The organism is Nocardioides panacisoli (assembly GCF_039537325.1).
Lineage (GTDB): Bacteria > Actinomycetota > Actinomycetes > Propionibacteriales > Nocardioidaceae > Nocardioides > Nocardioides panacisoli.
Genome location: NZ_BAABAH010000002.1, coordinates 393,969 through 448,253, shown reverse-complemented (window position 1 = coordinate 448,253; position 54,285 = coordinate 393,969). Strand labels below are relative to the sequence as shown.

The window sequence follows — 54,285 nt, the reverse complement described above, 5'->3', positions numbered from 1 at the left end:
ACGCCTCGCTCATCGACTCCCGGTTCTCGGTGGGCCCGCGGGACGCCGTACGCCGGGTGCGCGAGCTGCTGGAGCTGGAAGGCATCTTCGCCGGCATCTCCACCGGCGCGATCCTGCACGCCGCGCTCGGCCAGGCCGCCAAGGCGGTCAAGGCGGGCGAGCCCGCCGACATCGCCTTCGTCGTCTGCGACGGCGGCTGGAAGTACCTCTCGACGGGTGCCTACGAAGGCACGGTCGACGAGGCCGAGGAGAAGCTCGAGGGGCAGCTGTGGGCCTGACCCGGCGGTCCGGCCTGCTGCTCGCGCTCCTGCTCGTCCTGTCCCTGCTCCCGTTCTCGGCCGCAGACGCGGGCACCACCGACCGGCCCCCGCTCGAGATGGTCAAGGCGCCGAGCGTCAGCGGGGTCAACCGGTTCGGGCACACGCTCGAGGCCGACCGCGGCCGTTGGCGGCCCACGCCCACGCACGCCGACTACCAGTGGCTGCGCGACGGGGAGCCGATCCGCGACGCCGACCGGTTCCGCTACGAGCTGCAGCCGCGCGACGTCGACCACCGGATCGCCGTCAGCGTCACCGTCTACGCACCGGAGCACCGCGCGACCTCGCGCCGCGTGGTCGTCGGCCGGGCGCTGCACCGCGTGCCGGTGCGCCGTACGGTCCACTACTCGGTGCGCGCCAAGGGCCACATCACCGCCAGCATGAGCCGGTTCCGGTCCGTGGCGCAGCAGGTGTACGACGACCCGCGCGGCTGGCGCGGGGCGGGCGTGCGGTTCGTGCGGGTGCCCAAGGGCGGCAGCTTCACGCTCTGGCTCTCCGAGGCCCGGCTGGTGCCGACGTTCTCGTCGGAGTGCAGCGCGATGTGGTCGTGCCGGGTCGGCCGCAACGTGATCATCAACCAGACCCGGTGGCTGCACGCGTCGCCCGCCTGGAACGCCGGCTCGCTCGGGCGCTTGGCCTACCGGAACATGGTGGTCAACCACGAGACCGGTCACTGGCTCGGCTTCCACCACGCCACCTGCCCGCGTCGCGGCGCACCCGCGCCGGTGATGATGCAGCAGTCGAAGGGGACCGGTGGGTGCCGGTTCAACCCGTTCCCGACCCTCGCCGAGCTGCACCGCGTGCACAACCCGCGCCTGCAGGCACGACCCGCGGTCGCTGTCGATTAGCCGATCGGTCAGAACCTCCTGACCCAGGCTGACCAGACCACGCGGGACGTTGTCCCCGACTCTTCGGCAAGTCCTCCGCGAGGCTCTCCGCGCGTCGTAGATTCGCCTGCGGGAGGGATCGTCATGGCATCGACCCGATGGCTGAGGGTCGCCGGTCGCGTTGCGCTGCCGGCGTGGGCACTGCTGTACGCGGCGTCGGTCGTGGTGGGGAAGGCGACGACGGTCGAGCCGTCGAACCTGGCGCTCGCGTGGCCCGCGGCCGCTGTGGCGACCGTCTGGGTGCTGGCCACCCGTGGCACCCGGGGGCGGGTGCTCGCGCTGCTGCTCATCGGCGTCCTGAACGCGTCGCTCAACGCGCTCACCGGGACAGAGCCGGTGGCGTCGGCGCTCTTCGGCGTCGTCAACGTGGCGCACACCGTCGTCGTCCTGGCGGTGCTCGCCCGGTTCGACTGGCGCGAGCTGCGACGGATGTCGCGGCTTCCCGACATCCCGGTGCTCATGCTCGCCTCGCTGAGCGGAGCGGTGGTCAGCGCCGCCGCGGGCGGCACCGTCGCCGCCGCCCGGATGGGCGGCTCGCTGGCCGCGGACGTGCTGCTCATCGGGTGCCGCAACACCGTCAGCACCTTCGTCGGCGTCGCGGCACTGAGTGCCGTGCCCTGGATCCTGCGGTCCGGTGGGCCCGCCAGCCTGCGCGAGCGGGTCGTCCTCGTGCTCACGACCCTCGTGGCGACCACCCTCGTCATGGGCGCGGCGAACGGGATGCCCATCGCCTTCGTGCTCGTGCCGTTCACCGTCCTGGTCGCGCTGCGCTGCGGTCCGCCGCTGACCGGCGCGCTCGCCGGCCTCCAGGGCGTCGTCGTGGTCGTGGCGACCACCCTCGGCCGGGGACCCTCCGCCATGCTCGGGAACGCCCCCACGCGGGTGCTGCTCGCCCAGTCGTTGATCGTCGTCCTCGTGCTGGTCGGCCTGGCGCTCGCGATCCAGGAGGAGGGCCGCGCGGCGGCGCTCGACCGCAGCCGTGAGGCGGAGGAGCGGTTGGCGTTCCTCGCCCTCCACGACGACCTCACCGGGCTGGCGAACCGGATCCTCGCCCGCGACCGGCTGGGCGTGGCGCTCAGCCAGTCCGCACGGGCAGCCGAGCCGATGGCCGTCCTGTACCTCGACATCGACCGGTTCAAGTCGATCAACGACCGCTACGGCCACGAGGGCGGCGACACGGTGCTCCGCGAGGTGGCCCGCCGGCTCGGTCCGGTCGTCCGTCCCCACGACACCGTCGCGCGGATCGGCGGGGACGAGTTCCTCGTGCTCTGCCCGGCGATCGGGGCACCCGACCGGGCCCAGCAGATCGCCGACCGGGTGCTGGGTGCGATGGGCGAGCCGATCCTGGTCGACGGCGAGCCGGTGCAGGTCAGCGTGAGCGTGGGGGTCACGGTCACCGACGGACGCGACACCGACGCGCAGGAGCTGATGCGCCGGGCCGACGGCGCGATGTACACCGCCAAGGAGCGCGGCCGGGGGCAGTTCGCGGTCGAGGGCCAGGTCCGCGCGGAGGCCGAGCGGTCGGCCCGCACGCTCGACGAGCTGCGCCGGGGCTTCGACTTCGACGAGCTGATGATGGAGTACCAGCCGATCGTCGACATGGTGACCGGCAAGGCCGTCGCACTCGAGGCGCTGGTCCGCTGGCGCCATCCCGAGCGCGGGCTGCTCCGCGCGGAGGACTTCGTCGACCTGCTGGAGGCCAGCGACCTGGTCGACGCACTCGCGCAGCTGTCCCTGGGCGAGGCGTGCCGCGACGGCGCGCGGCTGCACGCGGCCGGCCACGAGCTCGGCATGCACGTGAACCTGGGTGCCCGCCAGCTGGAGCGCCCGGAGCTCGTCGACGAGGTCCGCGCCGTACTGGCGGAGACCGGGTTCGACGCGCGGGCGCTCACGCTCGAGGTCACCGAGACGCACTCCCTCGAGGTCAACCCCGCTCTCGTGAACCGGCTCAACGACCTGCGCGCGCTCGGCGTGCAGATCGCCGTCGACGACTTCGGGACCGGCTACAGCGCCCTGTCCCAGCTGATCGACCTGCCGATCGACATGGTGAAGCTGGACCGGCGGTTCGTCGAGCAGATCGACCTCCGGCCGCCCGCCCGCGCGGTCGGCGACGGCGTGCTCCTCATCGCGCAGGCGATGGAGCTGCGCTCGGTCGCGGAGGGGATCGAGACCAAGGCACAGGAGCAGCGGCTCCTCGGCATGGGCTACCGGTGGGCCCAGGGCCACCTCTACAGCCCGGCGCTGCCCGCCAGCCGGCTCTCCTCGTGGCTGGGGGAGCGCGCCGCCTGACGGCCCGGGCCGACGCCCCCGCGGCGTGATCTGCGTCCCGCCTGCACGCCGTCACATGGCGGAAGTCATAGTCTGTCAGCGTGCCATCGTCGAACCCGTCCGTCCGCCCCGCTCCGGTGGACGCCCCGATCGGGATCTTCGACTCCGGTTTCGGCGGGCTGACCGTCGCGCGCTCGGTCATCGACCAGCTGCCGCACGAGTCGATCACCTACCTCGGCGACACGGCGCGGGCGCCGTACGGGCCGAAGACGATCGCGGAGGTCCGTGAGTACTCCCTCGAGTGCCTCGACCACCTCGTGCACCAGGGCGTGAAGGCGCTGGTCATCGCCTGCAACTCCGCGAGCGGCGCGATGCTCCGCGACGCGCGGGAGCGGTACGACGTACCGGTGGTCGAGGTGATCCTGCCCGCCGTGCGGCGCGCGGTGTCGGCCACCAAGAACGGCCGGGTCGGCGTCATCTGCACGCGATCGACCGCGGAGTCGATGGCCTACGACGACGCGTTCGCCGCGGCTCCGCACCTCCAGGTCACCACGCGCGCCTGCCCGCGCTTCGTCGACTTCGTCGAGCAGGGCATCACCGGCGGCGACGAGCTGCTCGCGGTCGCGCACGAGTACCTCGACCCGCTGACCGAGCTCGACGTCGACACGCTGATCCTCGGCTGCACGCACTACCCGCTGCTGACCGGCGTCATCTCCTACGTCATGGGTGAGGACGTCACGCTCGTCAGCAGCGCGGAGGAGAGCGCCAAGGACGTCTACCGGATGCTCGCCGACACCGGCCTGATGCGGCCGGGCGGCGAGCCGTCGTACTCCTTCGCGACCACGGGTTCCCCCGCCGAGTTCGAGACGATCGGCAGGCGTTTTCTCGGGCCAGAGCTGGCCGCAGCCGGGCAGTTCGCAGGAGGTCTCCGGTGACGATGAAGCTGACGATCGTGGGCTGCTCGGGTTCCTACCCCGGGCCGGAGTCGGTGGCGAGCTGCTACCTGGTCCAGGCCGAGGGCAACGACGCCGAGAGCGGCAAGCGGCGCACCTGGAACTTGGTGCTCGACCTCGGGAACGGCGCGCTCGGGCAACTGCAGCGGTACGTCGACCCGCTCGACGTCGACGCCGTGCTGCTCAGCCACCTGCACGCCGACCACTGCGTGGACATGACGAGCTACTACGTCGTGCGGAAGTACCACCCGACCGGCACCCAGCCGAAGCTCCCCGTGTGGGGCCCGAAGGGCACGCGCCGCCGGCTCGCGAAGGCCTACGACCTGCCGGTGAAGACCGGGATGAGCGAGGAGTTCACGTTCCACCGTCTCGAGGGCGGCTTCCACGTGGGCCCGTTCGCGATCACGCCGTACGAGGTGGACCACCCGGTGCCGGCCTTCGGCTTCCGGATCACCGTCGGTGACGCGGTGCTCGCCTACAGCGGCGACACCGGCCCCACCGATGCGCTGCTCGACCTCGCCGCCGACGCCGACCTGTTCCTCTGCGAGGCCTCGTTCCGCGCCGGCGACGACAACCCGCCCAGCCTGCACCTGACCGGCGCCGAGGCCGGCGAGTACGCCAGCAAGGCCGACGCCAAGCTCCTCGTCGTCACCCACGTCCCCCCGTGGCACGAGGCCGACGTCATCATGGGCGAGGTCGTGTCGGCGTACTCCGGCCCCGCCGAGCTCGCCGTCGCCGGCGCCACCTACGACCTGGGTTGAATCGAGGGTCCCTCGGGGTTGATTCGAAGGTCTGTCGCGGTTGATTCGAAGGTCTGTCGCGGTTGATTCGTGACTTCCTCAACGACGGTTCTTGGCGCCGCGCTCCAGCCGCCGCCGATTCGAGTACGGCGACGCGAGCGCCTCGCGCAGCTCGTGGATCCAGCGGTCCAGGGCTGCGCCGGTGAAGTCGCCGCGCCGCACCACGATCACGGTCCACCCGTGGGCGCGCAGCCACGCGCGCCGCTCCTCGTCGTGGGCTACCTGCTCCGGGGTCCGCTCGTGTGCGTCGTAGCCGTCGTACTCGACCGCGACCCGACGGTGCGCGTAGGCCAGGTCGAGTCGATAGGTCGCCACCCCGTCCACGGTGACCCAGACCTGGAGCTCGGGCGCCGGCAGACCTGCGTCGATGATCGCGAGCCGGGTCCAGGACTCGCGCGCCGACTCCGAGCGCGGGTCCGCCAGCGGGATCAGCTCGCGCAGCTGGACGACCCCGCGCCGCCGGCGGAAGCGGTAGGACGCCATGGTCAAGGCCGGCGCGGTCAGCTCGTGGTCGCGTCGGAATGCGTCGAGTGCGGCCAGCGCGTCGCGCCGCTCGAGGATGCAACCGAGATCGAGCGCCGTCCGCAGAGGTGTCGTCACGCGTACGCCGCCGACCTCCATGATGTCGCCGTCGGCGAGGTCCCGGGTGCGTCCGTCCACTCCGCCACGCAGGCACGGACCGTGGCCACGTCGGGCACAGACCTCGACGTCGGGCACGGCACCGAGCTCGCCGTACGTGAGCACGTCGATGCCGTGCAGCCATGCGGCGGTCCGGTCACAGACGATCTGGTGCGGTCGCATGACGCGGGCAGCAGCCGCGGCGCGTACGGCGAGCGTCACCTCGACGTCGGCACGGACGAAGACGCCACGCAGCAGCGTGACGATGTGCCTGGTCTCGCGCAGATGGTCCAGGTCCGCTCGCGTGACGCCGAGCGGCCGGACGTCGGCGAACGTGAACGGGTGGTCGGGCAGTGGGGGCTTGGTCATGGCCGGACGATCCGCCTCCGGCAGGAGGTGCGGCATCGGTCCGCCCGGCAGGTGTGGACGAAGGCTCGCCGTGCCTCGCCTGTGGACGGTGAGTGGGCCGGATCGACCTTCGAATCAACCTCGACACGCCTTCGATTCGACCCGCACGCACGCTCGAATCAACCTCGACAGACCTTCGAATCAACCTCGACAGACCTTCGAATCGAGGTCAGACGAGGCCGGCGTCGTGGACGCAGATGGCGATCTGGACCCGATTGGTGACCTGGAGCTTGTCGAAGAGCCGGGAGACGTGGGCCTTCACGGTGGGGACCGAGAGGTAGAGCTCGGAGGCGATCTCGGCGTTGGCGAGGCCGCGGCCGACGGCGAGGGCGACCTCGAGCTCGCGCTCGGTGAGGCGGTCGAGGCGGGTCCTGGCGTCGTCGGAGCGGTCCTGGCCGTCGTCGGCGCGGAGCCGGTCGATGAGGGTACGGGTGACCGAGGGGGAGAGCATCGGGTCGCCCGCGGCGACCGTGCGCAGCGCGCCGACGATCTCCGCCGGCGGGGTGTCCTTGAGCAGGAACCCGTCCGCGCCCGCGGCGAGCGCACCCACCACGTGGTCGTCGGCGTCGAACGTCGTCAGCACGATCACCCGCGGCGGCTCCGCGTCGGCGTGCAGCTCGCGGGTCGCGGCGAGGCCGTCGAGGCGCGGCATCCGGATGTCCATGAGTACGACGTCCGGGCGCAGCCGCCGCACCAGGTCGACGCCGGCCCGCCCGTCGGCCGCCTCGCCGACGACCGACACGTCCGACTGCCCGCCGAGCATGAGCGAGAGCGCCGAGCGGACGAGCGGGTCGTCGTCGACGATGACGACCCGGATCTGCTCGCTCACGCGGCCCACGGTAGCCAAGCGCGCAGGACGAACGAGTCGCCCTCGACGCCGTGGCGCAGCCGCCCGCCGGCGAGCTCGGCCCGCTCGGCGAGTCCGACCAGCCCGAGGCCCGCGCCCGGCGTGCTCGTCGGGCCGAACCCGAAGCCGTTTCGTACCACCACCGTGAGGCCGTCGTCGGGCGAGCCGCTCACAGTGATGCCGATCGCCGACGCCGGCGCGTGCTTGCGGGCGTTGGTGATCGCCTCCTGCACGATGCGGTACGCCGTACGCCCGACCGCGTCCGGCACGACGCTCCCAGCCGGCAGCGGCTCGTAGGTCACCCGCGCCCCCGACTCGCGGGCGTCCTCGACCAGCCCCGCGATGTCGGCGTACGTCGGCTGCGGGCCGGTGAGCGGCGACCCGTTCTCGTCCCGCAGCACCCCCAGGACGCCGCGGAGATCGGTGAGCGCCTCGTGCGCCTTCTCCTGGATGACGGCCGCGCTGGCCCGCATCTCGTCGGCGCCGAGGTCGTCGCGGAACGTCAGCGCCCCGGCGTGCAGGGAGATCTGCGAGATCCGGTGCGCGAGTACGTCGTGCATCTCCCGCGCGATCCGGTTGCGCTCGGCGGTCTGCGCCTGGGTCACCCGCAGGTCGCGCTCGGCCTCGGCGCTCTCCGCCCGCTGCCGCAGGGTCCAGACGAGCTCGCGGCGCGAGCCGATGTAGAGGCCCCAGCCGACCGCCGCCGCGGTCGCGACCACGTTGATGCCGACGTCGAGCAGGACGTCGTACCACTTGCTGCCGTCGCTCGCGGTGATCAGGCTGAACTGCTGGGCGCACGCGAAGCTGACCGCCGCGACCGGCCCGATCTCGCGGCCGCGCCGGCGGGTGGCCAGCGAGACGACCGCGAGCAGGCCGGGCCCGGCCGCGATGCCGGAGAACGCGCTCATGATCGAGGTGAGCACCGCGACCCACACGGGGACGCGGCGGCGGAAGTGCACCAGCACGAACGCGGCGATGCCGAGGCAGAAGTCGAGGGCGACGTACCAGTCGCCGATCTCGAGCTCCTTGCCGCGCACCTCGGCCCAGACCAGGGAGCTCAACGCGACCATCACGACGAGGCGCCACGCGTGGCCCCACACGGTCAGCCGCGGCTGGAACTCACGGGGATCGGGACATTGCACACGCTCACGCTAGTGAGCCGGGCGCCGCACGGCATCGGGCGGCGGTCGCTGCCGACCCCCTACCAAAGTTTCACAGGATCTCTACGCGGGTCCGATGCTTCCCGGAGCCCGGATGGGCAGGCTGTTCCCCATGATCACGATCGATCGACTCACCAAGGACTACGGCTCCTTCCGGGCGCTGGACGAGGTCAGCTTCGTCTGCCAGCCCGGTCGGGTGACCGGCTTCCTGGGCCCGAACGGCGCCGGGAAGACCACCACGATGCGCGTCCTGGTCGGGCTGACCCCCGCCACCAGCGGCAGCGTCACGATCGGTGGCCTCGACTACCACCAGATTCCGAACCCCGGCCGGCACGTGGGCGTGCTCCTCGACGCCTCGGCCCAGCACGCCGGCCGTACCGGCCGCGAGATCCTCGGCATCGCCGCGCAGACGATGGGCCTGCCGGCCGCGCGCGTGGACCAGATGCTCGAGATGGTCTCCCTCGAGAGGAGCGAGGCCAACCGCCGGCTGCGCAACTACTCCCTCGGCATGAAGCAGCGGCTCGGCATCGCGCACGCCCTGCTGGGCGACCCGTCGGTGCTGATCCTCGACGAGCCCGCCAACGGCCTCGACCCCGCCGGCATCCGGTGGATGCGCGACCTGCTGAAGGGGTACGCCGACCGTGGCGGCACGGTCCTGCTGTCCAGCCACCTGCTCAACGAGGTCGAGCTGATCGCCGACGAGCTGGTCCTCATCGGCCACGGCAGGATCGTCGCCCAGGGCGACAAGCAGACGCTGCTCGCCAGCTCGAAGGGCGCCGCGACCACCCTGGTCACCGCCCTCGACAACGACGCGCTCAAGGGCGCGCTGACGGCCGCGGGCATCTCGGTGACCGCCGCCGGCGCCGGCCTGCGCGTCGAGGCGACGCCCGAGCAGACCAGCCGGGTCGCGCTCGACGCCCGGCTCGTCCTCACCGACCTGCGCTCGGGAGCCGCGGGGCTCGAGGACCTGTTCCTCGACCTCACCTCCGACAGCCAGCGCGACGTACTCGACCAAGGAGCCTCGGCATGAGCGCCACCACCGCACCCCCCACCCTCGACGTCTCGGGGACCCCGCAGGTCCCGATGACCCGGCTTGCCGCGGTCGAGATGCGCAAGGCCCTCGACACCCGCGCCGGCCGCTGGTTCGCCGGCTCGATCCTCGGGCTCGTCCTCGTCGTGTGTCTCATCGTCGCGATGGCGATCCCCGACGCCGACAAGGACTTCGGCCTGTTCCTGCAGATCGCCGGCGGCGTGCTCGGCTACTTCCTGCCGATCCTGATCATCATGCTGGTCACCAGCGAGGCCAGCCAGCGCAACGGCCTGGTCACCTTCACCTTGGAGCCGAAGCGGTCCCGGGTGGTGCAGGCGAAGTTCATCGCCGGCGTGCTCCTGGCGCTCGGCGTGATGGTGCTCGCCGCGGTGGTCGCCGTCATCGGCACCCTGTTCGCCACGGTGCTCGGCGCCTCGCCGGAGTGGTCCATCGACGGCCACCTGGTCTTCAACGGGTTCATCCTGGCGAACATCATCGGCATCTTCGTCGGCTTCGCGATCGCGATGCTGCTGATGAACACACCCGGCGCGATCGTCGGCTACTTCGCCTACAGCCTGATCCTCCCGATCGCCGCCGGCCTGCTCAGCGCGCTGAGCCAGACCATGCACGACGTCATCCCCTGGATCGAGTTCAACACCGCCCAGACGCCGCTGTTCAGCGGCGACTACCAGCCGACGGGCGAGGAGTGGGCGCAGATCGCGGTGTCGGGGACGATCTGGCTGATCATCCCGCTGACCTTCGGGATCATGCGGCTGCTGCGCATCGAGTTCAAGTAGGTCCCCGAGCGGAGCGGTAGGTTGGCGGGCATGGCCGCCGCTCCCGTGCCACACCGCGACGTACGCGTACGCCGAGTCGGGTTCACCTATCCCGAAGGCGCGCTGCACAAGCACTACGTGGACGGCGACCTCGTGATGAGTCACGTGGTCGCCGTCCTCAGCGCCACGTTCCCGCCGGGGGAGGACTTCTTCGTGCGCTCGGTGCGCCACTTCCGCGACCGGGTCGACGACCCGGAGCTCTCGGCCCAGGTGCGCGGGTTCATCGGCCAGGAGGTCACCCACGGGCGCGAGCACGTCGAGCTCAACGACCGGCTGCAGCAGATGGGCTACCCAACCCGCCGGGTCTCGGCGTTCGTGGAGTGGTCCCTCGCCGACGCGTGGAAGCGGGCGCCCAAGAAGCTGTGCCTCGCCTACACCGCGGCGCTCGAGCACTACACGGCCACGATCGCGGAGTGCCTGCTTCGCAAGCCCGAGGCGCAGCGGCTGCTCGGTGACACCGAGGTGCGCAACATCCTGCTGTGGCACGCGCTGGAGGAGTCGGAGCACAAGGCGGTCGCGTTCGACGTCTACCGCGCGGTCGGCGGCAGCGAGCGGATGCGTCGGTGGGGGTTCCGGATCCAGAGCGTCGGCCTGATCGGACTGGTCGTGGTGGGGACCCTGCTCTCGCTGCTGACCGACCGGGCGGCGTACAACCCCGTCCGTCTCGTCCGCAGCCTGCTGGCCCTGCGGCACTCGCCCTTCCTGCAGCGCGACGTGATCGCGCACCTGCGGGCCTACACGCGCGAGGGCTTCCATCCCGACGACTTCGACAGCACCGAGCTGGTCGCCGAGTGGTCGGCACGCCTGTTCGGACCCGACGGGACGCTGCGCGACCACCTCCCCTAGGTTCGTCCCCATGACTGCGACACCCCGCGAGGACGGCCGCGCCGACGACGAGCTGCGCCCGATCACGATCACCCGCAACTGGCTCGACCACCCGGCGGGGTCGGTGCTGATCGAGTTCGGCAAGACCCGCGTGCTGTGCGCGGCGTCGGCGTCGGAGGGCGTGCCGCGGTGGCGCAAGGGCTCCGGGCTGGGCTGGGTGACGGCGGAGTACGCGATGCTCCCGGCCTCCACCAACACCCGCTCGGACCGTGAGTCGGTCAAGGGCCGGATCGGCGGCCGCACCCACGAGATCAGCCGGCTGATCGGCCGCTCGCTGCGCGCGGTCATCGACTACAAGGCGCTCGGCGAGAACACCATCCAGATCGACTGTGACGTGCTCCAGGCCGACGGCGGCACCCGCACCGCGGCGATCACCGGGGCGTACGTCGCTCTCGCCGACGCGTGCGCCAAGCTCGGCACCACGAGCGCCCTGACCGGCTCGGTGGCCGCCGTCAGCGTCGGGATCATCGACGGCGTACCCCGCCTCGACCTGCCCTACGTCGAGGACGTGCGCGCCGAGACCGACATGAACGTCGTGATGACCGGCGAGGGCAAGTACGTCGAGGTGCAGGGCACCGCCGAGGGTGCCGCCTTCGACCGCGCCGAGCTCGACCTGCTGCTCGGGCTCGCGGAGAAGGGCTGCGCCGACCTGACGCGCATGCAGCAGGCGGCGCTCTCCACCGATGGTTGAGGGGGCGAACGAAGTGAGCCTCGGAACCCGGGTGTTGGTGGCCTCCCGGAACGCGAAGAAGCTCGCCGAGATGCAGCGGATCCTCGACGAGCACCTCGAGGGCGTGCAGGTCGTCGGGCTGGACGACGTGCCGCCGTACGACGAGCCGGTCGAGGACCAGCCGACGTTCGAGGGCAACGCCCTGCTCAAGGCGCGCGCCGGCGTCGCGGCCACCGGGCTCGCCACGCTGGCCGACGACAGCGGCCTGTGCGTGGACGCGCTGAACGGCATGCCGGGGGTGCTCTCCGCGCGCTGGTCGGGTCCGCCGAAGGACGACGACCGCAACAACCGGCTGCTGCTCGACCAGCTGAACGACGTACCCGACGAGCGCCGTACTGCCCACTTCACCTGCGCCGTCGCGCTGGTCACTCCCGACGGCCGCGAGCTGGTCGTCGAGGGCCGGATGGACGGCCGGGTGGTCCGCGAGGTGCGGGGGAGCGGCGGGTTCGGCTACGACGTGCTGTTCGTCGCCGACGACCACCCCGGCGTCACCACTGCCGAGCTGTCGGTCGCCGACAAGGACGCGATCTCGCACCGCGGCAAGGCGCTGCGCGAGATCGCCCCGCAGGTGGCCGCCCTGCTGCGCTAGTGCCGAAGGCGGGAGTCGAACCCGCACGCCCGAAGGCACACGGACCTAAACCGTGCGTGTCTGCCTGTTCCACCACTCCGGCATGGACGGGCTGAGTCTAGGCAGCCGCGAGCCCCAGGTCCTTGCGCAGCTTGGCGACGTGGCCGGTGGCCTTGACGTTGTACTGCGCCAGCTCGATCTTGCCGTCGGTGCCGACGACGAACGTCGAGCGGATGACGCCCTCGACGACCTTGCCGTAGAGCTTCTTCTCGCCGTAGGCGCCGTAGGTCTCGTGCACGGCGAGCTCGGGGTCGGACAGCAGCGTGATCGAGAGCCCGTCGCGCTCGCGGAACTTCGCGAGCTTGGACGGCTTGTCCTTGGAGATGCCGACGACGGTGTAGCCGGCGCCCTGCAGCGAGTCGAGCGAGTCGGTGAAGTCGCAGGCCTGCTTGGTGCAGCCCGGCGTCATGGCGGCGGGGTAGAAGTAGACGATGACCTTCTTGCCCTCCTCGAGCAGGTCGTAGAGGTTCACCTCGCCCTCGCTGTCGGTCGCGAGGGTGAAGTCGGGGGCGGGGTCACCGATCTCGAGCCGTGTCATGCGGGAAACCGTATCCGGTTGGTTATTGCAAACGACATGCAATAAGGTCGATCGCGTGCGCCGCCTCCCGCTGACCCGCGACCGGATGTCCCTGGTCGGCGTGCTCGCGGCGGTGATCGGCCTCAACGTCCTCGGCTGGACGGTCCTCCTGGCGGTCGTCGCCCCCCAGCACCTCGCCCTCGGTGACGCGAAGGTCTTCGGCGTCGGGGTCGGCGTGACCGCGTTCCTGCTCGGCGCCCGGCACGCGTTCGACGCCGACCACATCGCGATCATCGACAACACCACCCGCAAGCTCGTGGGCGAGGGGACGCCGTCCCACGGCACCGGCTTCTGGTTCGCGCTGGGGCACTCCAGCGTCGTGTTCGGCCTCGCCGGGCTGCTCGCCGCCGGCGTACGTGCCCTCGCCGGCCAGGTCCAGGACTCCGGCTCGACCCTGCAGCACTCGCTCGGCATCGTCGGCACCCTCGCGGCGGGGATGTTCCTCATCGCGATCGGCCTGATGAACCTCAACGCGCTGGCCGGGATCGTGCACGTCTACCGCCACCTCTCGGCCGGCACCTTCGACGAGGAGCTGCTGCACCACCACCTGCACAACCGCGGCTTCGTGGCCCGGCTGTTCCGCGGCGCGGTGTCGCGGGTGACCAAGCCGTGGCACCTCTACCCGGTCGGGCTGCTGATGGGCCTCGGCTTCGACACCGCCACCCAGATCGCGCTGCTGGTGCTGGCCGGCGGTACGGCGGCGGCGGCGCTGCCGTGGTACGCCGTGCTGGTCCTCCCGGTCCTCTTCACCGCCGGCATGACGCTCTGCGACACGATCGACGGCCTGTTCATGACCCGCGCCTACCGCTGGGCGGTCGTGGACCCGGCGCGCAAGCTGTTCTACAACTTCAGCGTCACCGCGCTCTCCGTCGCCGTCGCGCTGTCCATCGGCGGGATCGTGCTGCTCCAGCTGGTCTCCGACGAGTTCGACCCGGCCGCCCTGCGCTGGGTGGCGTACGTCGACCTGCAGGACGCGGGTTTCGTGCTGGTCGGGATCTTCGCCCTCGTGTGGGGCGCGAGCCTCGCCGGGTTCCGGATGATGGAGCGGCGCCGGACGGCCGAAGCCGTCGTCGTGGGCGATTGATAGCCTGCCGACGTGACCCAGCCGAACGACATCGAGCGCGAGATCGAAGAGGCCCGCGAGCGTCTCGCGGTCACGATCGACCAGCTGCTCTACCGCACCAGCCCGAAGACGATCGTCAGCCGCGAGATCGCGCAGGTGAAGGCGGTCTACGTCGACACGGCCACCGGTGAGCCGCGGACCGACAACATCCTCAAGACCGTCGGCGCGGTCGTCGGCGTCGTCGCCGCCATCGTCGTGCTCCGGAAGCTCAGTCGCTGACGGTGTCACGCTTGTCCGACAAGACGCCGATCCGGATGCTCCACGACCGGATCCTCTGCGAGACCGACACCGACGCCGGTGAGCGCCGCTCCTCCGGCGGCATCGTGATCCCCGCGACCGCAGCGATGGGCGCCAAGCGGCTCGCCTGGTCGCGGGTCGTCGCCGTCGGCCCGCACGCCCGCTCGATCGAGGCCGGTGACAAGGTTCTCTACGACCCCGAGGACAAGGCCGAGGTCGAGGTGCAGGGCGATACCTACGTCGTCATGCGTGAGCGGGACGTGCACGCCGTCGCCGCCGACCGCCTCGGCGACGAGACGGCCGGGCTCTACCTCTAGCCGCCGGAGGTTTCGAGGCTCGCTGCGCTCGCACCTCAACCACCGGCGGCTCCGGAGGTTTCGAGGCTCGCTGCGCTCGCACCTCAACCACCGGCGGCTCCGGAGGTTTCGAGGCTCGCTGCGCTCGCACCTCAACCACCGACGGCTCCGGAGGTTTCGAGGCTCGCTGCGCTCGCACCTCGACCACCGACGGCTCCGGAGGTTTCGAGGCTCGCTGCGCTCGCACCTCGACCACCGGCGGCTCCGGAGGTTTCGAGGCTCGCTGCGCTCGCACCTCGACCACCGGCGGCTGTCGAGACCCCTAGGCTCCCGCCATGGGCGTCAACATCGAGCACGACGGGCCGGTCACGGTGGTCACCATCGACCGGCCGGAGGTGCGCAACGCGATCGACACCGAGCACGCCCGGGCGCTCCGCGAGGCGTTCGAGGCCTTCGACGCGGACCCCGAGGCGTCGGTCGCGGTGCTGCACGGCGCCGGCGGCGTCTTCTGCGCGGGAGCGGACCTCGCCGCGGTCTCCCGCGGCGACATCGAGATCCACCAGCCCGGCGAGGGTCCGGGTCCGCTCGGTCCGACCCGGATGCTGCTGTCGAAGCCGGTGGTCGCGGCGGTCGACGGCTACGCGGTCGCCGGCGGGCTCGAGCTCGCGCTCTGGTGCGACCTTCGGGTGGTGGAGCCGTCCGCGAAGTTCGGCGTCTTCTGCCGCCGCTGGGGCGTACCGCTCATCGACGGCGGCACCGTCCGCCTCCCGCGCCTGATCGGCCAGTCGTACGCGCTCGACATGATCCTCACCGGCCGCGAGGTCGGCGCGGAGGAGGCGCTGCGGATGGGCCTCGCCAACCGGCTGGCCGCCACGGGCGCCGTGCTCGACGAGGCGGTCGCCCTCGCCCAGGAGCTCGCGACGCTGCCGCAGACCTGCCTTCGTCAGGACCGGCTGTCGGCGTACGAGCAGCACGGCCTCCCGCTCGACCAGGCCATCGCCAACGAGTGGCGGCACGGCGAGGTGTCGCTGTCCGCGGACACCATCGCCGGCGCCGCCCGGTTCGTGGGCGGCGCCGGCAGGCACGGATCTTCCCAGTAGTCGGCTAGCGGCCCGCGGTCACCAGCGACTTCAGCAGCCCCGGTCGCTCCGGGGCAGCCTTCGCCTGGCGGTAGGGGAAGTGGAACGGGTCGCTGTACGTCGACCGGACGCGCTCGTTGCCGCCGTACCAGATCGCCCAGCGGTAGGGGTTCGGCTTGAACTTCCAGTAGGTGAACCCGCGGTAGCGGCCGTCCTCGGTGCGCCCGCTGTCGACCTTCACCCAACCGCTGTCGCCGCGGGCGACGAGCCAGACCTTCTGGTCGGCCTTCGGGCGGCCCGCGACGTAGAGCCGGCCGAGGGCGCCGAACTTCCACGGGTCGTCGTGCCGGATCCGGCCGGTGCGGACGGGGATACGGGAGCTCTTCTGGTGGATCCGCGTCATCCGGAACGACGTCTCGACCGTGGCGGTCTGGTCGGTGGTCCCGAGGGACACGGTGACGTCGACGACGTAGATGCCGGGCTCGGCGCCGTAGCAGAGCTGGATCGGCTCGTCGAACGAGCCGTCGGTTCCGCCGAGCTGGATCTGGCGGAAGTCCGTGCCGTCCGGCTGGGTGATGTCGATCGTGACCAGCGGGTCGTCGGCCGCGCTCCAGTTGCCGAAGCCGTGGACGACGGTGCCCGGGCAGTGGCCCTTCGGGATCGCGACGTCGGGGACGCTCGCGTGGACCCGCAGGTCGTCGACCGCGGAGGCGGTGCCGGGCAGCGCCACGGCGGACAGGAGGTTGGAGAGCCCGAGAGTCAGGCCGAGAATGATCTTTCGCACGGGACGGAAGGTTAAAAGAATGCTCCGACGGAATCTCGGGAACGCGAAAACCGGTCGTAGGCAAGACTGTCCGGCGTTGCCCGATCTACGCCCGGGAGGAGACAGGTGACCAAGGGACCGGGGCGCGACCAGCGCGCGCCGATGGAGCGGCTGGTGCGCATCGCCGCGGTGCTGCACGCCCGCGGCCGGGCGGGCATCTCCGGCGAGGACCTCGCCGAGGTCGCCGAGTTCACCGGCGCGGAGAAGATGGACCAGCTCGCCCGCGAGCTGCGACACCTGCGCAGCCAGGGCTGGAGCATCGTCAACGTGGCCGAGCAGGGGGAGGGCTCGCACTACGTGATGGAGACCGTCGACAACCGGCTCACCGTGCGGCTCACGCCGGGTCAGCAGCGGGCGCTCCAGCAGGCGGTGCTGCTGGCCGACCGTGGCGATCTCGTGCGCCGCCTTGGGCTGCCCGCGAGCGCCAAGCCCGCGGACGTCGTACCTCCGGCGCTGCCTCTCGCCACTACCGGCGACGCGCTGTCGGTCGTCGTACGGGCGACGTCGCAGCGCGCGGTGCTGCGGTTCACCTACAAGGGCACGCCGCGCGTCGTGCACCCGGCGTCGGTGCGGTCGCAGAACGGCACGTGGTACCTCCGCGGCCGCGAGAACGGCGCCGACCTGGTCAAGACCTTCGTGGTGTCGCGGATGACCGACGTGACCTCGGACGCGCCCGGCTCCGCCGACCCGGCCGAGCCGGTGCGGCACCCCGGCCTGCACCCGATGAGCTGGGAGCTCGACCCGCCGATCGACGTGGAGCTGCGGACGACGGCGGACTACGAGCCGGACGTGCGCCGCTCGCTCGGCGAGCCCGCGGAGAGCCGCCAGGACGGCGGCGCCGTGGTGCTGCTCTTCCGGGTGACGAACCGCTCGGCGTTCCGGACCCGGCTCTATGAGCTGGGCCGCCGCGTTGAGCTGCTCGGTCCCGAGGAGATCCGCCGCGAGGTCGTCGCCGAGCTGCGCCGGATGGCCGGGCAGGAGGCGGGCTGATGGTCGCGACCCCGAAGTACGTCGCCCGTATCGCGCGGCTGCCGCAGGTCATGGAGCGGCTGATCGGCCACCCCGAGGGCCTGCCGCTGGCGACCCTGGCCGCCGACCTCGGCGTACCCGTCGACGAGCTCCGCGAGGACCTGATGGCGTTCTATGCCGCCGACGTCGGGTCGGAGTGGCTGATGGGCCTGACCCGCGTCGACGTACTGGAGTTCGTCGGCGCCGAGGGCGACGAGGCCGATCCCAACGAGGCCACCGTGGTGCGGCTGGCCAGTGACCGGCCGGCGACCGACCTCGGGGTCGAGTACGTCGACGCGTCCGAGCTCGCCCTCGTCTTCACCGCCGCCCGCGGCCTGCTCGACATCGAGCCGGACAACGAGGAGCTCGCCGGCGCCGTCGAGGTGCTGACCGAGACGATGGGCGTCCCGCTCGACGGCGGCGACGAGCCCGCCCGCGCCTGGAACCACACGCTCCGCCCGCTCCAGGACGCGGTCGCGGCCCGGCGGCGGGTGCGGATCGGCTACTCCCGCGCCTGGCGGCAAGGGGTGGGGGAGCGGGTGATCGAGCCCTACCGCCTGGTCCAGACCCGCCGCGGCTGGGAGGTCGACGCCGGCCCGCCCGACGAGCACGGTGGCCTGCGTACCTTCCTGCTCTCCAACCTCCGCTCCGTCGAGCCCCTCGACGAGACCTACGACCCACCCGCCGACCTGGCCGCCCGCCTCGACGCCCAGCGCGCCACCGAGCGCGTCGAGGTCGTCCTCCCACACTCCGGCCGCTGGGCAGCCGACATGTACGCCGAGTCCGTCGAGGTGCTCGAGGCCGACGACGAGTCGGTCAAGCTGGCGCTGGAGCTGCTCCCGCCGCTCGAGCAACGGGTCGGCATGCTCCTCCTCGCCGCCGGCCCCGCCGCCCTCGTCGTCGCCCCCGCCGAGCTGGACAACGCCGGCGCCGTGCTTGCGGAAGAGCTGCTGCTGCACCACGATGTCGGCGCCGAGCCTGTGTGAGCCACCGCCTCGACGGATCTGCGGATTCGTCTGCGCGCGCGACTCCGCGATGTGAGACTGCTGCGGTTTGTGTCTCGGGAGCAGAGGGGGAAGGCGTGACACGTCGCGCTCGGGTGCTGGTTTGTCTCGTCGCGATGGCGGCGTCGGTGCCGCTCGCCATCGGATCGACGGAAGTGTCGTCGGTGGCCGCAGGTGCCACGAAATGCACGATCGCCGGCACGCCCGGCGCCGACACGATCGTCGGGACCGGGGGACCGGACGTGATCTGCGGCCGCGGGGGCGACGACGTCCTCGTGGGCGGCGGCGGACGGGACATCCTGATCGGTGGTCGCGGCGGCGACGAGCTTCGCGGCGGCAGCCAGGCCGACCGCCTCGTCGGCGCTTCCGGCAACGACTTCCTCGACGGCGGGCCGCAGGCCGATGACGTCAACGGCGGGCCCGGCACGAACGTGTGCACCCTCGACAGCACGGACGTGGCCGACCGCTGCGTGTACGACGAGGCGCCGCCGGCAGCGGACCAGCTCTCCTTCTCCGAGACCACAGTCGACGTGACATCGGGTGGCGTGGAGGTCACTGCTCGCCTGCACGTCACCGACGACACCGGTGTGCAGGACGTGATGCTCAAGCACGGCGACGACACGCCCTGGTTCCCGAGGAATCGGCTGGATCGCGTGTCGGGCACCGCGCGGGACGGCTGGTACGAAGGGACGCTTGAATTCGCGCGGTGGAGCAAGCCCGGAACTTTTGTCCCGTCAGTACGACTGACCGACCGCCTCGGTCGCCGTTCCACCCCGGACTTCAGCGACCAGCAGATCACCGTCCTGGACGACGACCCGGACCTCGACGAGCCGCTCGTCGAGCTCATCTCGCCGACGCCCGACGAGACCATCGACCTACGAGAGTCGGGGCAGTCGATCACCGTGAAGGCGCACATCACCGACGCGCAGTCCGGCGTTGCGTGGGACCGCCTCGGAGTCGACATCTGGTCCCCTCGGACGGCCAGCACCCTGACCTACGACTTCGGCGGAGGCCTCAAGCTGATCAGCGGCGACATCCACGACGGCATCTGGATGGATCGCTTCGACATCCGGGCCTCGATGCCCGGTGGTCAGTGGAATATCGGCATCTACGCGAGCGATCGTGCGAGCGGCGACGTACGGGAGGCGCGGGTGATCTACTGGGGGCCGGACGAGTACCCCTACCGGCGGTTCCAGACCTCCGAGGGCGACAACCGGCCGTTTCCCTTCGGCATGGGCGCGTTCAGCGTGCTGGGCCGCACCCAGACGGACTTCACCGCGCCGACCGCGGACAGCCTCATGCTGAGCACGGACACCGTGGACACCCTCGGCGGGCCCGCGAAGATCGACTTCACCGTCCACGCCGCGGACGCAGGAGTCGGTGTGGACGGCGTCAGCATCATGACGCTCACTCCCACCTACGACCCATCGAATCCCGCACCGGTGACCGCTGGTGCCGATCTTGTCGCCGGCACCCCCCAGGACGGGACCTGGTCCGGGTCCCTCGTCCTTCCACAGGGCACGCCCCCCGGCACCTACTACCTCCAGGTCGGTGTCATGGACATGGAGTGGAACGAGCAGCCCTACGTCAGCTCGGGCTATCCGTTCATCGGCTCGCGGTCGCCGCTCGAGGAGAATCCGACCATCACGATCGTCGACTCCAGCCACTGACCACGTGCAACGCGTCCGGTGGCCGCCTGGAAGCCGCTGACGAGCGTCATTCCGCCGCATTTGGGACGCAGCTGGACTGCGCTGCTCCTGGCGCAGGCGGGCGGGACCAGATGTGCGAGACGTGCCGATTCAGTGACGAACCCGGTATCGGATGTGGGTCGCCTCGGGGCTGTCGATCACCTGGCGGATCTCGAGCTCGATGAGGGCGGGCAGGACGTCGAAGAGGCGGCGACCGCCGCCGAGCAGGACGGGGATCTGGTGGACTTGGATCTCGTCCAGGACGCCGGCCTCGAGGGCTGTCTGAGCGACGTTGGCGCCACGGACCTGGACGTCCTTGTCGCCAGCGGCAGCCTTCGCCTGTTCCATGGCGCTCTCGATGCCATCGGCGACGTAGGTGACCAGGGGGTAGCCCCACCGGGCAGCCGGAGGGGGTGGGCGGTGGCTGGGCACGAAGATGGGGAGCCCGTTGTGTGAACCTCCCCAGTGGTCCATGAGCTCGGCAGTCCGGCGGCCGGCGAGGATCGCCCCGGCCGCGTTCCACTCGTCCTCGAACTGCTTGACCGGTCGCGACGGATCGCGTGACTCGGCCCAGGTGTGCAGCCGCTCACCGTCCTCGCCGCCGAGGTAGTCGTTGGTGTCGGCGACGTAGCCGTCGAGCGAGACCGACATGTCCAGCACGGACCGCGACATGGTTCCTCCTTGTGTCGTTCCTCGTTGGCGGGCGCGACGGTGATGTCCCGCTCTACTCGTTGCTACGAACGAGTGCCCTCCGATCCGACAGGTCGCGGCTACCGCGCGAGGATGCGTGCCAGCAGGTCGCGGAGCTGTCGGCCTTCGGCAGGAGATAGATCGGCCAGCAGCTCTCGTTCGGCCCTGTCGCTGGCGGCCTTGGCCTTCTTCAAGGCCCTCCGGCCGGCGTCGGTGACGACGATGACGTTGCGGCGGCGGTCGGCTGCGTCTGGTTGGCGCGCGACCAGGCCCTTGCCCTCCAACGAGTCGAGGAGGCCGACCATCGTCGTACGGTCCACTCCCAGCCGCCCGGCCGCCTGTTGCTGCGACTCCGGCTCCCGGCCCTCCAGAAGCAGCAGGACGCTGAGCTCGCGGACGTTCACGGGACCGTCGGCCAGGTGCACGGTGTGGAGGTCCTCCAGCTGGAAGAACGCGTGCTTGAGCAGGTACCCCAGCCGCCCCTGCAGCTCGGGTCCGGGTCCCTCGTCACCGTCCACCCCTGAAGTGTAGTGCTACGCTGATCGTCAGTAATACTGATGATCAGCGGAAGGATCACTTATGCCTACTCTCCTTGTCACCGGCGTCACTGGGCTCGTCGGCTCGCGGCTCCTGCCGCGGCTGATCGCGGCGGGCCACGACTGCCGGGCTCTCGTGCGCGGCGACAACACCGCCCCCGACGGCGCGACGGCTGTTCGCGGCGACCTGAACGATCCGAGCACCCTCCCCGCGGCGGTGGAGGGCGTGGATGCGGTCGTCCACCTGGCCGCGCTCTTCCGTACCGACGACGAGGACGCGATCTGGCGGGCGAACCTCGACGGCACGCGCAACCTCCTCGACGCCGTCGCGTCGCACGCCCCCGACGCCCGGGTGGTGATGGCCAGCACCGGCAACGTCTACAACCACGATCAGGCCAGACCCGGCCTGGAGAGCGACAGCTGCAACCCCAGCGCGGCGTACCCGGCCAGCAAGGTGGCCGCCGAGGCGCTGGTCCGCGAGAGCGGGCTGACGTGGTCGGTGCTGCGGCTGCCGTTCGTGTACGGCGACGGTGACGGGCACCTCGCGTCGATGGGTGCCCTGGCGGGCCGGTTCGGCCTACATCCCGCGCACACCTACTCCGTCGCCCACCACCGCGACGTGGCAGCCGCCGTACTGCTGGCGCTCGGCGGGCAGCTGGACGGTCGCATCGCCAACGTGACCGACGACGCTCCCGTCACCGTCTTCGAGATGGCCCGACTCGGCGGCTCACCGATCGACGGCTCGGCTGAACCCCTGACCAACCCGTGGGCGGGCCGCATGGACTCCTCGTTCCTGCGCAGCCTCGGTTTCCGACCCTCGGTTGCCACCGTCTGGGAAGCGGCTGCGGCCGGAATCCTCTGAACGAGCCGTGCGACTCACCGCAGGACGCGAGCGATGAACGTGTCCAGGTTCGCGGTCAAGCGCTCGATCTTCTGCTCCGTGGTCAGGCGCTCCTCCATGATGATGGTGCCGTTGCTCCGGATGTTGCGGACGAAGAGCGAGCAGTCGAGCCCCGTGCAGATGTAGATCCCCACCGAGTCACCTCGCTGGCCTGCTCTGCCTGCGCGCGGAGCAACCATCAGCCCGACCGATCCGACGGTCAGGCACAGGTCGCACATCGTCTTGCGCGTCCTTCCCACGCCACCGTCGGAAGGGCGGAGCGCGATCGCGCGGACCCGGCCATCGAGGTCGGCGACGAGGTACCTCCGTCCCGGGGCCTTCGGGTCCTGCCAGCCCAGGTAGTCCAGGTCCTCCCAAGGTCGCTCGTCCAGGTCTGCCGGGAGATTGACCCGCGCGGCCGCGCCCTTGCTGAGATTCACGAACGCGCTGCGGATCTGATTCTCGGTCAACGGGTTCACCGCTCAAGACTGCATGGCGACAGAGCCAGATCGCCAAACGCGACGACGGCTCGCGACGCGTCAGTCGGTCGCCTGTCGGACGCACGGATCTGCCGCTGTGAGTGCGACGACAATGCACGGATGCAGATCCGACAGGTCGTCATCACGCGCGCAGGCGGCCCGGAGCGGCTGAGTCTCCAGACGTCGCGGCTGGACCCGCCCGCGCCCGGTGAGGCGCAGGTCGAGGTGGCCGCCGCCGGGATCAACTTCGCTGACATTCTCGCTCGGCAGGGTCTCTACCCGGACGCGCCGCCGCTGCCGCTGGTGGTCGGCTACGAGGTCTCGGGCACGGTGCGTGCCGTGGGCACGGGGGTCGAGGAGTCGCTGGTCGGGCAGGACGTCCTGGCGTTGACCCGGTTCGGGGGCTACAGCAGCGGGCTCAACGTCCCGGCGGCCCAGGTCTTCGCCAAGCCGGCGGCGTTGAGCCACGCGGAGGCGGCGGCGATCCCGGTTGCCTACCTCACTGCCTGGCAGCTCCTCGTGGTGCAGGGCGGGCTGCGCGAGGGCCAGACCGTGCTGATCCAGAACGCCGGCTCCGGCGTCGGCCTTGCGGCTCTCGACATCGCCCGCCACGTCGGGGCGCGCACCATCGGCACGGCCAGCGCGGGCAAGCACGGCTTCCTCACGGCTCGAGGCCTGGACCACGCGGTCGACTACCGCACCGGTGACTGGACCCGCGAGGTGCGCTCGCTCACCGAAGACCGGGGCGTCGAGCTGGTGATCGACCCCCTCGGCGGCGAGAGCTTCCGCCGCTCCCGCACCGTGCTGCGCCCCACCGGACGACTCGGGATGTACGGCGTCTCCGCCGCCTCCAACAACCAGGGCCTGCGGGGCAAGCTGCAGCTGGCCAGGACCGCGGCGCTGATGCCCTTCTTCCACCCGGTGTCGCTCATGAACGCCAATCACGGCGCCTTCGGGGTCAACCTCGGGCACATGTGGGACGAGGTCGAGATGCTCCGCGGCTGGATGGAGCAGGTGCTCGAGGGCGTCGAGTCCGGATGGGTGCGTCCGCACGTCGACTCGTCGTACCCCCTCGCCGACGCGAGTCGGGCCCACGAGCACATCGAGGCACGCCGCAGCACCGGCAAGGTGGTGCTCCAGCCCTGATCGGCGCCGAGCGTCCGACCATGCCGCGACGAGGGAGCGACTGCTGCACGCGTCGGCGAGAACATTTGACTGCGTGGCTGCGGCGGATCCGACCGATCTTTGATCGGATCCGCCGAGCAACCCCTGCCGATGTGGTCGGGCCACTGTTTACGGATCACGGTCGCCACGCAGGATCGGAACCTGCCGTAGCCCGTCCGCCTCAGGGGTGAGGCGAGACCTCCAGGGTAGGGCTATTGCGGCCAGCCCAATCTCCGACGAGGCAAGCGCCGCCAACGCTGTGCACAAGGCTCGCCTGGCGCGCGACATCGTCGTTGGTCGCGAAGCCGGACGTACCTTGAACGCATGGCGAGCCGTGCCCATCCCAGCGTCGATGCCTACATAGAAGCAGCGCAGCCTTGGCAACAGCAGACCCTCAGGGAGCTACGAGGCATCATCTGGGAAGCAGATCCGGACATCGAGGAGACCATCAAGCGGTCGGTCCGGCCGTACTTCGTGTTGTCCGGCAACGTCTGTGCGTTCCTGGCCACCAAGGACCACGTGAACCTCTTCCTCTATGACCCGACGGTCCCAGACCCCGCCGGCATCATCAACCAGGGACACGGGAATGCAACAGCCCGCGGGATTCAGCTCTACCGGGACGACACGATCGACCAAGCGGCACTGACGGACATGCTGCGGGCAATCGTGGCGAACAATCGCGCGGGCGGCTGGCGACGCGTCGGGCACTGAGCGGCTGATCGCGTCTGCCGGTGTGAGTCATCGGCGCGCCCAGTCGCAGCCCTGCGTCCACGTCTATCCGCTGCACTGGGCTGGGCGAGGCGCCACGAGGTGTGGGAGCGTTGATCGATGCCATTGAGCGACTTTGACCTCAGGACATCGATCGCGGTCTCGGACATCTACCGGGCGATCGACTTCTACGAAGGCAAGCTCGGGCTGGAGCCCCTGGGATCTGGGCCGAGCGCCGACATTCCGGACGGAACCCGGGTCTACAAGTCCGGCGACGGCCCGGCGCTGAACGTCTATCAGTCCGCCTCCGCAGGGCAGTCATCGGCGACCCTTGCCATCTGGTACGTCGCGGACATCGACCAGATCGTCGACGAGCTGACCGCCGCCGGCGTCGAGATCATGCGCTACGACGGGCTCGAGCACGACGCGCGGGGGATCACGCCTCGTGCGGGCGGCGGACGGATCGCTTGGTTCCGGGACCCGGACGGCAACACGTTTGCGATCGAAGCCGAGGACTGAGGAAGGCCGCAGCATTGCGGGTCTCGTGACGGTCGCTGCGCGACCTCCTCGACCACCGAGGGTTATGGCTTCGCGACCTCAATGGGTCTCGTGACGGTCGCTGCGCGACCTCCTCGACCACCGAGCGGGTCTGGCTTCGCGACGTCCTCGACCACCGAGGAGCTTGCGGTCGTCGCTACTCCTTGCCGAGCTTGTCGGCGACGTCGGCGGGAGTGACGTCGACGGTGCTCGCGTCGGCGGCGGCGTCGATCTTGGTCGTCGCCTTCTTCGCGGGCTTCTTCTTGGCCGGCTTCGGCTTGTCGACCGGAGCCGGGTCGAGGCCGAGCTCCTTGGTCACGTTGACCGGCTTGGGCTCCTTGCTCGCGGTCTTCTTCGCGGGCGCCTTCTTCGCGGCGGTCTTCTTGGCCGGAGCCTTCTTCGCGGGGGTCTTCTTGGCCGGAGCCTTCTCGGTCGGCTCCTTGGCGGCGGGGCCGTCCTTGGCGGGCGCCTTCTTCGCGGGCGTCTTCTTCGCCGGAGTGGGGGCGGGGGCCTTCTTCGCGACCGGCTCGGAGGAGGCGGGGGTCTCGGTGGCGGGGGCGGCGGAGCCGGCCTTGCCGCCACGGCCGGTCAGGTTCGTGACGGCGCCGGCAGCCTTGCCGGTGGCGGACTTCGCCACCTGGCCCGTGGTCGCAGCGGCTTCCTTGACGCGGTCCACTGCTGAGCCGGCCGCCGACATCGGGGCCTTCGCCGTCTCTACGGCGACGTCCTTGATCTTGCCGAGCGGGTTCTTGCGGGCCACGGGTTCCTCCGTTGCGAATCGGTTCGAGCGAGAGCTCTGACGAAGGGGTGGTACCCCATTCCGCGCACGACGTACCCACGCTCCGGTGTGATCCGCGTCTGCTACGGGTTCAGGAGGAGCCAGGCGGCGAGCGCGAAGCCGCAGCAGGCGATCAGGACGCGGAGGACGTCGGGTCGGGTACGTCGTGCGACGGCCGGGCCGAGCAGGCCCCCCACGACCGCGCCGACGCCGAGCGGGATCGCGGCGCTCCAGACGACGGTGCCGAGCACGGCGAAGAGGACGGCGGGAAGAACGTCGCTCGCGACCAGGACGACGTTCTTCATCGAGTTCGCGCGGTGCAGGACCGGCTCCACCGTCAGCATCAGCAGGGCGACGAGCAGGATGCCGCTCCCGGCGCCGAAGTAGCCGTTGTAGAGCGCGACACAGCTGAGCCCGGCAAGGACCTGTCCTCTTCCGAGCGAGTGCTCGTGGTGCTCCTGCCAACGGCTGATGCGCGGCTGCAGCAGCACGATCAGCGCCCCGGCCGCCACCAGGAAGGGCACGATCCGGTCGAAGACGCGGCCGGGTGTGAGGACGAGGACGACTGCTCCGGCCAGCGACAGCACGATCGAGATCGGCAGGAACCGCCGGATCGTCTCGCCGTGGCCGGTCACGTCCGGGGCGGCCCGCGTCGCGGAGCTCGCCCCGCTGCCGAGCAGCGCGACGCTGTTGGTGACGTTCGCGGTCAGCGGGGAGATGCCGACGGCCAGCAGGGCCGGGTAGGAGACCAGGCTGGTGATGCCGCCCGCCGTACCCACGACGCCCGCGACGACCCCGGCGATCGTCAGGAACGCCGTGCCCTCGACGTCGTACGGCATGCCCGGATCCTGGCACGTCAACGGATCCGGCAGGGTCCATCGGCCCTGACGGGAGAGTCCAACAGCACCTGCGCGCGGCCGCCGGCGGCGGTTGGCTGGAAGCAGAGGCCCGGCCTCCGAGCGCCCCGAGCACGGGGTGCCGCCGGGTCGCGCAAGGAGGCGACCGTGAACAGACTCGTCATCCTGGGTGCCGGGACTGCAGGCACGATGGTGGCCAACAAGCTCCGCAAGAAGCTCTCCGAGCGCCACTGGGCGATCACGATCGTCGACCGCGACGACGAGCACCACTACCAGCCGGGCTATCTCTTCGTGCCCTTCGGCGACTACACCCGCGAGGACATCGTGCGCAGCCGGCGGCACGTCCTGCACCACGGCATCAACCTGGTGTACGGCGAGATCGACGTCGTCGACCCGGAGCGCAAGCTCGTCCGGCTCGACGGCGGGCTGACGCTCGACTACGACTACCTCGTCATCGCCACGGGTACGTCGCCGCGTCCCGACGAGACGCCGGGCATGCTCGGGGACGAGTGGCACCGCAGCATCTTCGACTTCTACTCCCTCGAGGGCGCCGAGGCGCTGGCCACCGCGCTGGAGCGGTTCGATCACGGCCGCCTGGTCGTGCAGATCTGCGAGATGCCGATCAAGTGCCCCGTCGCACCGTTGGAGTTCACCTTCCTCGCCGACGCGTACCTGCGGCAGCGCGGCGTGCGCGATCGCGTCGAGATGCTCTACGTGACGCCGCTCGACGGCGCGTTCACCAAGCCGGTCGCCTCCGAGCACCTCGGCGGCATGCTCGACGAGCGCAAGGTCGACGTCGTCACCGACTTCATGATCGAGCGCGTCGACCAGGAGCGGAAGGTCTTGGTGTCGTACGACGAGCGCGAGGTGCCGTACGACGTACTGGTCACGATCCCGGTCAACATGGGCGCCGACTATCTCGCCCGGTCCGGTCTCGGCGACGAGCTGAACTACGTGCCGGTCGACAAGCACACGCTGCTCTCGACGGCGTACGACACGATCTTCGCGATCGGCGACGCCAGCAACGCGCCGGCGTCGAAGGCCGGCTCGGTCGCGCACTTCGAGGTCGAGATCTTCATCGACAACTTCCTCCAGCACGTGGCGGGGGAGCCGATGACCGGGTCGTTCGACGGCCACGCCAACTGCTTCGTGGAGTCCGGCGACGGCAAGGCCCTGCTGATCGACTTCAACTACGACACCGAGCCGCTTCCGGGGAAGTACCCGCTCCCGGTCGTCGGGCCGATGAGCCTGCTCGAGGAGACCCGGGCCAACCACCTCGGGAAGCTCGCGTTCCGGCAGATCTACTGGAACGTCCTGCTCCCCGGCCACCCCGTGCCGCTGCCCGCGCACATGTCGATGCGCGGCAAGCACGCCCCCGAAGAAGCCGAGAGAGGAAGTGCGTCATGACCACCATGACCCTGGCGGGCCACACGGTCCACGTGAACGACGAAGGGTTCCTGACCGACCCGCGGGAGTGGGACGAGTCCCTGGCCTCGTTCCTCGCCGGCCAGATCGGCATCGAGCTCACCGACGAGCACTGGCGGGCGATCCGGTTCCTGCGCGACGACTTCGCGCACACCGGCGAGACCGCGACGGTGCGCCGGATCAGCACGGTCGGTGGCATCCCCACCAAGGACCTGTTCCGCCTGTTCCCGCAGAAGCCCGCCAAGAAGCTGGCGTACGTCGCCGGCCTGCCCAAGCCGCGCGGCTGCGTGTGAGCGCCGTACTCACCACCGAGGAGCTGTCATGACCACCACCGAAACCGCGCCGATCATCCCCGACTTCGGCTCGGCAGCCACCGATCGCAAGCTCGCGATCATCTGCTCGAAGGGCAACCTCGACATGGCCTACCCGGGACTGATCCTCGCCAATGCAGCGCTCGGCGAGGGCGTGGAGACGCACCTGTTCTTCACGTTCTGGGGATTCGACATGATCAACAAGAAGACGATGGGCGACCTCAAGTTCACGCCGGTCGGCAACACCGCGGCGCACATGCCGCAGGGCATCACGCCGATGCCCGGCATGACCGCGATGGCGACCCACATGATGAAGAAGTCGATCGCCGACCTCGGCGTGCCCGAGGTGCCGGAGTTCCTGCAGCAGATCGTCGACTCGGGCGGTCACCTGTGGGCGTGCCGGATGTCCGCGGACATGCAGCACCTGGAGAAGGAGGACCTCTTCGACGAGGTCGAGGACATCATCAGCGCCTCTGACTTCATCGAGATCACCGAGGGTGCGCAGCTGCTCTTCATCTGAGCGGCGAGAAGCTAGTCGCCGATCGTCGTGGCGCCCAGGATGTGCTCGAGAAGACCGAGCGCCTGGCCGACGGTCGGCGGCTCCTCGCCCTCCTCCGGCGCGTGCGGGCGGTCGTCGTACTCCTCGACCGGGTCGAGCGGCAGCGCGTCGTGGAAGAGGCTGCGTGCCCAGGTCGCGAACTGCTCCGCGTGCAGCTCGGCGGCGAGGTCGATCTCCTCGGTCTCGGGCAGGAGCGCGTAGAGAGCCTCGAGGGTCGTCTCCGGCCCCGGCTCGAAGTCTGGTCCGGTCGACGGCTGCATGTCGCCCACGATGCCATCAACCTCCGACACGGCGTGCGGCCTGCTCGTGGAGGGCGAACATCGGGTCGACGTACGACGCCACCGGGCCGGTGACCGGCGTGCCGGGCAGCACCGTCGAGACCGGCAGCGGAGCGACCGGCGAGCCGGGCAGGCCCCACGACGTACGCCACTCGGCGAGCTGGGTGGAGGCGACCGCGAAGACGATCGCGCCGAGGCCGACCCAGCCGTGCGCGGCGGCGCACATCGGGCAGTGCTCGCCTGTCGTGTAGACCGTGGAGCTCGCGCGCTGCTCGGCGTCGAGGTTGCGCCACGCCCACGTCGCGATGTCGAGCTCCGGGTGGGCGGTCGGGTCCGCGTCGGTCTGCTCACGGTTGCGGAACTCGACGAGTACGTCGCCCTCGCTGCTCACGAGCAGCGACCCGAACGGGTCGTCGCCCGCCGCCAGCGCTTCCCGGGCGAGCTCGACGCAGCGGGCGAGGTGCTTGTCGTGGTCGGTCATGCGCCGCAGTATGCGCCGGATCGGGATGATGGGTCTCGATGCGCCCTCGCTCGTTCCTCGCGAGGGCTACTCGACCAACGGGTTCACTCGTCAGTAAGCGACTCGGCGAGGTCCTTCAGGCGGGTGAGCCGGCGCTCCCAGCCCCTGGCGATCGTGTCGAGGCGGCCGGCGAGCTGGCTGAGCGGGGCGCCGAGTGCGCGGTAGCGGACCGCGCGCCCGACGCGCTCGTGCTCGACCAGGCCGACGGCCTCCAGCTGCTGGAGGTGCTTGGTGATCGCCTGCCGCGAGACCGGCAGCAGCTCCGCGAGGTCGCTGGCGGACCGGTCGGCCTCGCCGAGCAGCTCGAGGATCCGCCACCTCGTCTCGTCGGCGAGCGCGGCACACATGGGTACCGGATCGAGGGCGGTCGTCATGCCGCGGGCATCGTCTCGGCGTACGAGCCGATCGAGGCGAGCACCTGGTTCCAGCCGTTGCTGTGGTCGTCGAGCTGGGCGCGACGCTCGGCGAGGTCCTCGAGCTTGTCGAAGCCGGACTCGGTGACCCGGACGATGCTGCCGTCGCCGTCCTCGAGGACCTCGAAGTGGCAGGTCGTCGACTTCGACTCGTCGAGGTCGGCGCCGAAGCCCCAGGTCATCGTGAAGTGCTCGGGCGGGTCGACGCGGTCGATGCGTACGTCGATCTTCTGGTCCTGCCAGTGGAAGACGCCGACCGAGCCGGCCTTGATGCCGTCGGGGAACTCGTTGGGGTGGCCCCACCACTTCTCGATGTGCTCGCTGGTGACGAGCGCCTTGAACACGACGTCGCGCGGCGCGGCGATGCGGACCTGGTGGGTGATGGTGCCGGTGTCGAGGTCGGCCTGGGCGGTGGTGGTCTGGGTCATCGGTGGCTCCTAGGTATATGCAACTGAAAGGTTGCTCCTGACGCTAGGACAACGCGTCGCGAATTGCAACCCACGAGTTGCACAAAGCTGAATGGTCTCATGGCGCTACCGTCGGGGCATGAGCTCCACGACGACGCGGCCGGTGCTCGACCCGGCGACGACGGTCCGTACCTTCCTCGCGCTGCTCGAGGACCACGCGGTCGACCAGGCGCTGGAGTACGTCGACCCGGGCATGGTGTGGCGGAACACCGGGCTGCCGACGGTGCGCGGGAAGATCGTGCGGCGACTGCTGCGCGGGATGAACAGCGACAGCATCAGCTTCCGCGCCGACATGCACCACGTCGCCGCGGACGGCGCCTTCGTGCTCACCCAGCGCACGGACTACCTGCGGATCGGACCGATCGAGGCGGAGTTCTGGGTCTGCGGCACGTTCGAGGTCAGGGACGGCAAGGTCGTGCTCTGGGACGACCACTTCAGCTGGGGGAACGTCATGGTCGGGACCCTGCGCGGAGTGCTCAGGACCGCGCGGTCCGCGGTTCGCTGACCGGGCCGTGGCGGCACCGGATGCCGAATCACCACGGTATGCAGACGAATGGGCACTCCCCGTGCGGAGTTCCACCCGGGAACCGGCGACTGACCTGCATACCGTGGTGATTCGGCAGCGGCCGAGGCGCCGGCCCCACCAGCCATAGGCCGCACGGCATCATGGGCCGCGTGCAGGCGTCGTACTCCTTTGCCACGTCGTGGACGACGCCCGCTCCGGTCCAGGAGCTCGCGGACGTCGTGCTCGACCTCGAGCACTATCCCGACTGGTGGCCGCAGGTGCGTGCCGTCGCGAAGCTCGGGCCGGACACGGCGCGGGTGCTGTGCCGGTCGGCGCTGCCGTACACGCTCGACCTGGTGCTCGACGCGGTCTCGCGGGAGCTTCCGGTGCTCGAGGTTGCGGTCAGCGGCGACCTCGACGGGTGGGTGCGGTGGCGGATGACCGAGACGCCCGAGGGCACGCACACCGAGTTCACGCAGGAGGTCAGCGTCAGCGGCGCGCTCGCGCTGGCGTCGTACGCCGCGCGGCCGCTGCTGCGGTGGAACCACCACCGGATGATGGACGCCTGTCAGCGAGGGTTGGTCTCACGGGTCTCGTGACGGTCGCTAGCGCGACCTCCTCGACCACCGGGGCCTCGGGTTCTCGGGTCTCGTGACGGTCGCTAGCGCGACCTCCTCGACCACCGGGGCCTCGGGTTCTCGGGGTCTCGTGACGGTCGCTAGCGCGACCTCCTCGACCACCGGCCCTACGGGTGCTCGACCAGCGAGCGGGCCAGGGCGCGCTGGCGCTCGACGAACCTGGCGCCGGAACGGAGGACGAAGGCGGGGGAGAGGCGGCCGATGCGCCAGGCGATCCGGGCCTGGACGGGCTCGACGACCAGCGGACGGTTCGCGGTGACGGCGGCGAGGACCTTGCCGGCGAGGACGTCGGGGTCGACGGGGTGCTTGATGCCCTGGCCCTTGAGGTAGTAGTCCCGCCCGCGCACCGGGCCGATCTCGCCCTTGTCGAGCATCGGCGTCTCCACCGCGGCCGGGCACACGACGGTCACGCCGACGTTGCGGGACGCGGCCTCGGTGCGCAGTGCGAGGGAGAGGCCGACGACCGCGTGCTTCGTCATGACGTACGACGTCAGCAGGCCGCCGGCCATCAGGCCGCCCATCGAGGCGGTGTTCACGAGGTGCCCGCCGCCCTGGCGGAGCATCTGCGGGTACGCCGCGTGCACGCCGTGCACCACGCCGCGGATGTTGACGTCGATGATCGCGTTCCACTGCTGGAGGCTGAGGTCCTCGGTGTCGCCGAGCAGGCAGATGCCGGCGTTGTTGAACATCAGGTCCAGCCGGCCGTGGTCCGCGACCACGGAGTCGACGAGTGCCTGGACCGCGTCGCCGTCGGTGACGTCGAGGCGTACGGCGTCGGCGTGGCCGTAGCCCTTCGCCGCACCCGCCGTCGCCTTGGCCGCGGTCAGGTCGATGTCGGTGCAGACGACGTGCGCGCCGGCCGCGACCAGTGCCCGGGTCAGGGCCGCGCCGATCCCCGATCCGGCGCCGGTGACGATCGCGGTCTTTCGGAGGAAGCGACCGTGGTAGCGCGTCACGAGAAGGCCTTCTCGACCAGCCCGACGAGGTCCGGGTAGCGCATCAGGTGCGCGCCGCCGTTGATGTCGAGGGTCTCGCCGGTGATCCACGCGGCGTCGTCGGAGAGCAGGAACCGGATCGCGGCGGCGATCTCCTCGGGCTCGCCCGGTCGCCCCAGGGGCGTGTTCTCGACGTAGCTGTCGCGCACGCCCGGGATGTCCATCGCCGGCGCGGTCAGCGGCGTGACGACCAGCCCCGGCGCGACCGCGTTGACCCGGACCCTCCGTGGGGCGAGCTCGAGCGCGGTCACCTCGGTCAGCGAGACCAGACCGGCCTTCGAGGCGCAGTACGCCGCCAGCCCGGTGCCGGGCTGCCGGGCGTTGAGGGAGGTGAGCGAGACCAGCGAGCCGCCGTCGGCGACCCGGCGTCCCGCATGCTTGAGCACCAGGAACGAGCCGGTCAGGCAGACGTCGACGATCCGTCGCCACTCGGCGGCGTCGTGGTCGACCACCCGGGCCAGGGTGCTGGTGCCAGCGCAGTTCACGACCCCCGTGAAGGCGCCGTGCTGCTCGACCACGCCGTCGAAGAGCGCCTCGACCGAGGCCTCGTCGGTGACGTCGACGTCCACGTCGGCGCCGGTCCCGGAGAGATCCGCCACGACGACGGTGTCGCCCCCTGCGGCGAGCAGGCGAGCGGTCGCCTGCCCGAGCCCGGAGGCCCCGCCGATCACCACGACCACGCGTTGCTCCACTTGGCCTCCTGTTGCTCCATGGGTCTCGTGACGGTCGCTAGCGCGACCTCCTCGACCATCGGCGAGTTGACGCGCGTCAACTTCCGTTGACACGCGTCTAGAACGCGTTCTAGCGTACAGGAATGAAGCGACCCACGGTGGCCGTCATCGGAGCCGGTATCAGCGGCCTGACCACGAGCAAGATGCTGGCCGACTACGGCCTCGACTACGCCACCTTCGAGTCCTCGGACCGGGTCGGCGGCAACTGGGCGTTCGGGAACCCGAACGGGCACAGCAGCGCCTACCGGTCGCTGCACATCGACACGTCCAAGCACCAGCTGTCGTTCCGCGACTTCCCGATGCCCGACGACTACCCGGACTTCCCGCACCACACCCAGATCAAGGCCTACCTCGACAGCTACGCCGACGCCTTCGACCTGCGCAGCCGGATCGAGTTCGAGAACGGCGTCGCGCACGCCGAGCGGCTTCCCGACGGCGGGTGGGAGCTGGAGACCCAGCGAACCGGCACGCGCCGCGCCGACGTACTCGTGGTCGCCAACGGGCACCACTGGGACCCGCGCTACCCGGGCTTCCCCGGTGAGTTCAGCGGCACGGCGCTGCACTCGCACCACTACATCGACCCGCGGACGCCGCTGGACCTCTCCGGCAAGCGGATCCTCGTCGTCGGGCTCGGCAACAGCGCCGCCGACATCACCGTCGAGCTGTCCAGCCGGGCCCTCGGCAACGAGGTCACCTTGTCGACACGGTCCGGGGCGTGGATCGTGCCGAAGTACTTCGGCGGCAAGCCGGCCGACAAGTACTACCGGACCTCCCCGCACATCCCGCTCAAGTGGCAGCGCAAGTTCATGGCGGCGATGCAGCCGCTCACTGCCGGCCGCCCGGAGGACTACGGCCTGCCGACGCCCAACCACGGGTTCTTCGAGGCGCACCCGACCCAGTCGGTCGAGCTGCCGCTGCGGCTCGGGTCCGGCGACGTGGTGGCCAAGGGCGACGTCGCCCTCCTCGACGGCGAGACCGTCCACTTCGCCGACGGGACGTCCAAGGACTTCGACGTCATCGTCTACGCGACCGGCTACAACATCACCTTCCCGTTCTTCGACCCCGGCTTCCTCAGCGCGCCGGACAACCAGATCCGGCTGTTCAAGCGGATCTTCAAGCCCGGCATCGACGACCTCGCGTTCGTCGGGTTCGCCCAGGCGACGCCGACGCTGTTCCCGTTCGTCGAGTGCCAGACCCGGCTGGTCGCGGCCTGGCTCACCGGCCACTACGCGCCGCCGAGCGCCGAGGAGATGGAGCGGGTCATCGACGCCGACCACGCCAAGTACCTCGGCCACATGCTCAAGACCCCGCGGCACACCCAGCAGGTCGACTACTTCCTCTACGAGCACGACCTGCGCACCCAGGAGATCCCCGCCGGCGTACGCCGAGCCGCGCGTGCCGGGGTGCCCGCGTGACCGAGGAGCGGCCCTGGGCCCGGCTCGTCGACCGCCGCAGCGTCAACCGCGGCGACGTACGCCGGTCCGCGCTGCTGCGGGCCTTCGACGAGCTGCTCCGCGAGCAGACCCTGGAGCAGGTCAACGTCGCCGAGGTCTCGCGGCGGGCCGGCGTCACGCGGTCGGCGTTCTACTTCTACTTCGAGTCCAAGGCCGCCGCGGTGATGGCGCTGATGGCCGAGCTGTACGACGACGCGTCCGACGCCACCGACCGGCTGGTGAAGGCGGAAGGCGCTCCGGAGCGGCGGATCCGCGACGTGGTCACCACGCTGTTCGACGCCGTCGACCGCACGCCGCACACCTACCGCGCGCTGCTCGAGGCGCGTGCGACCAACCCGGGCGTCCGCGAGACCTGGGACGTCGGCCGCGCCGAGTTCGCCGGCATGGTCGCGGAGATGATCGGCCGCGAGCGGGCCGCCGGTCATGCGACCGAGGGCCCCGACGCCGCCGGGCTCGCCGCCGTGCTGCTCGACCTCAACGACCACGCGCTCGAGCGGCACGCCGTCGGCGGCGGCCCGCCGCGCGCGGCGCACATCGACGCCATCACCCACATCTGGATGCGCAGCATCTACGGCACCGACGCCAGGAGCACCGCATGAGCACGACGTTCACGTTCCTCTCGCAGGGCGTCACCTGCGCTGCGACGCACTACGAGCCGGAGGTTTCGAGGCTCGCTGGCGCTCGCACCTCAACCACCGGCCCCGCGGAGGTGCTTGAGGTGCGAGGCGCCCCAGCGCCGAGCCTCGAAACCACCGGCACCGGCGCGCCCGTCGTCGTACTGGCGCACGGGCTGGCGGGGACCCAGGACTCCGGGTTGGCGCCGTTCGCGGAGGCGTTCGCGGGGGCGGGGTTCCACGCGGTGACCTTCGACTACCGCGGCTTCGGGCTCAGCGAGGGCGAGCCGCGGCAGACGGTGTCGCTGGCCGGCCAGGCGGCCGACCTCGACGCGGCGATCGCCGCGGCGAAGCGACTGCCGGGCGTGGACCCGAGCCGGGTGGTCCTCTGGGGGATCTCGCTCGGCGGCGGCCACGTCGTCACCGTCGCGGCCGGCCGCACCGACATCGCGGCGGTCGTCTCCGCCGTACCCCTCGTCGACGGCCTCGCCGCCGCCCGCCTCGCGACCCAGCACCACAGGCCGTCCCAGCTGCTCGCCTCCACCGGCCGCGGCATGGTCAGCGCCGCACGCCGCAAGGCCGGCCGCGGCTCGGTGATGATCCCGGTCGTCGCGCGGCCCGGTGAGGTGGGAGCGCTGACGGTGTCGGGCGCGCTGGAGGACTACCTGTCGGTCGCCGGCCCGTCCTGGCGCAACGAGGTCGGCGCCGACGTGACGATGGAGCTCGGCAGCCGAGCCGCGGCCAAGGCGGCCAAGCGGCTCACCGTCCCGTGGCTGGTGCAGATCGCGGACTTCGACCGCAGCGCGCCGCCGCAGGCCTCGGCGAAGGCGGCGTTCAACGGGCGCGCCGAGGTGCGCCACTACCCCTGCGACCACTTCGACCTGTTCCCGGGGAAGGACTGGCACGAGCCGGCGGTCGCCCACGCCCTGCACTTCCTGCAGCGCCACCTGGGTTTCGAGGCTCGCACGCTCGCACCTCAACCACCGGTGGGGGAGGAGGTCGAGCATGCCTGACACCGTCCGCGACCTGCTGCTGGCCCACGCGGACAGCGACCGCACCGGCCTGGCGTTCGAGGACCGCACCTGGACGTGGAAGGAGTACGTCGACGCGTGCGCCGCGCGTGCCCAGGTGCTGCGCGACCAGCACGCCAGCGACGAGCCGCTGCACGTCGGCGTGCTCATGGAGAACACCCCCGAGATGGCGATGGCGCTCGGTGCCGGCGCGATCGGCGGGCACGTCACCGTCGGGGTCAACGCCACCCGCCGCGGCGAAGGGCTGGCGGCCGACGTACGCCGCGCCGACTGCACGGTCCTGCTGACCGACGCCGAGCACCTGCCTCTGCTCGACGGGCTCGACCTCGGCGGCATCCCGGTCATCGACACCGACGGCGCCGACTGGACCGAGCGGACCACGGCCGCGCCGACGTCGACCGACGGGTTCCCCGAGCGCGGCGCGTTCGACACCTACATGCTGATCTTCACCTCCGGGACCAGCGGTGACCCGAAGGCGGTGCAGGTCTCGAACTTCATGGTCGTCGTCGCCGGCACGATGCTGGCCGAGCGGTTCTCGCTGACGACCGAGGACGTCTGCTACTGCGCGATGCCGCTGTTCCACAGCAACGCCGTGGTCGCGGGCTACGCCGTCGCGGCCGCCGCCGGGGCGACGCTCGCGCTGGCGCGCCGGTTCAGCGCCAGCCGGTTCCTCGACGACATCCGGCACCACGGGGCGACGTACCTCAACTACGTCGGCAAGCCGCTCGCCTACGTCCTCGCCACGCCCGAGCAGCCCGACGACGCGGACAACCCGCTGAAGTTCGCGTTCGGCAACGAGGCCTCCGACCGCGACATCGAGCAGTTCGGCAAGCGCTTCGGCTGCCGCGTCTGGGACGGGTTCGGATCGACCGAGAACGCCGTCATCGTCACCCGGGTCCCCGAGACGCCGAACGGGTCGATCGGGATGCCGCACGAGGGTGTCGCGGTCTACAACCGGGAGACCCGTACCGAGTGCCCGCGTGCGGAGTTCGACGCCGACGGCCGGGTCACGAACCTCGACGAGGCGGTCGGCGAGCTCGTGAACACCGCCGGGGCGGGGTTCTTCTCCGGCTACTACAACGACGAGGCCGCGACGACCGAGCGGATGGACGGCGGGATGTACTGGTCCGGCGACCTCGCCTACCGCGACGCCGACGGCTGGGTCTACCTCGCCGGCCGCACCGCCGACTGGCTGCGCGTCGACGGCGAGAACCTCGCGGCCGCCCCCATCGAGCGGATCCTGCTGCGCCACGACGCGATCAGCCAGGCCGCCGTGTACGGCGTACCGGACCCCTCCGGCGTCGGCGACCAGCTGATGTGCGCGCTGGTGCTGCGCGACGGCGCGCGCCTCGAGCCGGGGGAGCTCGAGAGATTCCTCGGTGCGCAGGACGACCTCTCGGCCAAGGCCTGGCCGCGGTACGTCAGGCTCGCCGCCGAGCTGCCCGCCACCGCCACCAACAAGGTGCTCAAGCGCACCCTCGTCTCGCAGGGCACCGACACCGACGACCCGGTCTGGGTACGCGGCGAGCGGGACCGCTCCTACGCGGTCAGATCCGCGGCACCAGCCGGCTGAGCAGGTCGCCCATCCGGGCGGCGGCGGCGCGGCCGGCCTCGAGCACCTCGGCGTGGTTGAGCGGCTGGTCGCTGATGCCGGCGGCGAGGTTGGTGACCAGGCTGATGCCGAGCACCTCCATGCCGGCCTCGCGGGCGGCGATCGCCTCCAGCGAGGTGCTCATGCCGACCAGGTCGCCGCCGATGATGCCGGCCATGCGGACCTCGGCCGGGGTCTCGTAGTGCGGCCCGGTGAACTGCACGTAGACGCCCTCGTCGAGGCTCGGGTCGATCTCCTGGCAGATCGCGCGCAGCCGCGAGGAGTAGAGGTCGGTGAGGTCGATGAAGTTCGCGCCGACGATCGGCGACTGGCCGGTCAGGTTGATGTGGTCGCGGATGAGCACCGGCGTTCCGGGGGACCATGCCTTGTTGAGCCCGCCGCAGCCGTTCGTCAGCACCATCACGCGGCAGCCGGCCGCAGCCGCGGTGCGTACGCCGTGCACGACCGCCGCCACGCCCTTGCCCTCGTAGTAGTGGGTGCGGCTCAGGAACACCAGCAGCTGCTTGCCGTCGTCGGTCCGGATCGAGCGGATCTTGCCGCTGTGCCCCACCACCGCGGACGCGCCGAAGCCCGGCAGGTCGGTCACGTCGATCTCCGCCGTCGCCTCGCCCAGGGCGTCCACCGCCGGCAGCCAGCCCGAGCCGAGGACCAGGGCGACGTCGTGGCGGGCGATGCCGGTCAGGTCCTTGAGGCGGGCGGCTGCCTGGTCGGCGAGGTCGTACGGCGTGGGGGCATCGGTCACCGTCGGAACTCTAGTGCGCCGGGGGTTTCGAGGCTCGGCGCTGGGGCGCCTCGCACCTCAACCACCGGCGGAGGCTCGGCGCTGGGGCGCCTCGCACCTCAACCACCGGCGGAGGCTCGGCGCTGGGGCGCCTCGCACCTCGACCACCGGCGGAGGCTCGGCGCTGGGGCGCCTCGCACCTCGACCACCGAGGGATCACCGGTCACCACTGGGAGGCGACCGCTTCCTGGACGTAGCCGTGCCGGATCCGCTGGGGGTGGTTGCCGACGTCGCGGAAGGCGAGCTCCTGGCCGGTCTCCGTGTTCAGCACGGCGACGGCGTCGGAGCCGCTCAGCGAGATCCAGCAGGTGTCGTCGAGGCCGGCGGTCGTCCAGTAGGGCTTCTGGTAGGCGTGCCCGGTGGAGGCGGTGTCGAAGATCTTGGGCTGCCCGGTGGCGACGTCGACGAGGGCGGCGTAGTCGTCCATGGTCGCGGCCACGCAGAGGGTGTCGCCGTCGGCGTCGATCGACAGGCCGTGGTGGGCGGAGTCGTTGACATAGGCGTCCCGCGGCAGCTTCGTGCGCTTGGGGAGGCGCACGACCTTGAGCACCGCGCCGGTGCTGGGCTCGGGGACCCCGCCGGTCTTGTAGTTGCTCTTCCCGTTGATGTCCGGGGCGTCGAGGTCGAAGACGACGTACCCGTGCAGGAAGGAGACCTGGAAGTAGAGGTGGCGGCCGTCCGGCGACAGCGCCATCGGGCGCACCGCGCTCGACATGTTCCGGTAGCCCGCCTCGGCGAGCTCCTTGCCCATGTCCCAACGCTTCAGGATGGCGAAGTCGGAGTTGCGGACGACCTCGAACCAGCGGTCGCCCTTGGCCGCCCGGTTCACCGGGTCGAGCACGGCGTCCAGCGCCTCGGTGCCGTCGCCCGGCGTGTAGACCTTGCCGATCGAGGCGTGCAGGATCAGCTGCCCGTCGGGCGTGTAGTTGCTCTCGTGCGGCGTCTCACCGGACTCGAAGGTCCGCATCCGGTCGCCCATGTGCACGACGGTCCCGTCCGGCAGCGTCTCGTCGACCATCGAGAACTCGATGACCTGCCGCTCGGTCGAGTCGGACACGAGCAGCCGGCGGCCGTCGGGGGAGAGCGCCATGTGGTCGGAGCGGTAGCCGTCCATCGGCTGCTCGCGCACGATCGAGTCGGGGTCGCCCGCGGTCGCCTTGGCGATGTCGATCCAGACGACGTCGGCGAAGCTCGGGCGGCTCACCGCGAGGTAGCGGCCGTCGTTGGTCGTGAACATGTCGTCGACGTACTGGTCGTGGCCCTCGCCCGGCCCGTAGCGGATCGCGAGGTAGAGCGCGAGCCGCACCGGGTTCAGCGAGATGTCGCGGATCTCCTGCTTCTTGTCCGGGACCAGGTTCACGCCGCGCTTGAGCACGTCGAACGTGTGCGCGTCCACGATGCTCGCGGTGCCGTCCCAGTTGTTGCCGACGAACATGACGTCGCGCAGGCCGGGAGGCGCGGCGTCGGCGGGAGCGACCGCGGGCGCGGCGGCGAGGGCGGGTACGGCGAGCGCGGCCGCGAGGCAGGCGGAGGCGCCGACGGGGAGGAGTCTCACGCCGGGCCCAACGAACCGCGACTGGAACGGGTTACAGGCCGGTCGACCTGCAGTCGCGGCGGCGGAGCGCGGCGACGTAGTCGGCGGGGGCGTCGGCGGCCTCGGCGGCGTCGGCGAGCACGCCCAGGTACGACGCCGACGGCAGGCCGCCCTCGTAGGCGTCGAGGACGTAGGTCCAGGCGACGACCTCGCCGGTCATCGTCGACACCCGCACCTTCACCTTGCGGTAGAGCCCGGAGTCGGCGGACTCCCACTGGTCCAGGTTCTTCACGTCGAGCGGGCTGACGTCGTAGACCGCCACGAAGACCTGCTCCAGCGGGTCCTGGACGATGGTCGCGAGCGAGCCGTCCCAGCCGTGCTCCTCACCGCCGAACGTCAGCCGCCAGCCGGTCAGCCAGCCGTTCGTCTGGAGCGGGGAGTGGGGGCACACCTCGCCCATCCGGGCGGGATCGAGATTGGTCCCGTAGGCGGCGTACGCAGTCACGCGCTCAGGCTAGTGGCCCGTGGCCGCGCACTCGCGGCGGACACTACGCTGAGAGGGTGACCACCCACTTCGATGTCCTCGTGCTCGGTGCCGGCCCCGGAGGGTACGTCGCCGCGATCCGCGCCGCCCAGCTCGGCAAGTCCGTCGCCGTGATCGAGAAGAAGTATTGGGGCGGCGTCTGTCTCAACGTCGGGTGCATCCCGTCGAAGGCGCTCCTGCGCAACGCGGAGATCGCGCACATCATCACGCACGAGAAGAAGACCTTCGGGATCTCGGGCGACGCGACGATGGACTTCGCCTCGACCCACCAGCGCAGCCGGAGCGTGGCCGACGCCAGCGCCAAGGGCGTGCACTACCTGATGAAGAAGAACAAGATCACCGAGATCAACGGCTGGGGCACGCTGACCGGGCCCAAGTCGGTCGACGTCGAGGGGGACGACGGGTCCAAGGAGTCCTACTCCTGCGACAACCTGATCATCGCCGCCGGCGCCACGGTGCGGCTCGTGCCGGGCGTGAGCCTCAGCGAGAACGTCGTCACCTACGAGGAGCAGATCCTCGACGAGAACCTCCCGGGCTCGATCGTGATCGGCGGCTCGGGCGCGATCGGCGTGGAGTTCGCCTATGTGATGAAGAGCTTCGGCGTCGACGTCACCATCGTCGAGTTCCTCGACCGGATGGTGCCCACCGAGGACGCCGACGTCTCCAAGGAGCTGCTCCGCCAGTACAAGAAGCTGGGCGTCAACGTGCTGCTCTCGACGGCCGTCAAGGGCGTCGAGGACACCGGCTCCGGGGTCAAGGTCACCGTCGCCCCGGCCTCGGGCGGTGACGAGCAGGTGCTGGAGGCCGACAAGTTCCTCGCGGCGTTCGGCTTCGCGCCGCGGGTCGAGGGCTACGGCCTGGACAGCACCGGCGTCGAGCTCACCGACCGCGGTGCGATCGCCGTCGACGGCCGCGGCCGGACCAGCGTCGAGGGCGTCTACGCCATCGGTGACTGCACCGGCAAGCTGATGCTCGCCCACACCGCCGAGGCGATGGGCGTGGTGGCTGCCGAGACGATCGCCGGCGCCGAGACCATGGAGCTGAACTTCGACATGATCCCGCGGGCGACGTTCTGCCAGCCGCAGATCGCGTCCTTCGGCTACAGCGAGGCGCAGGCCAAGGAGAAGGGCTACGACGTCAAGACGTCGTCCTTCCCGTTCTCGGCCAACGGCAAGGCCCGCGGCATGGCCGACGGCGTCGGGTTCGTCAAGATCGTGGCCGACGCCGAGCACAACGAGATCGTCGGCGCCCACCTGATCGGCCCGGAGGTGACCGAGCTGCTGCCGGCGCTGACGCTGGCCCAGCAGTGGGACCTCACCGCCGACGAGGTCGCGCGCAACGTCTTCGCCCACCCGACGCTCTCCGAGGCCGTCAAGGAGGCCGTCGAGGGCATCGCGGGGCACATGATCAACCTCTGACCGAGGTCTCCTCGGTCGCGGGCGGGCGGCGTACGGCGAGTGCCACGCCGACCCCCGCGACCACCAGGAGTCCGGCGGCGATGCCGAGTGGGCCCATGTGGGTCTCGCCGGCGACGAGCTCGATGAGCTGGGCGGTGATCACCTGCCCGGCGATCAGGCACAGGCCCAGCACGAGCACGCCGTGGACGCGCACGAGCAGGGCGGTCAGCCAGATGTAGACGACGCCGACGGCGCCGCCGGCGTAGAGCCACGGGTTCGACGGCAGCGGACCGGGGAGCCCGCGCGCGACGGCCATCGCTCCGAGGACGAGCACGAGGGCCGCCGTGCCCCACGCGAAGTTGTTGAGCGCCGTCGTCCAGGCGCCCACCTGGGCCGCGACCCGGCCGTTGATCGCCTGCTGCACGGCGAGCCCGACACCGGCGACCAGCGGCAGGGTCGCGAACACCGCGACCTGCCAGGAGAAGTCGTCGACCAGCCGCTCGCTGGCCGCGAGCAGCACGGCGGAGACCGCGAACACCGCGGCGATGGCCCGCGGGACGCTGAACGCCTGGCGTCCGCTCGGCCCGAGACCCGCGTGGTCGACCGCGAGCGAGCTCGCCGACTGGCCCGCGGTGAGCGCGACGCTGAACAGGGCGACGCCGATGGTGCCGACCGTGATGCCCTGGGTCGCGACCAGGAAGGCACCCGAGAGGCCGCCGGCCAGCTCGACCACGCGCAGGCGGCGCGCACGGACCGCCGCCACCAGGGCGGCGAGGGCGCGGCGCTGCCGGGGGAGCGCGGCCGTGATCAGCGCGAGGATCACCAGCCCGCTGCCGAAGCTGATCGTCGCCGCGGTCACGCCCGCGCGGGACCCGGCACCGATCGCGCCCGCCAGCCGGCCGTTGATCTCGGACTGGACCGACAGCAATCCGCCGGCCGCCAGCATGAGCGGCACCGCCGCGATGCGGAGCGGACGCGACGGGGCTGACACCCGGGCGATCGTACGGGTGGTGACTGCAACAATGACGAGCATGTCGAGCGCCCCCGCCGCACCGTCCTCCCGCGTCGTGATCGTGGGGGGCGGACCGGGCGGTTACGAGTCGGCCCTGGTCGCGGCGCAGCTCGGCGCGGAGGTGACGGTCGTCGACACCGACGGCCTCGGCGGCTCCGCGGTGCTCACCGACTGCGTGCCGAGCAAGACCCTCATCGCCACGGCCGAGCTGATGACCGAGATGAGCACCGCAGCCGAGCTGGGCATCGAGTCGACGGACGAGCAGGGCGACCACGCGACCGGCATCCACGTCGACCTGGGCAAGGTCAACGCGCGGGTCAAGCGGCTCGCGGCCGAGCAGTCCGCGGACATCGCGCGGCGGCTGGAGCGCGACGGCGTACGGGTGCTCCAGGGCCGCGGGCGCCTCGACGGGCCGGGCAAGGTCGTGGCGGAGCTCGCCGACGGCGGCAGCGAGTCGCTGGCCGCAGACGCCGTGCTCCTGGCGACGGGTGCCGCGCCGCGCACGCTGCCGAGCGCGGTGCCGGACGGGGAGCGGATCCTGACCTGGGAGCAGGTCTACGACCTGACCGAGGTGCCGACCGAGCTGATCGTGGTCGGGTCCGGCGTGACCGGAGCCGAGTTCGCCAGCGCCTACCTCGCGCTGGGGATCCCGGTGACGCTGGTGTCGTCGCGCGACCGGGTGCTGCCCGGCGAGGACGCCGACGCGGCGCAGGTGCTCGAGGACGTGCTCAAGCGGCGCGGCATGAACGTGCTCTCCCGGTCGCGGATGCAGTCGGTCGCCCGTGACGGCGACGTCGTGACGGTCACGCTGTCCGACGGCCGCGAGGTCCAGGGCTCGCACTGCATCCTGGCGCTCGGCTCGGTCCCGAACACCGCCGACCTCGGCCTCGAGGAGGCCGGCGTGCAGACCGACGACGGCGGCTTCGTCCGGGTCGACCGCGTTTCGCGTACGTCGGCGCGCGGCGTGTACGCCGCCGGCGACTGCACCGGCGTGCTGATGCTCGCCTCGGTCGCGGCCATGCAGGGCCGGATCGCGATGTGGCACTTCCTCGGTGACGCCGTGGCGCCGCTGGACCTCAAGAAGGTCTCCTCCAACGTGTTCACCGCGCCCGAGATCGCGACCGTCGGCTGGTCGCAGCGGACGATCGATGCCGGGGAGATCCAGGCCGAGACCGTGATGCTGCCGCTGCGCGGCAACCCGCGCGCCAAGATGCAGGGCGTCCACGACGGCTTCGTGAAGCTGTTCTGCCGGCCCGGAACCGGGATCGTCGTCGGGGGCGTCGTCGTGGGGCCGCGCGCCAGCGAGCTCATCCACCCGGTCTCGCTCGCGGTCGCCGAGTCGCTGACCGCCGACCAGCTCGCCCAGGCCTTCACCGTCTATCCGTCGATGAGCGGCTCGGTCGCCGAGGCGGCCCGGCGACTCCACCACTTCTGATCTGAAAGAATGCCGCCCATGCGTGTGCACCTCGGCTGCGACCATGCCGGCCTGGAGCTGAAGGCCCACCTGACCGGGTGGCTGACGGAGCACGGGTACGAGCCGGTCGACCACGGCCCGTTCGTCTACGACGCCCAGGACGACTACCCGGTCTTCTGCCTGCGCGCCGCCGAGGGCGTGGCGGCGGACCGGGCCGCCGGCCTGGACAGCCTCGGCGTGGTGATCGGCGGGTCCGGCAACGGCGAGCAGATCGCCGCCAACAAGGTGGACGGCATCCGCGCGGCGCTGGCCTGGTCGGAGGAGACCGCCGCGCTGGCGCGCGAGCACAACGACGCCTGGGTGGTCTCCGTCGGCGGCCGGATGCACACCATCGAGGAGATGACCCGGCTCGTGGAGGTCTTCCTCTCGACCCCGTTCTCGGGCGAGGAGCGGCACGTACGCCGCATCGGCCAGCTCAGCGAGTTCGAGGCCACCGGCGCGCTGCCGCCGCTGCCGGCGTCCGCGACGACCGGCCGGGATGCCTGAGGGCCACACCCTCCACCGCCTGGCAACCGCGCTCGGGGAGGCGTTCGGGGGAGACGTGGTCCGCGTGGGCAGCCCGCAGGGCCGCTTCGCGGACGGAGCCGCACGGGTCGACGGCGTCCGGCTCGTCGGAGCCGAGGCGTGGGGCAAGCACCTGTTCGTCGAGTTCGCCAACGAGCTCTTCGTGCACGTCCACCTCGGCCTGATCGGCAAGCTCGACGTGGTCCGGCTCGGGCCGGGCGAGGCCGTCCCGCTGCCGGTCGGCGAGGTGCGCCTGCGGGTCCAGTCCGGATCGGCGTACGCCGACCTGCGCGGCGCGATCATCTGCGACCTCGTCACGGCCGAGGAGCGGGACGCGGTCGTCGCCCGGTCCGGGCCCGACCCGCTGCGCGCCGACGCGGATCCCGAGCGTGCCTGGGCGCGGATCAGCCGCAGCAGCAAACCGATCGGCACCCTGCTGATGGACCAGTCGGTCCTCGCCGGCATCGGGAACGTCTACCGCGCCGAGGTCCTCTTCCGGCACCGCATCCACCCGCTGCGGCCCGGCCGTACGCTGCGCTCGGGCCAGTGGCACGCGATGTGGACCGACCTGGTCGATCTCATGACGGAGGGCGTCCGGACCGGCAGGATCGACACCGTGCGACCCGAGCACGAGCCCGAGGCGATGGGGCGCCCGCCGCGCGCGGACGACCACGGCGGTGAGGTCTACGTCTACCGCCGCAACGGTCAGCCCTGCCACGTCTGCGGCAGCAAGGTGCGCACCGAGGTGCTCGCCGGCCGCAACTCGTTCTGGTGCCCGCGCTGCCAGCCGGTGTTCCGGTCCCGCGCCGGCCGAGGCGGGCCGGCGTGATCCGTCGGGGGAGCGGGCTGCTCCAGGGCGGGGGCGTCCTCGTCCTGCTGTGCCTGCTCGCCGCCCTGACCGTCGCCGCTGCGCTCCGGTACGGCGACCTCGAGATCCCGTTCGCGCTCCTCGGCCCGCTGCTGCTGGGCGTGGTGCTGCTCGACAACCGGCTCCTGGCGGGGTTCTCGGTCCTCGTGATCCTGGCCGTCGGGGTCGAGATCGTGCTCGGGCGCCCGGACATGACCATGCTCGTGTGCCTGGGCATCGTCGTCGTGCTCGCGCTCCTCGTGCTCTGGCTGTGCCTGCGCGGGAGGCCGATCGGGGTGACGGGTCGGAGGGGCGAGTCGATGCTCGTCGACCTCCGCGACCGGATCCTCGCCCAGGGCCAGATCCCCTCCCTCCCTGCGAGCTGGCTGGTCGAGTCGTCCCTGTCCTCGGCCGGCGGGTCGCCGTTCGCCGGCGACTTCGTGGTCGCCACGACCAGGGAGCACGGACGGCTGCTCGAGGTCGCGGTCGTCGACGTCTCGGGCAAGGGCGAGGCGGCCGGCACCCGTGCGCTCCAGCTCTCCGGCGCGATGGGCGGCCTGCTCGGTGCGCTGAGGCCGGAGCAGTTCCTCCCCGCTGCGAACGACTACCTGATCCAGCGCGAGTGGGACGAGGGCTTCGCGACCGCCGTCCACCTCTCCATCGACCTCGGTGACGGCCGCTTCGAGGTGCGCTCGGCAGGCCATCCGCCGGCCGCCCTCCGGCACGCCGGCTCCGGCCGCTGGGAGGTGCTCCGCGCGGAGGGCCCGGTCCTGGGCCTGATCGACGACGCGACGTACGACGTCGTCCACGGCCGGCTGATGCCGGGAGACACCTTGCTGCTCTACACCGACGGCATGGTCGAGGAGCCGCGACGCGACATCGACCTCGGCATCGACGCCATGCTCGGCGCCGTCGAGTCGATGGTGCGCACGGCCTGGGACGGGATGGCCGTCCGGCTCACCGCGTCGGTGGGCTCCCGTGACGACGACCGCGCGCTGATGCTGGTCCACCACCGCTGACCGTTTAGGACCTCGACGAGCGGCTGTGGGAGGATGACGACCGCGTTTTGCGCGTGCGGGGATGTAGCTCAATGGTAGAGCCCCAGTCTTCCAAACTGGCTACGCGGGTTCGATTCCCGTCATCCCCTCCAAGGAGCTTTCGGGCGGCCGACCGGGCCCTCTGGAGGCCTCTTGGCGGGGCGTAGCGTAGTGGCTAGCGCGCCTGCTTTGGGAGCAGGAGACCGCAGGTTCGAGTCCTGTCGCCCCGACACCCACCACATCAAGCAAGTAGGAGAAAACCTGTGAAGAGCGCCGTCGAGACCTTGAGCCCGACCAGGGCCAAGCTGACCGTCGAGGTGCCCTTCGAGGAGCTCAAGCCGAGCCTCGACGCGGCGTACAAGAAGATCGCCCAGCAGATCAACATCCCGGGCTTCCGTCGCGGCAAGGTCCCGCCGCAGGTCATCGACCGCCAGGTCGGCCGCGGCGTCGTCCTCGACGAGGCCGTCAACGAGGTGCTGCCGAAGGCCTACGTCGAGGCGCTGCAGAGCAACGACCTGACCCCGCTCGCCCAGCCGGAGATCGAGGTCACCAGGTTCGAGGACAACGACGGGCTGGAGTTCACCGCCGAGGTCGACATCAAGCCGGAGATCACCATCCCCGACACCGACGGCCTCGAGGCGTCGGTCGAGGACGTCGAGGTCACCGATGAGGACGTCGAGGAGCAGGTGACCGCGCTCCGTGAGCGGTTCGCGACCCTGATCGACGTCGAGCGGCCCGCCGCCGACGGCGACTTCGTGGTCATCGACCTCAAGGCCACCAAGGACGGCGAGGTCGTCGAGGGCGCCGAGGTCACCGGCTTCTCCTACAAGGTCGGCCGCGGCGGCATGGTCGACGGTCTCGACGAGGCGCTCGAGGGCGTCTCCGCCGGCGAGTCCAAGACCTTCACCTCCGAGCTCGCCAGCGGCGACCTCGTCGGCCAGGACGTCGAGATCGAGGTCACGGTCAACCAGGTCCAGGAGCAGGAGCTCCCCGAGCTCGACGACGAGTTCGCGCAGCTCGCCTCGGAGTTCGACACCTTCGACGAGCTCCGGGCCGACGTCCGCGAGCGCCTGGTCCGCGGCAAGCGGCTCGAGCAGGCCGCTGCGGCTCGCGACGCCGTGCTCGAGGCGCTGCTCGACAAGGTCGAGATCCCGCTGCCCGAGACCCTGGTCACCGACGAGCTCAACGCTCGCCGCGACAGCGTCGAGCAGCAGCTCGCCTTCGCCGGGATGACCCTGGACAAGTACCTCGAGGACGAGGGCCAGACCGAGGACGAGTTCGAGGCCGACCTGGAGCGCCGGGTCCGCGACGCCGTCGCCGCCCAGTTCCTGCTCGACGAGATCGCCGACAAGGCCGAGATCGGCGTCGACCAGAACGAGCTGACCCAGCACATGGTCCGCCGCGCCCAGCAGTCCGGCCAGGACCCGCAGGAGTTCGTCAACCACATGCTCGAGCACAACCACGTCCCCGAGCTGGTCCAGGAGATCCGCCGCGGCAAGGCGCTCGCCGAGCTGGTCGAGAACGCGGTCGTCAAGGACGCCTCCGGCAACGTGGTCGAGCTGAAGAACCTGCGGCCCGACGGCACCATCGGCGAGCCCGAGGCGGAGTCCGAGGCAGGGTCCGAGGCAGGGTCCGAGGCAGCAGAGGCCCCGGCCGAGGAGACCGCTCCTGAGGCGGAGGCCACGCCGGCCGAGTAGTGCACAACTGTGCACTGATTGGGTAACGTGGACCCATGTCCACGTCGACCACCGCGCCCGGACCACGCCTGCTCGACGGGCTGTCCCTGCTCGCACAGACGGCGGACGACCTGGTCCTCGCGACCGTCCGGGACACGCACGACGCCGTTGCCGGGCGGATCTACGGGGTCGCCCGGCTCGGCGTCGGCAAGGCGGTCGCGCCGCCGCAGGTCGCGCACCGGGCGATCGCCGGCGCCATCTTCAACGGCATCGGACTGGCGCTGCGGGGGAGCAGCAAGGGCTTCGACAAGCTCGCCGCCGCCGGCATCGGGCCCGGGCTCGAGGACGACCCGCGCGGACGGCTGCTCACCGCGGCGGTCAACGGGCTGATCGGCGACGAGCTGCTCCGCGAGCGGCCCGAGCTGGCGATCCCGATGGCGGTGCGGAGGGACGGGCGCGACGTCGACGTGTACGACGACGCGAGCCTGCGGGCGGCGTACCCGGAAGCCACGGGGAAGGTCGCCGTCTTCCTGCACGGCCTCTGCGAGGACGAGCAGTGCTGGCAGCTGCACCGCGACCGCACCGGCACGACGTACCCGGAGGCGCTCGAGGCCCAGGGCTGGACCCCGGTGCTGCTCCGCGCCAACTCCGGGCTGCCGATCCGCCAGAACGGCGTCGCGCTCGCCGCGCTGCTCCAGCAGGTCGTCGACCGCTGGCCGACCGAGGTGCACCGGATCGCGCTCGTCGGCCACTCGATGGGCGCCCTCATCATGCGTGCGTCGTCTGCGGTGATGGCCTCGCCCCACCCGGAGGGTGGGAGGGCGGGATCAGCCAGCGGCGCGCCGGCGGCCTGGACCCGGCTCGTCTCCGACGTGGTGAGCCTCGGTGCGCCGCACCGCGGCTCCTGGTTCGCGGTGTCCGCGGGCCACGGCAGCCGGCTGCTCGGCTGGCTGGAGGAGACGGCGCCGTTCGGCCGGATCATCGACCGGCAGTCGGAGGGGATCCTCGACCTGGTCGAGGGCCTGGCCGAGGACGTCCCGCCGATCGGGCACGCGGAGTACCGGCTGGTGTCCGGGACGATCACCCGCACGGGGTGGAATCCCATCGGCGGCATCTTCGGCGACGGCCTGGTGGCCCCGCTGTCGGCGTCCGGCCGGGACCGCCGCGGCCGGGAGCTGTTCCCCGACGCCACCGTGCTCCGGGTCGGCCGCACCGACCACTTCGGGCTGCTGAACCATCCGAAGGTGCTGGCCGGCCTCCGGGATTGGCTGGCCTAGCCCTAAATCCGCTGTCGGCGAACAGCACCCGAGATCGCGTGGTTCCGACGCCGTCGGAGGCTAGGGTCGCCACGTGACTCAGAACGGTGGCATCAGCTTCCTCGACGACAACATCTACAGCCGGCTGCTCAAGGAGCGGATCGTGTTCCTCGGCTCCGAGGTGCGCGACCAGAACGCGAACGCCATCTGCGCCCAGCTGCTGCTGCTCTCCGCCGAGGACCCGGAAGCCGACATCTTCCTGCACATCAACTCGCCCGGCGGCTCCGTCGACGCCGGCATGGCGATCTACGACACCATGAACTACATCCCCAACGACGTCGCGACCGTGGGCATGGGCCTGGCCGCCTCGATGGGCCAGTTCCTGCTGTGCGCCGGCGCGAAGGGCAAGCGCTACGCGCTCCCGCACGCACGCATCATGATGCACCAGCCGTCGTCGGGCATGGGCGGCTCCGCCTCCGACATCAAGATCCAGGCCCAGCAGTCCCTGCACATCAAGAAGGTCCTGCTCGAGCTGATCGCCCAGCACACCGGCCAGAGCGTCGAGCAGGTCACCGAGGACGCCGACCGCGACCGCTGGTTCACCGCCGACGAGGCGCGCGACTACGGCCTGGTCGACCAGGTCATCGCAAGCGCCCGCGAGGCCGCCGACCGGGGCCGACCCGCCCACACCAACGACTGAGGGAATCGCCGACATGAACTACTACATCCCGCAGTGGGAAGAGCGGACCTCCTACGGGTTCCGCCGCATCGACCCCTACGCCAAGCTGTTCGAGGACCGGATCATCTACCTCGGCACGCCGATCTCCGACGACGTCGCCAACGCGGTGATCGCCCAGCTGCTCTGCCTGCAGTCGATGAACCCCGACCAGGACATCAGCATCTACATCAACAGCCCCGGCGGCTCGTTCACTGCGCTCACGGCGATCTACGACACGATCCAGTTCATCAAGCCGGACGTGCAGACGGTGTGCATCGGCCAGGCGGCCTCGGCGGCGGCGATCCTGCTCGCGGCCGGCTCCAAGGGCAAGCGGCTGGCGCTGCCGAACAGCCGGATCCTCATCCACCAGCCCTACACCGAGGGCACGTTCGGCCAGACCTCGGACATCGAGATCCAGGCCAACGAGATCATCCGGATGCGCGAGCTGCTCGAGAAGATGATCAGCGACCACTCCGGCCGGTCGATCGAAGAGGTCAGCAAGGACATCGAGCGCGACAAGATCCTGACTGCCGACCAGGCTATCGACTACGGTCTGATCGACTCCGTCCTCGCCTCGTTGAAGCAGACGCCGGCCCTGGCCGGCTGAGGTCCGAGGTCGACGTACCCCATGACGACGCTCCCGACGCGCACCTCGTGTCTCGCCCCATATCGGGCGCGGCAGGGGGTACCGTCGGGGGGTTCGCACAAGACCGCGATGGCATCAACTGCAACGAGGAGGACCCCCCGTGGCTCGCATCGGTGACGGAGGCGACCTGCTGAAGTGCTCGTTCTGCGGAAAGAGCCAGAAGCAGGTCAAGAAGCTGATCGCGGGACCAGGTGTCTACATCTGCGACGAGTGCATCGACCTCTGCAACGAGATCATCGAGGAAGAGCTCAACGAGGGCGGCGAGGTCGAGCTGGCCGAGCTCCCGAAGCCCCGCGAGATCTTCGACTTCCTCAACTCCTACGTCATCGGCCAGGAGCAGGCGAAGAAGTCGCTCGCGGTTGCGGTCTACAACCACTACAAGCGGGTCCAGGCGGGCGTGCAGCCGGTTGCCGGCAAGCACAGCAAGGACGAGGTCGTCGAGGTCGCCAAGTCCAACATCCTGGTGATCGGCCCGACCGGCTGCGGCAAGACCTACCTCGCCCAGACCCTGGCCCGGATGCTCAACGTGCCGTTCGCGATCGCCGACGCCACCGCGCTGACCGAGGCGGGCTACGTCGGCGAGGACGTCGAGAACATCCTGCTCAAGCTGATCCAGGCCGCCGACTACGACGTCAAGAAGGCCGAGACCGGCATCATCTACATCGACGAGATCGACAAGGTGGCCCGCAAGGCGGAGAACCCCTCGATCACGCGCGACGTCTCCGGCGAGGGTGTCCAGCAGGCGCTGCTCAAGATCATCGAGGGCACGACGGCCTCGGTGCCTCCCCAGGGCGGCCGGAAGCACCCGCACCAGGAGTTCATCCAGATCGACACCACGAACATCCTGTTCGTGGTCGGCGGTGCCTTCGCCGGGCTCGAGCACATCATCGAGCAGCGGGTCGGGAAGAAGACCCTCGGGTTCACGGCCGAGGTGCACGGCAAGGCCGAGCGCGACGCCGACGACCTGCTCGCCCTGGTCCGCCCGGAGGACCTCACCAAGTTCGGCCTGATCCCCGAGTTCATCGGCCGGCTGCCGCTGATCGCGAGCGTCACCAAGCTCGACCGTGAGGCGCTGGTGCAGATCCTTACCGAGCCGCGCAACGCGCTGACGAAGCAGTACAAGAAGCTCTTCGAGCTCGACGGCGTCGAGCTGGAGTTCACGCCGGACGCCATCGACGCGATCGCCGACAAGGCGATGGAGCGCGGCACCGGCGCCCGCGGGCTGCGCGCCATCATCGAGGAGGTCCTCCTCCACGTGATGTACGAGGTGCCCTCCCGCGGCGACGTCGAGAAGGTCGTCATCACCCGTGAGGTCGTCGACGACGACGTCGCCCCGACCCTGATGCTCCGCGAGGCGAAGAAGAAGAAGTCCGCCTGACCGCTCGACCGCTGCGTATGCGCGGCGCCTGACCGGGCACCGCCCAAGGACAAGCAATCCTTGGGAGGCGCCAGGTGAGTCAGGACTATGACGTGGCGACGACGCCCGTCGCCACGGAACCGGAGAAGCAGTCGACGGGCGAGCTCGTCTCGCGGCTGTCGCAGGACATGTCACAGCTGGTCCGCGACGAGATGCGGCTCGCGCAGGCCGAGCTGACCGAGAAGGGCAAGCGGGCCGGCATCGGCGCCGGGATGTTCGGCGCGGCCGGCCTGCTGGCGCTGTACGGCGTCGGCGTCCTCATCGCCACGGTCGTCCTCGCCCTGGCCCTCGCGATGCCCGCGTGGCTGGCGGCGCTGATCGTCGCGGTCGTGCTGTTCGCCGCCGCCGGGGTGGTCGCGCTGATGGGCAAGAAGCAGGTCACCCAGGCGACGCCGCCGATCCCCGAGCGGACCGTCGAGAACGTGAAGCGCGACGTGCAGGCGGTGAAGCATGGCTGAGCACCGCGCAGACGTCGCCGCCATCGAGGCCGAGCTCCAGCGCACCCGCGAGGACCTCGCGCAGACGATCGACCAGCTGACGGCCAAGGCGAAGCCGGATCGGTCGACCCTGATCAAGGTCGGAGCGGTGGCCGCGGCGGTGATCGCCGCGGTCGTCGTGCTCAAGCGGCGCAAGGCGCACCACTGATGGGTTCCCACGCGCGGCGCGCATCGGATCGGGCCCCGGCGGCCGAGACCGACGCGGCGGAGCCGGACTCGCCTACCGACCTCACGAAGCCGTCGTGGTGGTACGTCCTGCGCAAGACCGCGCGCGAGTTCTCCGACGACCAGTGCACCGACCTCGCCGCCGCGCTGACCTACTACGCGGTGCTGGCTCTGTTCCCGACCCTGATCGCGGTGCTGTCCCTGGTCGGGCTGGTCGGCAAGGGCCCCGACACGGCCAAGACCCTGTTGCAGATCCTTCGTGACGTCGGCGCCAGCGGTGCCGCGGACACGCTCCAGCCGACCATCCTGCAGCTGAGCCAGGCCGAGAACTCCGGCATCGCGTTCGTGATCGGGCTGGTGGCGGCCCTGTGGTCCGCGTCCGGCTACGTCGGCGCG

63 protein-coding genes and 3 tRNA genes (2 of these 66 running past the window's edge) are annotated in these 54,285 nt (G+C 70.9%); 45 read left to right on the top strand and 21 right to left on the bottom strand.

The genetic code is table 11. The features are described 5' to 3' along the window. The 5 genes from ABD709_RS05215 to ABD709_RS05195 form a co-directional block, all read left to right on the top strand. Positions 1–278: the end of a PLP-dependent cysteine synthase family protein gene (locus ABD709_RS05215; RefSeq protein ID WP_344772983.1), read on the top strand. Its footprint begins 673 nt before the window's first position; only the last 278 of its 951 coding nucleotides appear in the window; its start codon lies beyond the left edge, outside the window; it ends in the stop codon at positions 276–278. Further along, positions 269–1,165 carry a DUF3152 domain-containing protein gene (locus ABD709_RS05210; RefSeq protein ID WP_344772981.1) on the top strand — a complete coding sequence of 299 codons (897 nt, stop codon included), beginning with the start codon at positions 269–271 and terminating at the stop codon, positions 1,163–1,165. The genes ABD709_RS05215 and ABD709_RS05210 overlap by 10 nt, the downstream gene beginning before the upstream one ends. 123 nt (positions 1,166–1,288) lie before the next feature. Continuing rightward, positions 1,289–3,493, top strand: coding sequence for a putative bifunctional diguanylate cyclase/phosphodiesterase (locus ABD709_RS05205; RefSeq protein ID WP_344772979.1), 2,205 nt, complete (start codon positions 1,289–1,291; stop codon positions 3,491–3,493). A gap of 80 nt (positions 3,494–3,573) precedes the next feature. Then, complete coding sequence (gene murI, locus ABD709_RS05200; RefSeq protein ID WP_344772977.1) at positions 3,574–4,407, top strand: glutamate racemase; 834 nt, start codon at positions 3,574–3,576, stop codon at positions 4,405–4,407. A 2-nt stretch (positions 4,408–4,409) separates the two neighbouring features. After that, positions 4,410–5,186 (top strand): MBL fold metallo-hydrolase, encoded by a 777-nt coding sequence (locus ABD709_RS05195; RefSeq protein ID WP_344773041.1) that lies wholly within the window; start codon positions 4,410–4,412, stop codon positions 5,184–5,186. A gap of 78 nt (positions 5,187–5,264) precedes the next feature. Here ABD709_RS05195 and ABD709_RS05190 read toward each other — a convergent pair whose 3' ends face one another. From ABD709_RS05190 to ABD709_RS05180, 3 genes are all read right to left on the bottom strand, one after another. Further along, positions 5,265–6,212 carry a DUF559 domain-containing protein gene (locus tag ABD709_RS05190; RefSeq protein ID WP_344772975.1) on the bottom strand — a complete coding sequence of 316 codons (948 nt, stop codon included), beginning with the start codon at positions 6,210–6,212 and terminating at the stop codon, positions 5,265–5,267. Positions 6,213–6,420: 208 nt separating this feature from the next. Beyond that, positions 6,421–7,080: a response regulator gene (locus ABD709_RS05185; RefSeq protein WP_344772973.1), complete on the bottom strand. Its 660-nt coding sequence runs from the start codon at positions 7,078–7,080 to the stop codon at positions 6,421–6,423. Continuing rightward, positions 7,077–8,240, bottom strand: coding sequence for a sensor histidine kinase (locus ABD709_RS05180; RefSeq protein ID WP_344772971.1), 1,164 nt, complete (start codon positions 8,238–8,240; stop codon positions 7,077–7,079). Before ABD709_RS05180 ends, ABD709_RS05185 begins: the two co-directional genes overlap by 4 nt. Positions 8,241–8,370: 130 nt before the next feature. Here ABD709_RS05180 and ABD709_RS05175 point away from each other — a divergent pair, with 130 nt between their 5' ends. The 5 genes from ABD709_RS05175 to rdgB are packed head-to-tail and all read left to right on the top strand — an operon-like array spanning position 8,371 to position 12,328. Next, the gene (locus tag ABD709_RS05175) at positions 8,371–9,288 is read left to right on the top strand and encodes an ABC transporter ATP-binding protein (RefSeq protein ID WP_344772969.1); all 918 of its coding nucleotides are present in this window, start codon (positions 8,371–8,373) and stop codon (positions 9,286–9,288) included. Then, the gene (locus tag ABD709_RS05170; protein WP_344772967.1) at positions 9,285–10,085 is read left to right on the top strand and encodes an ABC transporter permease; all 801 of its coding nucleotides are present in this window, start codon (positions 9,285–9,287) and stop codon (positions 10,083–10,085) included. Before ABD709_RS05175 ends, ABD709_RS05170 begins: the two co-directional genes overlap by 4 nt. A gap of 30 nt (positions 10,086–10,115) precedes the next feature. Beyond that, positions 10,116–10,970, top strand: coding sequence for a metal-dependent hydrolase (locus tag ABD709_RS05165; RefSeq protein ID WP_344772965.1), 855 nt, complete (start codon positions 10,116–10,118; stop codon positions 10,968–10,970). A gap of 10 nt (positions 10,971–10,980) precedes the next feature. After that, positions 10,981–11,700 (top strand): ribonuclease PH, encoded by a 720-nt coding sequence (gene rph, locus ABD709_RS05160; protein ID WP_344772963.1) that lies wholly within the window; start codon positions 10,981–10,983, stop codon positions 11,698–11,700. Further along, entirely contained in the window at positions 11,693–12,328 is a 636-nt protein-coding gene (gene rdgB, locus ABD709_RS05155) for an RdgB/HAM1 family non-canonical purine NTP pyrophosphatase (protein WP_344772961.1), read from the top strand. Before rph ends, rdgB begins: the two co-directional genes overlap by 8 nt. Here rdgB and ABD709_RS05150 read toward each other — a convergent pair. Both ABD709_RS05150 and bcp read right to left on the bottom strand, forming a co-directional pair. Then, positions 12,329–12,410: transfer RNA gene (locus ABD709_RS05150), tRNA-Leu, on the bottom strand. It lies immediately after the preceding gene. Positions 12,411–12,425: 15 nt separating this feature from the next. After that, positions 12,426–12,905: a thioredoxin-dependent thiol peroxidase gene (gene bcp, locus ABD709_RS05145; protein ID WP_344772959.1), complete on the bottom strand. Its 480-nt coding sequence runs from the start codon at positions 12,903–12,905 to the stop codon at positions 12,426–12,428. 55 nt (positions 12,906–12,960) lie between these two features. Here bcp and ABD709_RS05140 point away from each other — a divergent pair, with 55 nt between their 5' ends. The 4 genes from ABD709_RS05140 (at position 12,961) to ABD709_RS05125 (ending at position 15,700) form a co-directional block, all read left to right on the top strand. Beyond that, entirely contained in the window at positions 12,961–14,028 is a 1,068-nt protein-coding gene (locus ABD709_RS05140; RefSeq protein WP_344772958.1) for a HoxN/HupN/NixA family nickel/cobalt transporter, read from the top strand. 12 nt (positions 14,029–14,040) lie between these two features. Next, positions 14,041–14,286 carry a DUF3618 domain-containing protein gene (locus ABD709_RS05135; protein WP_344772957.1) on the top strand — a complete coding sequence of 82 codons (246 nt, stop codon included), beginning with the start codon at positions 14,041–14,043 and terminating at the stop codon, positions 14,284–14,286. 11 nt (positions 14,287–14,297) lie between these two features. Next, positions 14,298–14,621 carry a GroES family chaperonin gene (locus tag ABD709_RS05130; protein WP_425575037.1) on the top strand — a complete coding sequence of 108 codons (324 nt, stop codon included), beginning with the start codon at positions 14,298–14,300 and terminating at the stop codon, positions 14,619–14,621. Between the two features lie 314 nt (positions 14,622–14,935). Continuing rightward, positions 14,936–15,700 carry a crotonase/enoyl-CoA hydratase family protein gene (locus ABD709_RS05125; protein WP_344772956.1) on the top strand — a complete coding sequence of 255 codons (765 nt, stop codon included), beginning with the start codon at positions 14,936–14,938 and terminating at the stop codon, positions 15,698–15,700. Between the two features lie 4 nt (positions 15,701–15,704). Here ABD709_RS05125 and ABD709_RS05120 read toward each other — a convergent pair whose 3' ends face one another. After that, a complete protein-coding gene (locus ABD709_RS05120; RefSeq protein ID WP_344772955.1) occupies positions 15,705–16,463 on the bottom strand; it encodes a hypothetical protein in 759 nt (252 codons plus the stop codon). Between the two features lie 105 nt (positions 16,464–16,568). On the opposite strand from ABD709_RS05120, the gene ABD709_RS05115 reads away from it, so the two are divergent. From ABD709_RS05115 to ABD709_RS05105, 3 genes are all read left to right on the top strand, one after another. Further along, positions 16,569–17,492 (top strand): helix-turn-helix transcriptional regulator, encoded by a 924-nt coding sequence (locus tag ABD709_RS05115; RefSeq protein ID WP_344772953.1) that lies wholly within the window; start codon positions 16,569–16,571, stop codon positions 17,490–17,492. Then, a complete protein-coding gene (locus tag ABD709_RS05110) occupies positions 17,492–18,496 on the top strand; it encodes a helix-turn-helix transcriptional regulator (protein ID WP_344772951.1) in 1,005 nt (334 codons plus the stop codon). Before ABD709_RS05115 ends, ABD709_RS05110 begins: the two co-directional genes overlap by 1 nt. Before the next feature lie 95 nt (positions 18,497–18,591). Then, positions 18,592–20,184 carry a calcium-binding protein gene (locus tag ABD709_RS05105; RefSeq protein WP_344772949.1) on the top strand — a complete coding sequence of 531 codons (1,593 nt, stop codon included), beginning with the start codon at positions 18,592–18,594 and terminating at the stop codon, positions 20,182–20,184. A gap of 129 nt (positions 20,185–20,313) precedes the next feature. Here the strand turns inward: ABD709_RS05105 and ABD709_RS05100 are convergent, their stop codons facing one another. Continuing rightward, positions 20,314–20,874 carry a dihydrofolate reductase family protein gene (locus tag ABD709_RS05100; protein ID WP_344772947.1) on the bottom strand — a complete coding sequence of 187 codons (561 nt, stop codon included), beginning with the start codon at positions 20,872–20,874 and terminating at the stop codon, positions 20,314–20,316. 98 nt (positions 20,875–20,972) lie between these two features. Beyond that, the gene (locus ABD709_RS05095; RefSeq protein WP_344772945.1) at positions 20,973–21,410 is read right to left on the bottom strand and encodes a MarR family winged helix-turn-helix transcriptional regulator; all 438 of its coding nucleotides are present in this window, start codon (positions 21,408–21,410) and stop codon (positions 20,973–20,975) included. 61 nt (positions 21,411–21,471) lie between these two features. Here ABD709_RS05095 and ABD709_RS05090 point away from each other — a divergent pair, with 61 nt between their 5' ends. Continuing rightward, positions 21,472–22,290 carry an NAD-dependent epimerase/dehydratase family protein gene (locus ABD709_RS05090; RefSeq protein ID WP_344772943.1) on the top strand — a complete coding sequence of 273 codons (819 nt, stop codon included), beginning with the start codon at positions 21,472–21,474 and terminating at the stop codon, positions 22,288–22,290. A 14-nt stretch (positions 22,291–22,304) separates the two neighbouring features. Here ABD709_RS05090 and ABD709_RS05085 read toward each other — a convergent pair whose 3' ends face one another. Beyond that, a complete protein-coding gene (locus ABD709_RS05085) occupies positions 22,305–22,787 on the bottom strand; it encodes an FBP domain-containing protein (protein WP_344772941.1) in 483 nt (160 codons plus the stop codon). Positions 22,788–22,907: 120 nt separating this feature from the next. On the opposite strand from ABD709_RS05085, the gene ABD709_RS05080 reads away from it, so the two are divergent. The 3 genes from ABD709_RS05080 (at position 22,908) to ABD709_RS05070 (ending at position 25,178) form a co-directional block, all read left to right on the top strand. After that, positions 22,908–23,933, top strand: coding sequence for a zinc-binding dehydrogenase (locus ABD709_RS05080; RefSeq protein ID WP_344772939.1), 1,026 nt, complete (start codon positions 22,908–22,910; stop codon positions 23,931–23,933). Positions 23,934–24,275: 342 nt separating this feature from the next. Continuing rightward, positions 24,276–24,662, top strand: coding sequence for a DUF1801 domain-containing protein (locus ABD709_RS05075; protein ID WP_344772937.1), 387 nt, complete (start codon positions 24,276–24,278; stop codon positions 24,660–24,662). 117 nt (positions 24,663–24,779) lie between these two features. Beyond that, positions 24,780–25,178 carry a VOC family protein gene (locus ABD709_RS05070; protein ID WP_344772935.1) on the top strand — a complete coding sequence of 133 codons (399 nt, stop codon included), beginning with the start codon at positions 24,780–24,782 and terminating at the stop codon, positions 25,176–25,178. A 175-nt stretch (positions 25,179–25,353) separates the two neighbouring features. On the opposite strand, the gene ABD709_RS05065 is transcribed toward ABD709_RS05070, so the two are convergent. Both ABD709_RS05065 and ABD709_RS05060 read right to left on the bottom strand, forming a co-directional pair. Further along, positions 25,354–25,956: a hypothetical protein gene (locus ABD709_RS05065; RefSeq protein WP_344772933.1), complete on the bottom strand. Its 603-nt coding sequence runs from the start codon at positions 25,954–25,956 to the stop codon at positions 25,354–25,356. Positions 25,957–26,057: 101 nt separating this feature from the next. Further along, on the bottom strand, positions 26,058–26,813 hold the full coding sequence (locus ABD709_RS05060; protein WP_344772931.1) for a sulfite exporter TauE/SafE family protein: 756 nt from the start codon (positions 26,811–26,813) through the stop codon (positions 26,058–26,060). 165 nt (positions 26,814–26,978) lie between these two features. On the opposite strand from ABD709_RS05060, the gene sqr reads away from it, so the two are divergent. The 3 genes from sqr to ABD709_RS05045 are packed head-to-tail and all read left to right on the top strand — an operon-like array spanning position 26,979 to position 29,087. Continuing rightward, a complete protein-coding gene (gene sqr / locus ABD709_RS05055; protein WP_344772929.1) occupies positions 26,979–28,238 on the top strand; it encodes a type III sulfide quinone reductase, selenoprotein subtype in 1,260 nt (419 codons plus the stop codon). Then, a complete protein-coding gene (locus ABD709_RS05050) occupies positions 28,235–28,549 on the top strand; it encodes a TusE/DsrC/DsvC family sulfur relay protein (protein WP_344772927.1) in 315 nt (104 codons plus the stop codon). Before sqr ends, ABD709_RS05050 begins: the two co-directional genes overlap by 4 nt. 28 nt (positions 28,550–28,577) lie before the next feature. Further along, positions 28,578–29,087 carry a DsrE/DsrF/DrsH-like family protein gene (locus ABD709_RS05045; RefSeq protein WP_344772925.1) on the top strand — a complete coding sequence of 170 codons (510 nt, stop codon included), beginning with the start codon at positions 28,578–28,580 and terminating at the stop codon, positions 29,085–29,087. A gap of 11 nt (positions 29,088–29,098) precedes the next feature. Here ABD709_RS05045 and ABD709_RS05040 read toward each other — a convergent pair whose 3' ends face one another. From ABD709_RS05040 to ABD709_RS05025, 4 genes are all read right to left on the bottom strand, one after another. Next, positions 29,099–29,395, bottom strand: a complete 297-nt coding sequence (locus tag ABD709_RS05040; RefSeq protein WP_344772923.1) for a hypothetical protein — start codon at positions 29,393–29,395, stop codon at positions 29,099–29,101. A 7-nt stretch (positions 29,396–29,402) separates the two neighbouring features. After that, positions 29,403–29,885: a nucleoside deaminase gene (locus ABD709_RS05035; RefSeq protein ID WP_344772921.1), complete on the bottom strand. Its 483-nt coding sequence runs from the start codon at positions 29,883–29,885 to the stop codon at positions 29,403–29,405. A gap of 83 nt (positions 29,886–29,968) precedes the next feature. Beyond that, positions 29,969–30,298 (bottom strand): ArsR/SmtB family transcription factor, encoded by a 330-nt coding sequence (locus ABD709_RS05030; protein ID WP_344772919.1) that lies wholly within the window; start codon positions 30,296–30,298, stop codon positions 29,969–29,971. Further along, complete coding sequence (locus ABD709_RS05025; protein WP_344772917.1) at positions 30,295–30,765, bottom strand: SRPBCC domain-containing protein; 471 nt, start codon at positions 30,763–30,765, stop codon at positions 30,295–30,297. Before ABD709_RS05025 ends, ABD709_RS05030 begins: the two co-directional genes overlap by 4 nt. Positions 30,766–30,883: 118 nt before the next feature. Here ABD709_RS05025 and ABD709_RS05020 point away from each other — a divergent pair, with 118 nt between their 5' ends. Further along, positions 30,884–31,309 carry a limonene-1,2-epoxide hydrolase family protein gene (locus ABD709_RS05020; RefSeq protein WP_344772915.1) on the top strand — a complete coding sequence of 142 codons (426 nt, stop codon included), beginning with the start codon at positions 30,884–30,886 and terminating at the stop codon, positions 31,307–31,309. A 161-nt stretch (positions 31,310–31,470) separates the two neighbouring features. Then, positions 31,471–31,908, top strand: a complete 438-nt coding sequence (locus tag ABD709_RS05015) for an SRPBCC family protein (protein ID WP_344772913.1) — start codon at positions 31,471–31,473, stop codon at positions 31,906–31,908. A gap of 146 nt (positions 31,909–32,054) precedes the next feature. On the opposite strand, the gene ABD709_RS05010 is transcribed toward ABD709_RS05015, so the two are convergent. Beyond that, a complete protein-coding gene (locus ABD709_RS05010) occupies positions 32,055–32,903 on the bottom strand; it encodes an SDR family NAD(P)-dependent oxidoreductase (RefSeq protein WP_344772911.1) in 849 nt (282 codons plus the stop codon). Next, positions 32,900–33,634 (bottom strand): SDR family NAD(P)-dependent oxidoreductase, encoded by a 735-nt coding sequence (locus ABD709_RS05005; protein WP_344772909.1) that lies wholly within the window; start codon positions 33,632–33,634, stop codon positions 32,900–32,902. Before ABD709_RS05005 ends, ABD709_RS05010 begins: the two co-directional genes overlap by 4 nt. Before the next feature lie 122 nt (positions 33,635–33,756). Between ABD709_RS05005 and ABD709_RS05000 the strand changes: the two genes are divergently transcribed. From ABD709_RS05000 to fadD1, 4 genes are read left to right on the top strand one after another with little or no spacing between them, the layout of a single operon-like run. After that, entirely contained in the window at positions 33,757–35,088 is a 1,332-nt protein-coding gene (locus ABD709_RS05000) for a flavin-containing monooxygenase (RefSeq protein WP_344772907.1), read from the top strand. Next, on the top strand, positions 35,085–35,726 hold the full coding sequence (locus ABD709_RS04995) for a TetR/AcrR family transcriptional regulator (protein ID WP_344772905.1): 642 nt from the start codon (positions 35,085–35,087) through the stop codon (positions 35,724–35,726). The genes ABD709_RS05000 and ABD709_RS04995 overlap by 4 nt, the downstream gene beginning before the upstream one ends. Further along, the gene (locus ABD709_RS04990) at positions 35,723–36,754 is read left to right on the top strand and encodes an alpha/beta hydrolase (RefSeq protein WP_344772903.1); all 1,032 of its coding nucleotides are present in this window, start codon (positions 35,723–35,725) and stop codon (positions 36,752–36,754) included. The genes ABD709_RS04995 and ABD709_RS04990 overlap by 4 nt, the downstream gene beginning before the upstream one ends. After that, a complete protein-coding gene (fadD1, locus tag ABD709_RS04985; RefSeq protein WP_344772901.1) occupies positions 36,747–38,345 on the top strand; it encodes a fatty-acid--CoA ligase FadD1 in 1,599 nt (532 codons plus the stop codon). The genes ABD709_RS04990 and fadD1 overlap by 8 nt, the downstream gene beginning before the upstream one ends. Here fadD1 and ABD709_RS04980 read toward each other — a convergent pair. From ABD709_RS04980 to ABD709_RS04970, 3 genes are all read right to left on the bottom strand, one after another. After that, positions 38,320–39,126, bottom strand: a complete 807-nt coding sequence (locus tag ABD709_RS04980) for a purine-nucleoside phosphorylase (protein ID WP_344772899.1) — start codon at positions 39,124–39,126, stop codon at positions 38,320–38,322. The genes fadD1 and ABD709_RS04980 overlap by 26 nt on opposite strands. 202 nt (positions 39,127–39,328) lie before the next feature. Next, a complete protein-coding gene (locus tag ABD709_RS04975; RefSeq protein ID WP_344772897.1) occupies positions 39,329–40,720 on the bottom strand; it encodes a YncE family protein in 1,392 nt (463 codons plus the stop codon). A gap of 31 nt (positions 40,721–40,751) precedes the next feature. Next, the gene (locus ABD709_RS04970; protein ID WP_344772895.1) at positions 40,752–41,204 is read right to left on the bottom strand and encodes a gamma-glutamylcyclotransferase; all 453 of its coding nucleotides are present in this window, start codon (positions 41,202–41,204) and stop codon (positions 40,752–40,754) included. Between the two features lie 56 nt (positions 41,205–41,260). Between ABD709_RS04970 and lpdA the strand changes: the two genes are divergently transcribed. Next, complete coding sequence (gene lpdA, locus ABD709_RS04965) at positions 41,261–42,661, top strand: dihydrolipoyl dehydrogenase (protein ID WP_344772893.1); 1,401 nt, start codon at positions 41,261–41,263, stop codon at positions 42,659–42,661. On the opposite strand, the gene ABD709_RS04960 is transcribed toward lpdA, so the two are convergent. Then, a complete protein-coding gene (locus tag ABD709_RS04960) occupies positions 42,651–43,631 on the bottom strand; it encodes a DMT family transporter (protein WP_344772891.1) in 981 nt (326 codons plus the stop codon). The genes lpdA and ABD709_RS04960 overlap by 11 nt on opposite strands. Positions 43,632–43,671: 40 nt before the next feature. Between ABD709_RS04960 and ABD709_RS04955 the strand changes: the two genes are divergently transcribed. From ABD709_RS04955 to ABD709_RS04890, 14 genes are all read left to right on the top strand, one after another. Further along, positions 43,672–45,087 (top strand): NAD(P)H-quinone dehydrogenase, encoded by a 1,416-nt coding sequence (locus ABD709_RS04955; RefSeq protein WP_425575036.1) that lies wholly within the window; start codon positions 43,672–43,674, stop codon positions 45,085–45,087. Between the two features lie 18 nt (positions 45,088–45,105). Further along, positions 45,106–45,612 carry a ribose-5-phosphate isomerase gene (locus ABD709_RS04950; RefSeq protein WP_344772887.1) on the top strand — a complete coding sequence of 169 codons (507 nt, stop codon included), beginning with the start codon at positions 45,106–45,108 and terminating at the stop codon, positions 45,610–45,612. After that, on the top strand, positions 45,605–46,459 hold the full coding sequence (locus tag ABD709_RS04945) for an Fpg/Nei family DNA glycosylase (RefSeq protein ID WP_344772885.1): 855 nt from the start codon (positions 45,605–45,607) through the stop codon (positions 46,457–46,459). Before ABD709_RS04950 ends, ABD709_RS04945 begins: the two co-directional genes overlap by 8 nt. Further along, positions 46,456–47,496, top strand: a complete 1,041-nt coding sequence (locus ABD709_RS04940) for a PP2C family protein-serine/threonine phosphatase (protein ID WP_344772883.1) — start codon at positions 46,456–46,458, stop codon at positions 47,494–47,496. Before ABD709_RS04945 ends, ABD709_RS04940 begins: the two co-directional genes overlap by 4 nt. Before the next feature lie 57 nt (positions 47,497–47,553). Beyond that, positions 47,554–47,627 (top strand) — tRNA-Gly (locus ABD709_RS04935). Between the two features lie 44 nt (positions 47,628–47,671). Further along, positions 47,672–47,744: transfer RNA gene (locus tag ABD709_RS04930), tRNA-Pro, on the top strand. A gap of 33 nt (positions 47,745–47,777) precedes the next feature. Beyond that, positions 47,778–49,211, top strand: coding sequence for a trigger factor (tig, locus tag ABD709_RS04925; protein ID WP_344772881.1), 1,434 nt, complete (start codon positions 47,778–47,780; stop codon positions 49,209–49,211). Between the two features lie 35 nt (positions 49,212–49,246). Continuing rightward, on the top strand, positions 49,247–50,467 hold the full coding sequence (locus ABD709_RS04920) for an esterase/lipase family protein (RefSeq protein WP_344772879.1): 1,221 nt from the start codon (positions 49,247–49,249) through the stop codon (positions 50,465–50,467). A gap of 73 nt (positions 50,468–50,540) precedes the next feature. Next, positions 50,541–51,146 carry an ATP-dependent Clp protease proteolytic subunit gene (locus ABD709_RS04915; RefSeq protein WP_344772877.1) on the top strand — a complete coding sequence of 202 codons (606 nt, stop codon included), beginning with the start codon at positions 50,541–50,543 and terminating at the stop codon, positions 51,144–51,146. A gap of 13 nt (positions 51,147–51,159) precedes the next feature. Further along, positions 51,160–51,771, top strand: coding sequence for an ATP-dependent Clp protease proteolytic subunit (locus ABD709_RS04910; protein ID WP_344772875.1), 612 nt, complete (start codon positions 51,160–51,162; stop codon positions 51,769–51,771). Positions 51,772–51,910: 139 nt separating this feature from the next. After that, on the top strand, positions 51,911–53,188 hold the full coding sequence (gene clpX, locus ABD709_RS04905) for an ATP-dependent Clp protease ATP-binding subunit ClpX (protein WP_344772873.1): 1,278 nt from the start codon (positions 51,911–51,913) through the stop codon (positions 53,186–53,188). Positions 53,189–53,262: 74 nt separating this feature from the next. Next, the gene (locus ABD709_RS04900) at positions 53,263–53,685 is read left to right on the top strand and encodes a phage holin family protein (protein WP_344772871.1); all 423 of its coding nucleotides are present in this window, start codon (positions 53,263–53,265) and stop codon (positions 53,683–53,685) included. Then, the gene (locus tag ABD709_RS04895) at positions 53,678–53,872 is read left to right on the top strand and encodes a DUF3618 domain-containing protein (RefSeq protein WP_344772869.1); all 195 of its coding nucleotides are present in this window, start codon (positions 53,678–53,680) and stop codon (positions 53,870–53,872) included. Before ABD709_RS04900 ends, ABD709_RS04895 begins: the two co-directional genes overlap by 8 nt. Beyond that, positions 53,872–54,285 carry the beginning of a YihY/virulence factor BrkB family protein gene (locus ABD709_RS04890; RefSeq protein WP_344772867.1) on the top strand. Its footprint extends 675 nt past the window's final position, so only the first 414 of its 1,089 coding nucleotides appear in the window; the start codon lies at positions 53,872–53,874; its stop codon lies beyond the right edge, outside the window. Before ABD709_RS04895 ends, ABD709_RS04890 begins: the two co-directional genes overlap by 1 nt.

What these genes read in the sequence shown, in the direction of transcription:
- ABD709_RS05205 (WP_344772979.1), top strand. Translation starts at nt 1,289, where the DNA reads ATGGCATCGACCCGATGGCTGAGGGTCGCCGGTCGCGTTGCGCTGCCG.
- ABD709_RS05195 (WP_344773041.1), top strand. Translation starts at nt 4,410, where the DNA reads ATGAAGCTGACGATCGTGGGCTGCTCGGGTTCCTACCCCGGGCCGGAG.
- ABD709_RS05190 (WP_344772975.1), bottom strand. Translation starts at nt 6,212, where the DNA reads ATGACCAAGCCCCCACTGCCCGACCACCCGTTCACGTTCGCCGACGTC.
- ABD709_RS05175 (WP_344772969.1), top strand. Translation starts at nt 8,371, where the DNA reads ATGATCACGATCGATCGACTCACCAAGGACTACGGCTCCTTCCGGGCG.
- ABD709_RS05170 (WP_344772967.1), top strand. Translation starts at nt 9,285, where the DNA reads ATGAGCGCCACCACCGCACCCCCCACCCTCGACGTCTCGGGGACCCCG.
- ABD709_RS05165 (WP_344772965.1), top strand. Translation starts at nt 10,116, where the DNA reads ATGGCCGCCGCTCCCGTGCCACACCGCGACGTACGCGTACGCCGAGTC.
- rph (WP_344772963.1), top strand. Translation starts at nt 10,981, where the DNA reads ATGACTGCGACACCCCGCGAGGACGGCCGCGCCGACGACGAGCTGCGC.
- rdgB (WP_344772961.1), top strand. Translation starts at nt 11,693, where the DNA reads ATGGTTGAGGGGGCGAACGAAGTGAGCCTCGGAACCCGGGTGTTGGTG.
- bcp (WP_344772959.1), bottom strand. Translation starts at nt 12,905, where the DNA reads ATGACACGGCTCGAGATCGGTGACCCCGCCCCCGACTTCACCCTCGCG.
- ABD709_RS05125 (WP_344772956.1), top strand. Translation starts at nt 14,936, where the DNA reads ATGGGCGTCAACATCGAGCACGACGGGCCGGTCACGGTGGTCACCATC.
- ABD709_RS05110 (WP_344772951.1), top strand. Translation starts at nt 17,492, where the DNA reads ATGGTCGCGACCCCGAAGTACGTCGCCCGTATCGCGCGGCTGCCGCAG.
- ABD709_RS05100 (WP_344772947.1), bottom strand. Translation starts at nt 20,874, where the DNA reads ATGTCGCGGTCCGTGCTGGACATGTCGGTCTCGCTCGACGGCTACGTC.
- ABD709_RS05090 (WP_344772943.1), top strand. Translation starts at nt 21,472, where the DNA reads ATGCCTACTCTCCTTGTCACCGGCGTCACTGGGCTCGTCGGCTCGCGG.
- ABD709_RS05080 (WP_344772939.1), top strand. Translation starts at nt 22,908, where the DNA reads ATGCAGATCCGACAGGTCGTCATCACGCGCGCAGGCGGCCCGGAGCGG.
- ABD709_RS05075 (WP_344772937.1), top strand. Translation starts at nt 24,276, where the DNA reads ATGGCGAGCCGTGCCCATCCCAGCGTCGATGCCTACATAGAAGCAGCG.
- ABD709_RS05070 (WP_344772935.1), top strand. Translation starts at nt 24,780, where the DNA reads ATGCCATTGAGCGACTTTGACCTCAGGACATCGATCGCGGTCTCGGAC.
- ABD709_RS05060 (WP_344772931.1), bottom strand. Translation starts at nt 26,813, where the DNA reads ATGCCGTACGACGTCGAGGGCACGGCGTTCCTGACGATCGCCGGGGTC.
- ABD709_RS05050 (WP_344772927.1), top strand. Translation starts at nt 28,235, where the DNA reads ATGACCACCATGACCCTGGCGGGCCACACGGTCCACGTGAACGACGAA.
- ABD709_RS05045 (WP_344772925.1), top strand. Translation starts at nt 28,578, where the DNA reads ATGACCACCACCGAAACCGCGCCGATCATCCCCGACTTCGGCTCGGCA.
- ABD709_RS05035 (WP_344772921.1), bottom strand. Translation starts at nt 29,885, where the DNA reads ATGACCGACCACGACAAGCACCTCGCCCGCTGCGTCGAGCTCGCCCGG.
- ABD709_RS05030 (WP_344772919.1), bottom strand. Translation starts at nt 30,298, where the DNA reads ATGACGACCGCCCTCGATCCGGTACCCATGTGTGCCGCGCTCGCCGAC.
- ABD709_RS05025 (WP_344772917.1), bottom strand. Translation starts at nt 30,765, where the DNA reads ATGACCCAGACCACCACCGCCCAGGCCGACCTCGACACCGGCACCATC.
- ABD709_RS05020 (WP_344772915.1), top strand. Translation starts at nt 30,884, where the DNA reads ATGAGCTCCACGACGACGCGGCCGGTGCTCGACCCGGCGACGACGGTC.
- ABD709_RS05015 (WP_344772913.1), top strand. Translation starts at nt 31,471, where the DNA reads ATGGGCCGCGTGCAGGCGTCGTACTCCTTTGCCACGTCGTGGACGACG.
- ABD709_RS05000 (WP_344772907.1), top strand. Translation starts at nt 33,757, where the DNA reads ATGAAGCGACCCACGGTGGCCGTCATCGGAGCCGGTATCAGCGGCCTG.
- ABD709_RS04990 (WP_344772903.1), top strand. Translation starts at nt 35,723, where the DNA reads ATGAGCACGACGTTCACGTTCCTCTCGCAGGGCGTCACCTGCGCTGCG.
- fadD1 (WP_344772901.1), top strand. Translation starts at nt 36,747, where the DNA reads ATGCCTGACACCGTCCGCGACCTGCTGCTGGCCCACGCGGACAGCGAC.
- ABD709_RS04955 (WP_425575036.1), top strand. Translation starts at nt 43,672, where the DNA reads ATGTCGAGCGCCCCCGCCGCACCGTCCTCCCGCGTCGTGATCGTGGGG.
- ABD709_RS04950 (WP_344772887.1), top strand. Translation starts at nt 45,106, where the DNA reads ATGCGTGTGCACCTCGGCTGCGACCATGCCGGCCTGGAGCTGAAGGCC.
- ABD709_RS04945 (WP_344772885.1), top strand. Translation starts at nt 45,605, where the DNA reads ATGCCTGAGGGCCACACCCTCCACCGCCTGGCAACCGCGCTCGGGGAG.
- ABD709_RS04920 (WP_344772879.1), top strand. Translation starts at nt 49,247, where the DNA reads ATGTCCACGTCGACCACCGCGCCCGGACCACGCCTGCTCGACGGGCTG.
- ABD709_RS04910 (WP_344772875.1), top strand. Translation starts at nt 51,160, where the DNA reads ATGAACTACTACATCCCGCAGTGGGAAGAGCGGACCTCCTACGGGTTC.
- ABD709_RS04895 (WP_344772869.1), top strand. Translation starts at nt 53,678, where the DNA reads ATGGCTGAGCACCGCGCAGACGTCGCCGCCATCGAGGCCGAGCTCCAG.